Origin of the sequence: Solibacillus isronensis, assembly GCF_900168685.1 — a bacterium.
Taxonomy (GTDB): domain Bacteria; phylum Bacillota; class Bacilli; order Bacillales_A; family Planococcaceae; genus Solibacillus; species Solibacillus isronensis_A.
In genome coordinates this window covers 1,614,805-1,672,475 of record NZ_FVZN01000014.1, presented here as the reverse complement: position 1 = coordinate 1,672,475, position 57,671 = coordinate 1,614,805, and the positions used below count along the sequence as shown (strand labels likewise).

The following is a 57,671-nucleotide window of genomic DNA, read 5'->3' as shown; positions in this document are numbered from 1 at the left end:
GTTGCAAGGATATGGAAAGGAAGCTGTAAATGCTGCGATTACGCTCGCTTTTAATAAACTGAATTACCATCGGATTGAAGCACACATAAATTTGGATAACTTCCCTTCCATTAAGTTAGCAGAAAGTGTTGGCCTGCAATTTGAATGTATAAGAAAAGGGTTTATTTACGAATTTGACGAGTGGACTGATCACCTTATTTACTATATAAATTCGAGGTAAGGGATAAATTTAATATAGCATCTTGTAATACACAAAGAGAAGGTAGGGAAAGGTTACTATTCAATACGCAGTTGTGAAGTGAAAATTAGGTGGTGAAAGATTGTGGATAATGTTTTAACAAGTTTAATTTTAATATCATCAATATTTGGACTTGTACTATTTTTTATGAATAAGTTTTTAAGAAAATGGCTAAACGTGGAAAAGAAAGAGTTCTTCTCCAATAATTTTGTAAATCAGAAACATAAAAAAATTGATTGGACCATTAGAATTACTTTTATTGTCGTTGTATTATTTGGTTTTTTCGTCAATGTCAACGAAAATCCTTCAAAGCACATTTGGTTGCTGCAACCGCATATACTTATGTTTGGTTTAATTGTTGTAACAGAACTAGTTCGAATTGTTATGGAGAAGAGATATGCGGCCAACAAGAATGATTACATTTTTACGACTGTACAATTAGTGGTAATCTCGATGTTTTTACTCGCCGTGTTTTCGACAGACTTTTTTGGCCTGTTGGTATGGTAGTAAGTGTTTATTTGACAAAAGTAACGTATTTATCGCTTAAAGCTTATTGAAGAAAGGAACCACTGATGAAAAAGAAGTTAATAATTGGGGGAATTGCAGTTATATTAATAGCTGTATTATTCGCAGGGCTATTCCAAGTTACGAAACTAAGAACGTTTCAATTATTTGGAGGGTTGACCTATCAGGCGGAAACAGAGGAAAAGATAGTTGCTTTAACTTTTGATGACGGTCCGACAAAAAATGTGGATCAGCTTTTGCCATTATTAGATGAATACAACGCAAAATCTACGTTTTTCCTTATCGGAAATGAAATTGAAAAGCATCCTGAAGAAGCAAAAAAAATAGTTGAAGCAGGGCATCAAATTGGGAATCACACGTATTCACATAAAAGAATGGTTTTAAAATCTTCTTCTTTTATTGAAGAAGAAATAGAAAAAACAGATGAGCTAATTCGAAGCATTGGGTATGAGGGAGAAATTGACTTTCGCCCACCTTACGGGAAAAAATTCCTAGGCTTACCGTATTATTTAAATAAGACCAACAGGGAAACTATTATGTGGTCGTTGGATCCGGAAACGTATTATACAAGTGTAGATGAAAAAATCAATTATGTAATGGAAAACATTCAACCGGGCTCGATTATCTTGCTGCATCCAATGTATGATCAAACCGGCGGGACATTGCAAGTAGTTGAAACGATTTTAAAAGAACTTACGAAAGAAGGATATCGATTTGTAACAGTGGATGAACTTCAAGCGTTATGAACTCTTTAGAACTACAGAATATTAAAAGGCCTGTATCTACGATTGCTCGATAATCTAAGATACAGGTTTTTTGTATTTCAATTATACTTGTATGAGAACTTACATAATAAATTATTTTTGGGAATTTGAACCTGTATTGAATTGACAATCGTCTAATAGCAGAATTGAAATTTAATTGTAAAGGGGGCAGTACATTGGACAGTGAAGAAAAGGATTATTTATTAGAAAAAATAATGATTGATTACGGGACTGAGCTGATACGGCTTGCATTTTCCTATGTGAGAGATAAAGAAATTGCGAAGGACCTTGTTCAAAACACATTCATTAAATGCTATAACAATTTGGATTCATATCGATTTGAAGCGCAAATCAAAACATGGCTCTATCGAATAACAATTAATGAATGCAAAGATTATTTGAAAAGTTGGCATTACAAAATGGTACAGGTTAAAAGTTTTATTAATGAAACAACCAAGGCTGTACTACCATCAATTGAAAAAACAGTAATTGATAAATATAAAGATGAAGAAATAAAAGATATCATTTTATCTCTTCCAAAAATATATCGGGAAGTTGTTTATCTTTACTACTATAATTCATTAAACTCCGAAGAAATAGCCGGTGTTTTGGATATCTCTGTGAATACTGTGAAGACGCGATTAAGAAGAGCGAAACATCGGTTAGAACCGATGATAAAGGAGGCGGAACTTAATGGAAGATAAACAATTCAGAGGGAAATTTAATGATATTTCAGATCAGGAATTGAATTTTACGAAAGAGGACCGTACTGAAGTATTCGAAAAAATCCACAGCTTACAGAAAAGTAAAATCCAAAAAAAATCTTTGATTGTACCAAGCAAAATGATCCCAGTTACAACTACTTTATTAATTTTAGGTCTATGTTTATTCTTATTCCTTCCATCAATGCTTCCAGAAAATCTTAATAAAGAATTAAGCAGCATTAGTTTAAATAAAGAAACGAATCCAACCGTTGCAAGCACTGCAGGCACTGCAGGCACTGCAGGAACAGAAGAGGCAAAAGTGTTAACAACTTTAATAACGGTTAAGTCTGAAGAAATGGATGATCGAATTTACCTCAACCTTTTACTTTCATACAGTACAGACAAAAATATGGTGAAAGTAGTATCGATTCCTTATGATACATATGTACCTGTCGCTGAACAAGATGAAGGGACCGCTTTAAACGACAAATTGTTATTTGCGTATAATCATGGTGGCGCTAAAAATGTGAGAACCATTGTCTCCAATCTTTTTGATCTACCGATTGATTATCATGCAGTGATTGAACTGAGGAGTTTTTCTTCGCTCATTGATTCGATTGGTGGGGTAGCGTATCATTTGCAGGATGATATGACAGTAAGAGGGATAACTCAAGGAACAATGGAATTGAAAAAAGGCGTTAATCATTTAAACGGAGAAGGAATCGTAGCATTATTGATGGCTGCTACAGAACCGAACAACCTTGATGAAGGGAACCTTTTAAAGCTGATGGAAGCAGTAATAGATAAAGCGGAAAATGAAACTTCATCAAATAAGTTAAAAGAATCATTAGCAAATTCACTAAGCGATATACAGTTGTTGGAGAAGGATATTAAAGCTTTCAAACAAATATCCTTAAGCGGCGGAATGATCGATGATGCAATCACAATTAGTAATACAGAAGGCAAACATATTTACAGGTTTGATGAGGAGTTTTTAAAAGAAGTTTCAAAAGAGTTAACTACCTTCAAATAATAATTAGAGGCTCGATTTTCCCGATTGGAATCGAGTCTTTTTTTGGAATTGAATGTTGTAATCGTCCTGAATTCTTCACTTATTTAAATTCATGCTATTACGAATAAAATGATCGTCGTACTGAGAATTTTAATATGAGTACTGATTTTTTGATCTTTTTTGAATATTTATATATTATTAAAACAAAAAAATATTGTTATTGATTCTATTGACGATTTAAATTTAACTTGATATTATTCTACTATTGTTTTTAGAAAATATAATATACCTTGTATAAATTCAAGAAGATGGCTTGAAAGTTTCTACCAGCTACCGATAATAGCTGACTACAAGGAATGGGAATTAAATTCTGTTTTTATTCCATTTTGTAGAGAAGCTTTGGCCTATTATTGGTCAAAGCTTTTTTTATTCTAGAATAATAAATTAATTGCTAACATTATAGCAACTAGGAGAGTACAACATGAAAAACTTTTTCAAATTTGCAGAACGGGGTACTTCGTATAAAACGGAAACACTTGCTGGGATTACGACCTTCTTATCAATTGCATATATTTTGATTGTCAATCCCATTATCCTAAGTCAGTCTGGCATGGATCACGGAGCTGTATTCACTGCAACGGCCCTTACTGCAATTATCGGTACGTTGCTAATGGGTATACTTGCGAACTTCCCGATCGCGATTGCACCGAGTATGGGATTAAACTCATTCTTTACTTTTACAGTTTGTATCGGAATGGGAATTGATTGGCAAGTTACTTTAACAGGTGTTTTTGTTGCCGGCATTATCTTCTTGATTTTAAGTTTATTTAAAATTCGCGAAAAAATTATTAACATTATTCCAAGTGATTTAAAGTTCGCGATTGCTTCAGGGATTGGATTTTTCATCACGTTTGTCGGATTAAAAAACGGTGGCATTATTGTTGGTAATCCAGATACATTTGTGGCAATTGGCGATTTAACTTCACCGATGACGTTATTAGCAATTCTAGGTATTTTCCTTACAATCATTATGTTAGTAAAAGGCATTAACGGCGGTATTTTCTACGCTATGGTCATTACAACAATTGTGGGGATGCTGTTCGGTAAAATTGAAGTACCATCTTCAATCGTTGGTAGTATCCCAAGCCTTGAACCGACATTTGGTGTTGTGTTTGGTCATTTAGATGAAATTTTTACAGCAGAAATCCTGACAGTTATTTTCACTTTCCTAATTGTAGCTTTCTTTGACACAGCAGGTGCATTAATTGGACTGACAAGCCAAGCAGGCATGATGAAAGACAATAAAATTCCGAATATCGGAAAAGGGTTACTTGCCGATTCAGCTGCCGGTGTAATTGGAGCGGTATTAGGTACATCAACACCTGCAACAAGCGTTGAATCTTCTGCGGGTATTGCAGTTGGAGGTAAAACCGGCTTTACGTCAGTAGTTATTGCAGCATGTTTCGTCGTTGCATTATTCTTCTCACCACTTGTTAGTGTTATTTCTGTGGAAGTAACATCTGCCGCATTAATTATTGTCGGTGCACTGATGGCTATGGAAATCCGTCGAATCAACTGGACAAAGTTAGAAATCGTTATTCCGGCATTTTTAACAATTATTATGATGCCACTAACTTCTAGTGTAGTTATCGGGATTGGGTTAGGCTTTGTGCTGTATCCGATTTGTCTTATCGCACAAAAGCGTGCTAAAGAGATCCACCCGATTATGTATGTGCTTTGTCTGTTATTCCTTTTATACTTTGCATTTATCGTATAAATGGACTTCAAAATAAACGAAATAAAAGACATAGGTTAGTAAATCAAATATAGGGTAAATAGTAAAATAAAACCAGTCCTTACATTTAGAGGATTTGTGTTTGATTATATATAATTAAACTTTATAATCAAACTTTTATTGTGTACTTTTTATTGTGGTTTTTTAATAAAACCTGTATGGAATGCAGTTTTCTTATTCCACAATATGGCCCGATTATTAAATAACATGTTTATCAATAAATTTAGAATAATAAAGCCATAATGAAGAAGACCGTTGTCACAACAATGGTCTTTTATATATGTCTTTTATGGGTGGTGGGACACCACCGCCACTGTGACGTTTTATACCTTCATTTATCATCCATCCCTACCTACATATAATTATCTTTAATAGCATATGTTGTACTAGGGATTTTAGTGGAGGAATTTTAATGAAAAATAAAAATATAAGTCAAGATAATCAAAACCAATTATCAATTCAGGCTGCTGAGCTAGCAGTCGTTGGTGCAGCCATAACTACTTTAGGCGATACTATTGCAACTATTGCAGCAGTACTTGCATTAGAAGCAGAAAGACTAGAACAAAACAATCAAAATGATATAAGTAATAACGGTAATAAAAATATGCAGAAACAGATTGATTATCTAACCATCGAAATAGAGAAACTTAAAAAGCAAGTAAATGGACAGAAATTCCGTAGGCTCAAGTAAGCCATAATACTTGTATAATACAGTTTATTATCTAATTTAACTTTAATGGCATATTATGCAAAAGAGCAATTCTTTTTATTCCATAAACTGTCTTGCCCTATTGTTGAATAACGTGTTTATCAATAAATGAAGAATAAAAGAATTATGCAATAAAAAGAAGACCATTGCCTCAACAATGGTCTTATATATCTCTTGAAGTAACCACGTATTAACGGAAAAGAGAGGGAGTCAAAGATTAACTCTCTCTTTTTTTGCTTTGTTGCAGAAGTTTCGATACCCCTGTTCTTTCCCATTCTTCCACAAGTTCATATGCTTTTTCAGGAGCATATCCTTGCCCTACGAGAACCCCCATTAGTATAAATTCTTGTAGAATGTGTGTTGTGTTTATTCCTCTTTTAACATCTTCTAACCCTTCGTTGACTAAAAACTCCGTGTGTCGTACCCAATCATCTGGTGTTTTACCACCAATGATTGGACTTCCATTATGATGGGCATTCACTCTGTTGCCAGACATTGCTTCTGCTTTTGTTGATTGAACCGTTCCAAATGGATGGTTAGGTGGTGCATAGATGGAATATAGCTTTAACGGTATATTCCCGGTATTTGTTAAGTTGTGCCATGTTCCAGCAGGTATAAAAATTGCCGATTCATCTTTAACACTTCTTATAAAATCTAGTTGACTTTGATTTTTTCCCATTTGTGTAATACCATGCCCTTGTTCAATACGTAAAAACTGATCAACGTCAGGATGCATTTCTAAACCGATATCTTCTCCTGGATTTAGGCTCATTAATGTAGTCTGTAGATGATTTCCTGTCCACAAAGCAGTGCGATAAGTATCGTTTTGTTTAGTTACCTCATTAATATTTATAACAAAAGGACTTCTTCCGTAGTCACTGATCGGCACACTATTATTTTTAGATGAATTAGTCTGATTTACAAGAACAGGACCTTGAGGATTCCACTGATTTGTGTTCACAGCATAATGATACATCGGAGCAATACTGTAATATGGTTGTTGATATGGATACCCGTATGGGGAATAATACATTTTTTCAACCCTTTCGCAAATAATATACTATTGTATGCTACCTTTTAATAATGTGTTTTCTAGCTATAGATTCGGATAGGCAAAAAGAAAATGCCGAATACATAGTACGGCTTATTAAATGTTAGTTCTGCATGTCAGACATTAATTGGTTTGGCAATTTCTGAACGTCTTCTTCTGAAGGGGGCCTAACTGTATAAAGTTCGTTGACGCGATTCATATACAAATAATCCATTTTTTAATTTTGCGAAGTTTAATTAAAACCCATTCTTTCGTATTCATAATAAAGTTACAGTGAAAATGGATAAATGAATTTTAATTTGGCAATGCTTTTAGTGATAATTAAGAGCTTTATAAAATTATCGAAGCCACTTGTAAAGGAGAGCGTATATGAAATTATTTAGAGGAGTTCTTACTCTACCATTACTATTAGGATTGTTGTACGCCTGTAGCAATGACGATACACAGGTAGATAAGGATGTTACAGGTAATAAAAATACGGTTGATGAAACAACGAATAATAAAAATAATAACAATAATGAAGACGTACGGGAACGGACTGGAATTAAAGTAACAGATGTAAATTATGTATTTACTCACTTTGATTTAGATGTAGAATATACGGATCATAAGTCATATGAAGTTGAATTTGAGAACGATGGCAACAATATTTATGCTGAACTAGACGATGATCTTAAAGGTGCTGAGTATAAAGGAGATCAAGCTTATGACAAATTTGTCGATGCATTAAAACAGCTTACATTTGATGAAACTACAAGCGATGAGGATGTTCGAAAAGCAGTTCTAAAAGCATTTTCTTTAGATGAGAATTATCAGTCCTTTGAGCTTGAAGTGAGATTCCCAAGCGGTGAAGAAAAACATTATCATCATAATAAATAATCAAAAAGTCTCTCTTAATGGAACTTTTCAATATTAAGCAAAAAAAAGAAGTTGCATAAGCAATTTCTTTTTTTGTGAATTAAGTGTTCCAGTAGGCCAATGGAGTAATGACAGTATTCACTGCCTCTCCGGCATTGATTAGTATTCTTTCTCTAGTTTTGATAAATACTTCTAACAACATTATGGTTTTCCACATGTTTCAACTTCTATCTTCGACATTCATCTTATCTATCGCTAACGCAGTAATTACAGCTCCTACTGCTTCTATCCAAGCTCCTACTGCTCCTATTACTTTACCTTCACTTGTCTCTGAGACAACTAAAACCCCAATTGCGATACCTATTACTTGGATAATAACTCCCGTATTTGCAATCGTCTCTATGAGTGTTAGATTACCTTGTGTCTCAACTGTGATTCCTACGCCTACAAGCTGAAGTAATTCTCCTTGCTTTTCTAACCGTTGATTTAATTGTTCATTTTTAGATAGTATTCCTGCTATAGAAGCTAAATTACCTACAGCTGCAATTTGGCCCCCAACCTCATTTATTAATGTATCTTCAGTTTCTGCAACTATTGCGCTTCCAACAGCTTGTAATGTGTTGCCAATTAGGTTGAAATCTTCTAATGTTTGTTCTGTAAAAACAGTTGAAGGTGTACTACTTATTGCAGAAATAATCGTTCCAACAGCCCCAATCCAATTCCCTACAACAGCTTTAGTATTTGAGTTATTCCCCTTGTTTCGAATACTCGCGTTACTCTGTTTATTACGTGTACTATTTGTATTTGATAACATTGAGTTATTTCGATTATTAGAAAGAAATTTTTTTTCCCTGGAAGGATAGTTCTCACTTTTTTTATGAAAGTCCCTCATTTTTTACACCCACTTATAATTAGATAGGGCATCATGCTCCAAATTCACTTAATGATGGCCTCTAATATTCGATAGGACAGCTATGCCTTGATTCGAATAAAAATATACATACCTCAATATATGAATATTTAAGTGGGGTAAATGGACCTTTGTAAGGTTTACACATTAAAGAAGCTTATTCTACAATTTGGCCCTATAATTGAATAAAGCACTTTTCTTATTCAAGAAAAGCGCCCGATTGTGGAATTAGGGATCATCACATTCATGTGGCTTCCTATCTTACATACAAAGAAGTTATCAAATACGATTTTGGGTACGTAAATAGACTATAATTATGTTACCAAACGTCGGTTTGGGAAGGTTATACTTCATTTAACGCAGCAGGTTTGTTGAAAATAGGTAATTGCCTTTACTTGAGAGGACTGGGGGGAACTAGTGGAGTTTAGTATTTTGATGTATATAATGGTCATTTTAAGTCATTTAATATTTGTCAGCTTAATATTGGCTGTTTTTACTTCTGTCTTTGTGAAAAGTAGAAAGAATGGATATGTATTTTTAATAATCTATATATTACTAAGTATGTATTCGCTAACCACTGTATTTAAGAACTCAACATTAATGGGAAGTTATATGTTGATTACATACATTTGCTTGGGTGTAGTAACTTACTTTGTTATTAAAAAGAAACTTTCAAAAGGAACCAAAATTTAGAAATGGATGCTTAGTGCAACAAACACTACAAAATGTGACCAAACATCGCTTTGGGTGCATTTTTTCTTCAGCTAACGAGCAGTTTAATAACCGTATTATGTGGTTTTAGAACTCTTATACAGGCATATACTCAATTTAAGGAAGGAGTGTACTAACTGAAAAAGAGTAAAGTCATTTTAATTGGGACCATTCTAATTTTATTTGTTATAACCTTTCTTTTTATCAATAACTTCTCATCAAAAGGAGATATATCCGAAACTCTACCTACGATAAGTGCACAGCAACAAGCAGAAAATGAAAAAAAATCTAGGGAGATTGAAAATTTCATCTATGGAGATAGCGGTATTATTAAACAAGTAAATGATGAATTAGTGAAAAAAGGTTATAGATTTCAAACGTTGGTTATGGCAAATTCTATGAATGATGTTCAGGTGAAATATATCTTAAACAATAAAGACGCTACTGAATCTGAACAAGAAGTGGTAAAATCAATTTTCTTTCAGATAGTTAAAAAGAATAATTTAGATTCAAATGCATTTATTCTTAAAGTGGCTGATAGTGATGATGGACCAGATTGGTAATTAAGTGTTTTTTTACTAACGGGTGCTTTAGTGTAATTTATAGCGTATACAAAACAAACGTAAATAACGTTCCCCAATGATACTTTGGGAGCAAACACCCCTTATTCAATTGAATAGGGGTTTTTTTAGCTTCTTATGGAAAGTAAGTCCCCAAACTACGCTTTGGCAATGTTTATCTTTCATTTCACCATTATCCCAAAAAATGTTAAAATGTATTTACATAAAAAGAGAGGGTGTTTTTTAAAAAATAAACTAGGAGGAATAAAAATGGAATTATTTAATGAACTTTATTACATGAATTCTTTTGATTTTAAATTTGCTAGAATTATTTTAGAGGTTTTATTAGTGACTTCTTGTATCTCAACAATTATTTTTATTTTAACTAAAAATCAATATATTTCGTACCTTTCATCAGCACCACTTTACTATATTTTTTCATGGATTGGTCATGGTTTTACACATTTAATCCTTCTTGTTTTATCGATGACTATTCAAGCTGGGATAATTCTTTTAATAAATCGTCAAAGTAAAAAGCCATTATTACTAAATGAACCAAAAGATAACATACAATAAGTAGCTTCTTAGACTAATGGAATGCTTTAGTTTAAATTATACAAACACAATACAAAATAACGTTCCCAAATGAAACTTGAACTGCACCCCATTTGTTAGACACATCTAACAAGGAGGTGCCGTTTTTTTATGGCTAAAATGAGTGCAGAAGAAAAATTAGCAGCGGTTCAAAGATATGTAAATGGAAAAGAAAGTTCAAGGAAAGTAGCGGCTGATATAGGGGTATCCCATCGTTACCTATTAACTTGGGTGAAACAATATGAACATAACGGTGTAGAGGCCTTTGTAAAACGATATACAAATTACACGAAGCAGTTTAAACTAGACGTACTTAACTACATGACTGAACACGGTACGTCCTTATACGAAACCGCTGCTATTTTTAAAATAGCGGCTGCTTCAACGATACGAAATTGGAAAAAACAATTCGAAGCACAAGGAAAGGATGCCCTTCAGCCAAAGAAAAAGGGGCGTCTATCCATGAAAAAAGAAACGGCTAAACAATCTAAGAAAACACCAGTAGAAGGCTCTACTCAAGCACTCCAAGCTCGCATTAAACAGCTTGAAATGGAAAACGAGTATTTAAAAAAGTTGAATGCCTTAGTTCAAGCCAAAGAAAAATCACCACGAAAGACAAAGTAAAAGTCATTTGTGAATTAAGGCATAAATATTCGGTGAAAGCACTTGTGGCATTCGCAGAAATTAAACGCAGTACGTACTACGATATAGTGAAGAAGATGAATCGACCCGATCTGAACGCTGATTTAAAGGTCGAAATTCAAGCGATTTACGATGAACATGAAGGTCGTTATGGTTATCGTCGTATTCGTGATGAGTTAGCGAATCGTGGGCAAAAAGTGAATCATAAGAAGGTTCAACGCATCATGAAAGAGCTAGGTTTAAAGTGCTTAGTACGTATGAAAAAATATAAATCGTATAAAGGCACAGTCGGTAAAATTGCGCCAAATATTTTAAATCGTAATTTTACGGCAGAGGCTCCAAATGAAAAATGGGTAACCGATATTACAGAGTTTAAATTATTCGGAGAAAAGCTTTATTTATCACCTGTTTTAGATCTATTTAATGGTGAAATTATTACCTATACAATTGGTTCAAGGCCGACCTTTTCCCTTGTTTCAGACATGTTAGAAAAGGCGTTAGAATGCTTACCAGAAGACCACCAGCTATTAATGCATTCCGATCAAGGCTGGCATTATCAAATGAAACAATATCGACACAGTCTTGAAACAAGAGGCATTGTGCAAAGTATGTCTCGTAAAGGTAACTGTTACGATAACTCCGTGATGGAGAATTTCTTTGGCATCATGAAATCTGAATTTCTCTATTTAAAGGAATTTGAAAATATCGAGCAATTCAAAAGAGAACTAGAAAAATATATCAACTACTACAATACCAAACGGATTAAGGCAAAATTAAAAGGTATGAGCCCGATACAATATCGAACTCATGCCCAAATGGCTGCCTGAAATTACCGTGTCTAACTTTTAGGGGTCACTTCAACTTTGGGGATGTTCGAACCAGCAGCTAAGACCATTACAATGTGTTCAGCTGCTTGTTTTTTCATGTAAAGAATGAGTTCTTTGGAATGATAAGGTATTATTAAGTAGGGTTAATACCTATTTGGAGGGAGAATTAAAAGATGTTTTCAATTGAAAATTATATTGCTTCAATACAGACTAATTTAGAAAAATCTACATCTAATTTAATTAAAGAACTGCAAAAAATTGTTTCTTACAAATTTGATGATGCCGTTGATTTAGTAGATTTTTCTGCGTTTACAGACCCCACAAGATTTGAACTATCTATTATGATGTTTTCAATGGATACAGATGCAAATGAAGTATTTGGCGAAGATATTACACCTAACAGCTTTGCAGGAAGTGTTGAGGTTCTTGCAAGCACTTCATATTATCATTTGCTGGATAATCAGCATGAGAGTTTTTGGGATTTCTATGAACAAAACGACGAAGAATTAGCTAGCAAAGAACAACAAATTTTTACGGAATGGTTTGCTGATTGCTGGATTAAAGCAGGAGGAAAACAGTTTGTTTTACCTGTTTATTTTGTTTTCCATGATGAAGCATCTTCATATGACTTGCAAAACGCAAAATTTGTAGAAGATGAGGAAAAATGGGTTTAGGAATTACTATACATCTACATACAAAATAACGTTCCTAAATCAAAGTTTGTGAATGAACATAAAAGGCAGAAACGTTGATTTATAAGCGTTTCTGCCTTTTATAGTGGAACATTGTTTATACGTGATTTTATGCAAGTGCTCTCACGCTTGAAACAAAGGCTTTTAGGCTTGCTGGCATGAACTTTAATTTGCATAGAAACTCATTTATAATGATGGAGCAAGCTAAACCTAAACTGGGGAAAATATTTGATGATTATGAGTATTTGGCTGAACTTTTTAATATAGATAAAAGCCAAATAGGATGTGCAGGTTTTAACTTGGTTCCTCAAGCTGCAAGCACAGGGCTTTGGGATATTATACTGCCTATAAAAACAAATGAAGCTTTAAATGCTCTAAAACCTGATTTTAAAGCTCTTGCTGAATATACAAGGGTCAATAAAGTAGGCGGTGTCCATGCATTTACGCTTGATACGAATGAAGGTGTAGCAATAAGTAGAAACTTTTGCCCGCTCTATGGGATTGACGAAGAAGCCGCAACAGGGACATCAAATGGAGCTTTAACTTATTACCTTTTTCATCACAATGTGTTAAATGAATTTAATGAAGAATACACTTTTCTTCAAGGCTACTGTATGGATAGACCTTCTCACATTATTACGAAATTGGTAAATAAAAATAACCCATTAGTTATGGTAGGCGGGAATTCTACTATACTTACAAAAGGGGAAATTTACTAAGGACTTTAGAAAATATCAATATCTAATTTTCGAGCATGAACCTGCTACAAGGATCATGCTCATTTTTTATAATGAAGTAAATTGGTTAATTATGTTAATATTTATAAAGAGTGGCAATAGGTAATTTAAAAGCCTAGATTTGGACATGAATTTATGGAGGTAATTATGGATAAATGGAAAACTTTAAAATCTGAGTATATACATAAAAGTCCTTTCGGCAATATTCGAAAAGACGAATGCAAGCTTCCTAACGGTTTGGTGATTGATGACTATTATGTAAACGAATATTCTGATTGGGTAAACGCTGTTGTGTTAACAAAGGAAAACAAGATGGTCCTTGTTGAACAGTACCGTTATGCGGGCAATGAATTTTACCTTGAAGTCCCTGCTGGGAAAATCGAAGCAAATGAAACATACGAGGAAGCGATAATCCGAGAAGTAAAGGAAGAGACCGGTTATATTTCAGAAAGCAAGCCTATTTTACTTGGAGAATTCATGGTTAACCCCGCTACACAAAATAACAAAGTAATTACTTTTCTCTTGCTTGATGCTTCTAAGGAATTTGAACAAGATTTAGATGATACTGAAGAGCTTACAATTAAATTAATTGATTTTAATGAAATGGATACTTTGATTAAGTTGAAGCAGATCAATACACAACTGTTTACAGCACATGCATACACAATGGCGAAAATGTACTATATGGAGAAACAACTGAGTGTCTAATTATATCGAAGAAAAGAGGCGGGAAAATGTCACATGTAAGAATACGATGTACAGGATTGATCATCGAAAATAATTCGGTGCTTTTAGTAGAGTATGATGATAATGGAATCCATTATAATTTACCAGGTGGGAGGATGGAACCCGGGGAGACAATAATTGAAGGTGTCGCTAGAGAAGTGTTTGAAGAAACTACGGCAGAAGTTGAAGTTGGACCGTTAGCATTAATTTATGAGTTTCCACCACATAAGCAATCCGGTGATTATGATGAGAATGCCCAACATGGACTTCATCTTATTTTTGAATGTACTTTAAAGAATCACTCGGTCCCGAAATTACCAAAATATCCAGATCCTAATCAAACGGCGGTGAAATGGATTCCTATAGAAGAATTGGATTCAATCTTACTGCTGCCCAATATAACACAGCAAATAAAGAACTATATTAATAATAGAAGGAATATTGAATTGATTGAGGATTACAGGCTCGAGAAACTCTATTTGAAGTGAAAGTAAGTCTTAAAAATGCTCTTTAGAACCCAATAAAATCAGCTTATAAGGGCATAAAATTGAGGTGTTCAAGATGGAAGATTATTGTACAGAAACTAGGGCATACTTTACTTTATTTGGAGAGGACTTTCCTTTGGAGGAATTCACTAGAGAAATAGGAATCATTCCAACAGAAGCTTACAGAAAAGGTGAGGCATTTATTCGAGGTAAAACAAAACATGTAAGATTTGAAACTGCATGGGAGTACGGGGTAGATTACCAAATGACAGACTATCCAGAGGAACAAATTCACAACATTGTAAATACACTATATAACTCAATAGAGATTATTAAAAAATATGTAGATGACTACAATCTGAGATGTAAATTAGTTACGGTTGTTTGTTTTAATTGTCAGCAAACACGAGGGCTTGTTATGAATAATAAGGCAATTGAATTTGCCAATCAAGTAAATGGGGAATTTGAATTCGATATATATAATAACAACGATTAGGAAAGACGTTTTAAGGATAGCGTTGATTCCATTTATCGAACTCCTAATTACTGAAACTTTTTTCCACTCGATTCCGTATAAAAGTATAACAAATCGTAAAGTGGGAGAGGGGACTATATATGTCTGAAAAAGGCTGTATAAAATGTGGAAGTAAGGATGCGAGCAAGAAAGAAGTGGCGATGACTGGTACAGGGTTATCTAAAATGTTTGATGTTCAGCACAATCAGTTTATAGTCGTTTACTGCAATAACTGTGGATATTCAGAGTTCTATAATAAAAAATCGTCTTCAGCCTCAAATATTTTTGACCTGTTTTTTGGTTAAAAGATTAAATGTAAAGTTAATTTTGACTTACCGGATTTGATCAATCAGAACTAATAATGTAAATGTCTTGCATTTTTCCTTCTGTGGCGTTAAGATAAGGTCAAGTTAATAGACCGGTTTGAGTTAAAGAGAGACCTTAAAGAACGCACAAAGCGATATTTGTGTGGTGCTTTAAGGTCTCTCTTTTTTTGTCTACATTTAAGGAGGAATTAATATGTCAACAGCTTCATCATTACAACGTTCAGTCATCATGAATGATTTACAGAGCAAAGAATATGACGTTTTAGTTATCGGAGGCGGTATTACAGGTGTGGGGATTGCACTTGATGCCATTACGCGCGGATTATCAGTCGCATTAGTTGAAATGCAGGATTTTGCGGCAGGTACGTCAAGCCGCTCAACAAAATTAGTGCACGGCGGTTTACGTTATTTAAAACAATTTGAAATTAAAGAAGTAGCCGAGTTAGGAAAAGAGCGTGCGATCGTGTATGAAAATGGTCCTCACGTTACAACGCCCGTATGGATGTTATTACCGTTCCATAAAGGTGGTACATTCGGTAAATTCTCTACATCTGTTGGTTTACGTGTGTACGATTTCTTAGCGGGGGTAAAAAAATCAGAGCGCCGCTACATGTTAAATAGTGCGCAAACATTAGAAAAAGAACCGCTAGTAAAGCAAGCTGATTTATTAGGCGGCGGTGTTTATGTTGAATATCGTACTGATGATGCACGCTTAACAATCGAAGTTGCAAAAGTCGCGATTGAAAAAGGTGCCGTTTTAGCAAACTATACGAAAGCTTCAGGCTTTTTATATAATGATGCGAAAAAGATTATCGGCATTGAAGCGACAGATTTACTCTCTAATGAAACAATTCAAATACATGCGAAAAAAGTCGTGAACGCGGCGGGTCCATGGGTAGATGATGTTCGTAGCATTGAAGGAAAAACAAGCGGTAAACATTTAATTTTGTCAAAAGGTGTGCACATCGTATTTGATGAGTCGAAGTTCCCGTTAAAACAGGCGGTTTATTTTGATACACCGGATGGCCGTATGGTATTTGCGATTCCGCGTAACGGTAAAACGTATGTTGGTACGACTGATACGTTTTATGAAGGGGATCCACGCAATATGGATATCGAACAATCGGATCGCGATTACATTATGAACGCCATCCACTACATGTTCCCGAATGTAAAAGTGACGGATGCGGATATTGAATCAAGCTGGGCGGGTGTACGTCCGTTAATTCATGAAGAAGGAAAAGGACCATCAGAAATTTCCCGTCATGATGAAGTATGGGAATCTGATTCAGGCTTAGTTACAATTGCGGGCGGTAAATTAACAGGCTATCGTAAAATGGCGGAAGCAGTTGTAAATAAAATTTCAGCGAGCCTAAAAGCGGAATTTGGTGTAGAGAGCAAACCTTGTATTACTAAAAACATCCCGATTTCTGGTGGTGAAGTAGGCGGCTCAAAACATATCCAAACGTTTATTTCGAAAAAGACAGAGTTAGGTGTGAAAGCGGGCTTAACGAAAGAAGAAGCGGCGTATTTAGCACAGCATTATGGCTCGAATGTTGAAAAAGTATTTAGCTATGTGGCGAAAGCAAACGACACGATGCCGAAAGCTTTATTTGCGCAGCTGCAATACGGTATCGAGCATGAGCTTGTGACGACACCTGTCGATTTCTTCGTGCGCCGTACGGGTAATATGTTCTTTAATATTGCTTCGGTATTGGCACATAAGGATGCGGTCATTGCACATATGGCACAGCAGTTACATTGGACAGATGCCCAATTATCGGAGTTTACAGAACTGTTGAACATTGAAATTAAGCGTGCAACAACCGCAAAATAATGTAAAATAATATTGTGATATAATTTTGGCTCATCGATTGCGTGGGAGATTTGAATTAACGCAGCCGATGAGCCATATTAATATAAACAGATTTCTAAATATAGGAGGATGTTATGCCGTTTAATGATCAGAAAATTATTCCTGCTGCCCGAACAATTAAACAGTTTGATAAAGTAGTAAAAAGTGAATTCGAATATATCGTATTGCTAGAAGTGCATTTAAGCCAATTACGCTCGCTAAAACAAGAGGCCGATCGTCATGGAAAAAAATTAATTATTCATGCGGATTTAATACACGGTCTGAAGACGGATAATTTTGCCGCGGATTATTTATGTAACGATATTCGCCCGGCAGGCATTATTTCTACACGCTCCAATATGATTTTAAAAGCGAAATCCCGCGGTATATTGGCGATTCAACGTGTCTTTTTAATCGATACAATTGCGCTGGAAAAAAGCTATTCGCTCCTTGAACAAACGGCTCCGGACTTTATTGAATTACTTCCAGGTGTGATCCCGGAAATGATTGAGGAAGTATCTACGCAAACAGGTATTCCTGTTATTACAGGTGGCCTAATTCGGACAGATGAGCAAATTAAGCAGGCATTTGATGCAGGGGCAATTGCCATTACTACCTCCAATAAAGAATTGTGGAAACGTTTTCAAAAAGTTGTTGACTAATGAATAATTTCAAACTATTATGATTACTAAGTCAATAAATACGTGGTTGAGTAAAGGAGTCCGCATGTACAATTGTTTACGTGAATTCGTAAAACAATTGTTACTTGCGGACTTTTTTTTCTTCTAAGTATTTTATTAACGGAATATACATGAGCTAAGGAGGTTATGAAATGTCAACATTTACAGCCGAGTTAGTCGGCACTATGCTGCTAATATTATTCGGTGGCGGCGTAGTAGCAGGTGTTTCATTGCACAAATCAAAAGGTCAAGGTGGCGGTTGGGTCGTAATCACTTTTGCATGGGGCTTTGCCGTAGCGATGGCAGCATATGCAGTAGGGGGCATTAGCGGGGCACACTTAAACCCGGCATTAACAATTGCTCTTGCAACAATTGGCAACTTTGCATGGGCGGATGTGCCATTGTTTATCGTTGCACAACTACTGGGAGCGTTTTTAGGTGCTGTGTTAGTGTACTTTGTTTATTTACCGCATTGGAAAGGCACAAAAGACAAAGGTGCAAAACTTGGCGTATTCTCAACAACTCCAGCAGTAAAACATATACCTTCAAACATGATTGCTGAGATGGTCGGCACATTCGCATTAGTATTAGGGATTTTAGCTTTAGGCACAAACGAAATTACTTCAGGATTAAATCCATTTTTAGTTGGTATTTTAATTGTTGTAATTGGTATGGCATTGGGTGGTCCAACTGGTTATGCGATTAACCCTGCCCGTGACCTAGGTCCACGTATTGCACATGCGCTTTTACCGATTCCAGGTAAAGGAGATTCAGCTTGGTGGTATGCATGGGTACCTGTAGTTGCCCCGATTATCGGCGGTGTTTACGGAGCAGTATTTTTCAGCTTTATTTGGAATGGAGCAGATGCAACATTATTCTGGATTTTCAGTGTAGTAGTAGCGGCGATTTTCGTAGCTGCACAAATGACAGTATCGAAAGTAGAAGAGTAGAAGAGTAGGAGGATTTGAAGATGACAGAAAAATTTATGATGGCGCTAGACCAAGGTACAACTAGTTCACGTGCAATTTTATTTGATAAAAATGGTACGGTATTTCATACAGCACAGCAGGAGTTCCCGCAATATTTCCCGGAATCAGGTTGGGTAGAGCATAACCCGGAACAAATTTGGTCTTCCGTGCTTTCATGTATCGCTGCAGTGTTATCTGAGAAAAATGTACTCGCAAGTCAAATCGCAGGTATTGGTATTACAAACCAGCGTGAAACGACAGTCGTATGGGATAAAAATACGGGTAAACCAATTTACAATGCAATCGTTTGGCAATCACGACAAACAGCAGAAATTTGTGAAGATTTAAAAGCGCGTGGCTTAAATGATACGTTCCGCGATAAAACAGGATTACTCATTGATGCATACTTCTCAGGGACAAAAGTGAAATGGATTTTGGACAATGTAGAAGGAGCTCGTGAAAAAGCGGAAAATGGGGATCTCTTATTCGGTACGATTGATACATGGATCATTTGGAAATTAACGAACGGTTCTGTGCACGTAACTGATTATTCAAACGCATCCCGAACATTAATGTTCAATATTTATGATTTGAAATGGGATGAAGAACTACTTGATATTTTAACAGTTCCAGCTTCGATGCTTCCAGAAGTGCGATCTTCTTCTGAAGTATACGGTCATACAGATGCAGATAAATTTTTCGGTCAAGAAATTCCAATCGCAGGTATTGCGGGCGACCAACAAGCAGCATTATTCGGGCAAGCTTGCTTCGAGCAAGGAATGGTGAAAAATACATATGGCACTGGTTGCTTTATGTTAATGAACACAGGTGAAAAAGCGGTAAAATCTGATCATGGTTTATTAACGACAATCGCATGGGGCTTAGACGGCAAAGTAACGTATGCGCTAGAAGGAAGTATTTTCGTAGCGGGCTCTGCTATCCAGTGGCTGCGCGACGGGTTACGTATGTTCCGTAAAGCGGAGGAAAGTGAAGCATATGCAGCACGTGTAACATCTTCTGAAGGCGTGTATGTTGTACCGGCATTCGTTGGGCTAGGAACGCCTTACTGGGATTCGGATGTACGCGGTGCAGTATTCGGCTTAACACGAGGTACAGAAAAAGAGCATTTCGTACGTGCTACACTTGAGTCGCTTGCTTATCAAACGCGTGACGTATTAGGTGCAATGGAAGCGGATTCAGGAATTCCGTTAAGCACATTACGTGTAGACGGCGGCGCAGTGAAAAACAACTTCTTAATGCAATTCCAGTCAGACCTATTAAATGTGCCGGTAGATCGTCCGGTTGTAAATGAAACAACGGCTTTAGGCGCAGCATACTTGGCTGGTTTAGCAGTAGGCTATTGGGAAACATTAGATGACATCTCAAACTACTGGAATTTAGATCATAAATTTGAGCCTGAGATGGGCGAAGAAGAGCGCGAAGCTTTATACACAGGCTGGGGCAAAGCGGTTAAGGCAGCTCAGGCTTTTAAATAGTCGGGTGGATAGGATAGGTATTCGTTAGGATATTGCATGCTCTTGCAACATGGGTTCTTAAAATGAATAGTCAGCATAAAACTGTATGGGTAGCGAATTAGCTGCTCATACAGTTTTTTGTTGTTAACCAAATTTTAAATTTGGGCATGGTGGAACACTTTGAACGAAACGCCTGTCTACGTCTAGGCTAAAGCGCCAACTTCTCTCATCTTCAGGTCTCTTTCGAGTAAAAGTGGTGAAGCCTTTATTTTTGCGTCCGGCACTCCAATGACTGTCGGTGTTGAACGGGCACTTTGGCGCTTTTGTTTGTAGGCATTTATCCTTTATTTTGATGAAAATAATGATGCTATGCGGTATATCAAATTAAGCGAGCGCGGTTTTTGTAAAAGGAATCGGCGCATTTTTCCATACAATCTCATAGGATATGATTCTTTCCTACAATTTAATAGTAAAAAAAATGAAACTAATTTCCATTTTCCCCGTCAGTACAGCACATTACTGATTGGGGGAAGACTGAAATTGCTCGCTGCCAAAATTATGAAGTAAACAGTCAAGTTACCATAAGAAGCGAGTGAAACCCGATAAATCAGGGAAATGGATAATAAAATTTTCAAAACGAAAGGAAGCGAGAGGATGAAGAAACGATTAACGACCATATTCACGGTACTATTTATAACGTGTAACCTCGTTTTAGCCAGCACATTTGCTGCATCAACTAAGCAATTTTCAGATGTACCGTCATCAAAATATTACGCCGGAGCTGTTTATGAATTGGCAGAACGAAACATTATTGGAGGGTATCCGGATGGTACGTTTAAACCCGGCAACACGATTACAAGAGGACAGGCAGCCGCTATCATTACGAAGATGATCAACTTGGACACTTCCAACGTAAAAAATCCGGGTTTTGAAGATGTCACAACTTCAAACGGTTACTATAAGTCGATTGCAGCAATGGCTGAACATGGGATAATCAGCGGCTACGGGGATGGACGATATGGGCCGAACGATCCTATCAAACGGGGACAGATGGCTTCAATACTTGTCAAAGCGTTCGATCTTCCACGCTATAATATATCGGGGCATGATATGGTCAACCCATTCAAAGATGTTATACCGTATTACTACTTACGATCGCATGCCGATAATATTTTAATCCTTTATAAATTCGGCATTGTTGGAGGGACGGCCCCTGACAAATTCAGTCCAAATGCTTTTATCACAAGAGGACAAGCTGCAAAAATGCTGAAAGCTACAGAAGATTTGAAACCGCCAATGGTGACAATAGGGCCAGCTGAAATCGATTTGGAAGAGATAGAATGGATAGAAGATGAAAAAATTGATTCTAGCGTATTTCACGGGATACTGGTGAAAGGTCAAGAACTAATTTCGGGCAAAACTGAAGATAAAATTCAGATAGTACCATTGAAAGAAGGTACGGGTACGCTAATTGTCCGTGGACTAAAGGCAAACAAAACTGTCAATAAAAAATATTATGTTCATATAAAAAAAGAGAACGGCGAATTGATACCGACGTTGGAGGAAAAAGATACCTCCCATGCTACTCCAGTAGAGTTATCAGTTTTTGATGAATCACGAAATCGGTCAAGTCAAGATGTCGAGAAAATAACTCTTTATACAATGGATGATAAACATGTGTCTTCAAGTTTAACTTTCGAAGATTGCCAATATAGCTATTCGGTTTGTTTTGATATTAAACAGCAAGGTCAGTTTATTGCAACCGTTTATTTTAAAGATGGAGAAGAAGTGAGGTATGGGATCGAAGCTAAACCGAATCAGACCAGCTTCAATTATGATATCAAAGTTGTTAAAGAACAACTTTCTGATTTAATTGATATGGGGGGCAAATACAGTATAGGCAAACATACAATCAGAACAAAAAATGCTGATCAAATGGTAACAGTTACTAGAGATCCAGGAACTAATCTGTTCCGAGCCACTGCGTCCGGACAGAAGGAAGGGATCGTCGATATTGATTTCGAGCATAAAATAACGGAAAAATCTTGTGATGGTACAGACTGTTATAAAATCGTCTGGCTAGGTTTTTATATTTAACAGAGGTTGAATACAGAGGGATTGTCACACTTGTAATGTTTGTTATGGAATTGCAAAAGAAGCGCCATTCATTCCCTAGTGAAATCACCACATTTCTCTAGTAAGCTTGTAACAGACAACGAGAAAGGAATGATTTAAGAATGTTGAAAAAAAGTATCGTGTTGTTCTTTAGTATGATGCTATTTGCGCTACCAGCTACTGCATCTGCAGCTACTTATACAGTAAAAAGTGGGGACACGCTTTGGAAGATTGCCTCTAAAAATCAAATCGGACTAAGCGAATTAATTGCTTTAAACCCTACATTAAAAAATCCGGATATGATCTATGTTGGAGATAAAATTACTATTTCAGAAAATGAACAACAAGCAGTAGAAGAGCAAGTTGTAAGCCTAGTAAACAAGGAACGCGCACAGCAAGGGTTAGCACCACTTAAAATTGATTGGGAGCTAGCACGTGTTGCGAAATATAAATCTCAAGATATGCACGATAAAAATTACTTCAGCCATACAAGCCCTACATACGGCTCACCATTTGATATGATGAAAAAATTCGGTATCAGCTATACAGCAGCAGGTGAAAATATTGCAAAAGGACAAAAATCAGCTGTACAAGTAATGGAAGCATGGATGAATAGTTCAGGCCACCGAGCAAACATTCTGGATGCGAAATTTACGCATATTGGTGTAGGCTATGTTGAAGATGGTAACTACTGGACACAAATGTTTATTAAGAAATAAAACTATTAAAAAACCATAGAAATATTGATTACCTTCTATTTAAAAGTAATCCAAAAATGAGCGCGACTTCTGTAAAAAGAGTCAGCGCTCGTTTTCATTTTATTGCGAGATTATATTAGCTTCAATCGGGAGCGCCTTCGAAATATATTACAGGAGATATAAGTTATAAATTTATTTCGGGAGAATATATTATTCCAAAGAAAGTATTAGGAGGATGAGTATTTGGATTTAATAAAACCGATTTTATCGCACGCAAGTAGAATGCCAAATCAAAAAGCATTAGTATTTGGGGATTACACGTACACGTATAAAGAATTAAACGATGAGATTAATCGATATAGTAATGGGTTCATTAACAAAGGTTTAAAAAAAGGCGATAAAGTCAGTCTGTTTTTAAAAAATTCCCATTGGTTTGTCATTTGCGCGTATGCCGTTATGAAAGCAGGAGGTGTCATTGTTCCTATTAACTTCCGTCTAACGGCTAAAGAACTTAATTATATTGTGGAGCAATCTGATTCAATCGCTATTATTACAGACGCCGATCAAACAGAAATAGCTAAAAACGCCACTGCTGATATTACGGCTAAGCCGGTCATATACAGTGTTGGGGATACTGAAGAAGGAATTGTCTCCATAAAAGAAATTTATACTTCACAAACCGAAAACCCTGATGTACCGATTACTGCTGCAGATGCTGCACAAATTTTGTATACATCAGGTACAACAGGCAAGCCAAAAGGGGCACTCCTTACACATGGTAATGTAACAAATTTGAATAGTGCGCAAACGGTCATGATGAAATTAAATCATGATGACATTTATTTACTCGTAGCGCCAGCATTCCACTCGGCAGGTTTAAATATGGTTCTCACATCTTGCTTCTTTGCCGGTGCAACGGTTGTCATGATGCGTGACTTTCATCCAGTAGAATCTTTAAAGGCGATAGAACAGCATAAAGTTACGCTATTCTTTGGTGTACCTGCTATGTACAACGCGTTTTTCATGGTACCAAAAGGTTCGTATGATTTATCAACTGTTCGTGGCTATGTGTACGGAGCGGCACCGATGTCACCAAGTATGATTGAAAGGGCTGTAGAGTATTTAGGTTCTGACCAGTTCTATAATGCCTGTGGTTTAACGGAAGGTGGACCAGGAGGGGTTTATTTAACGCCGGAAGAACATAAGACAAAGCTTGGTGCGAGTGGAAAAGCGATGACTTTTCTGGACGTTCGTGTAGTAAATGATTATATGGAAGATGTATTGCCTGGTGAAGTTGGGGAATTCATAATGCGCGGTGAATCTGTTATGAAAGAATACTATAAAAAACCGGAAGAAACAGCGCAAACATTCCGAGATGATTGGCTTTTAACGGGTGATTTAGCGACGATAGATGACGAAGGTTATATTACACTTGTAGACCGTAAAAAGGATATGATTATCTCAGGCGGAGAAAATGTTTATTCGGTTGAAGTTGAACAAATCTTAAATGGTTACCCTGGCATTGTAGAATGTGCAATAATCGGTTTACCAGATCCGCAATGGGGCGAGGTCGTAACAGCTGTGATCGTTAAAAAGGAAGATATAGAGATCGATGAAGAAGATATGAAAGCCTATTGCCGCGGTCATTTAGCGGGTTATAAACTGCCGCGTCAGTTTATATATGTAGAATCTTTACCACGAAATGTATCAGGGAAAATATTAAAATATCAATTACGAGAAAACTGGAAAGAAAAAATAATCAATTAACAGTGCCATAATATAGAGTACATGTGAATTGTATCCCAATTGTTAGGAACATTTGACAATTGGGGTACAGTTTTTTTTTAATAATTATGTCTAACGTAATAAATTACTAAATTGTTTAATGCATTAATAGGTTAAATTAAGTAAAATAATAAAGAATAATATATTAAATTAGAAATATTGCGAAACAATAGGTGATTATATGAGCGTCAATACAAATGAAATATCAAATATTAGAGAGGAAATTAGCGATTTTTTTCTTTCCTCTTTTGATTCTAAAAAAATCATTGAATCTAACATAGTTCACAAAATGCTGGACGATATTTTAAATGCTATGAATGAATCAACAAATATAACGATTACAGATTATGACGGCACAATACTTTATGTGAATTATAATTTTTGCCGACTATCAAAATATGAAAAGGAAGAAATCATAGGGCAAAACCATCGAATAGTCAATTCTGGATTTCATTCGAAAGAGTTTTTCATACAACTATGGGAAACGATTAGGAGCGGTAATACTTGGCGTGGTGAAATTCAAAATAGAGCCAAGGATGGCACTGTTTTCTGGGTATTTGAAATCATCGTGCCAATCCTTGATGAAGAAGGACAGCCGTATTATTTCATTAGTTTCCAAACTGATATTACAGAAAATAAGCAGATGGAAACTCAGTTTAAAATGAATTTTATTCGAACATTTCAAAACCTGCAAAATGGAATTTTCAAAGTTCGAAAAGATCAAGATGGTACTTTGAAATATATCATGTCAGAAGGCAAGCTAATGGATGAAATTGGCGCGAGTGCGGAAATGATTTTATCCAAATCGCCTTTTGATGTATTTGAACAAGACATTGCAAAAATGAAAGAAAAAATGTATACAAAAGCGCTCAAAGGTAAAAAAGTACAATATGAGATAGAGTTAGGCGGCAAACTTATTTTCGTTGATATCGAGCCTATCCGGCATAACGGGGAAGTAATTGAAATTGTTGGAACCGTTCACGATTTTTCGCAATTTAGAGAGGTTCAAAAGCAATTAAAAGTAAATGAAGAACGATACCAGTCTTTAATGAACTACAGTCATGAGTATATTACTATGCTGGATAAAGAAGGTACCATTTTACATATGAATGAGAAAACATTGAAACTAATCGCAATTGATGAAACTGTGTTTGGAAAAATGAGTATTATCGATGTTACTGTTGAAGAAGAACGCCCAGTTATTGCAGCCTACTTTGAGAAGGTATTACACGGAGAGGTTCAATTTTTTGAGTTTGAAGTAAAGAATAACGGGCAACGAAGATTTTTAAATGTAACATTAGTTCCAATGTTTATAGATAAAGAAATAGACGTAATCTATTCAATTGGAAAAGATATTACTGAAGAAAAACTTGTGCAAGAACGCAATGCCTTTTTAGCCCATCATGATGAATTAACTGGTTTACCAAATCGTCGGTGGATGGAACAAAAAATTCAGGAGTCACTAAAACTGGCAGAAGAAAATCAAAAGATGATGGCGATATTATCTTTAGATTTGGACCGCTTTAAATCGATAAATGATACGTTAGGGCATGCTGTAGGCGATGGATTATTACAGCAAATCGCAGTAAGACTGAACACCAATCCTTATAAAGATAAGTTCCATGTAGCCCGAATGGGTGGCGATGAATTAATGCTTCTCTGCCCGAACTTTGAAACGAGAGATGAAGTAATTGAAATCGCCCAAAACATATTAGAAAGCTTAAAAAATCCTTTTTATGTGCAAGGTTCAGAATTACTTTTAACTGCGAGTATTGGAATTGACTTTTATCTATCCAATGATGCCAATGTAACTGAATTGATGAAAAGGGTGGATGTTGCACTTTACAAGGCAAAAGAGTTCGGTCGAAATATGTATCAAATTTATGATTCTTCGATGAACCAGGCGAATTACCAGTCATTCGTGATAGAGCGAGATTTAAGGAAAGCAATTATGAATGAAGAATTTGTTGCCTATCTCCAACCGAGAGTAGATGTATTAACAGGCAAAATAGTGAGTGCAGAAGCGCTTGTACGATGGAATCATCCGGAACATGGTTTAATTTCGCCAGGACTATTCATTCCGATTGCTGAAGAAACAGGTTTAATAATAGCCATCGGAAAATGGATGAAGAAAAGAGTCTGTGAACAGTTAGTTGCATGGAGAAATGCCGGGCTGCCGCTTGTTCCGATAAGTGTAAATATTAGTTCTAAGCGATTTTTACAGCAAGGGTTTGCTGAAGAAATCAGTGAATTATTAGAACGATACGAGCTAGAAGGCAAATGGTTAGAAATCGAAATTACCGAAAATTCGATTATGCTCAATGAAGAAAATGTTCAGAAAACACTGTTGGATTTAAAAGAAATGGGCGTTAAAATTTATATCGATGACTTTGGAACGGGTTATTCATTATTCAACTATTTGAAGATATTTAAAATAGATGGGGTAAAGATAGATCAATCGTTTATCCGGGATATTTCCCACAAACCTGAAAACGCCACAATTACATCGGCCATGATAAAAATGGCGCAACTTCTAAAATTAGAAGTGATCGCTGAAGGTGTTGAAACAAAAGAAGAATTGGATTTCCTACTAGGAGAAAATTGCCGATATATTCAAGGGTATTACTTTGGCAAACCATGTCCGATTGAGGAGTTTGAGGATTCGTTTTTATAAAATTATAAAGAAAATAGGGGCTTACCCTAATAGTGAAAATCCACCGTTCATCAAAACGGTGGATTTTTTATTTTAAAGAAAAACAAAATTTACAAATATAAACAGCTTAACCTTTAAATTTAATTTATAATAAGCTTTTATTTAAAAAATTTCCCTTGTTTTGCAACTTTTTTAATGTTTAATCCGTGGATAGGGTGAAAGGTGGGAAGTAATGGAACTCAAGCAGGTATATGCACTATACTCCAATGATTTATATCGCTATTTATTTTCTCTATCAAAAAACCATGCCGACGCAGAGGACTTACTTCAGGAAACCTTTGCTAAGGCATACATTGTCCTGCTCACTGATGAAATTGAGGAAATAAAACCTTGGTTATTTAAAGTAGGCTATTACACATACATTGATCATCTTAGAAAAGGAAAGCGCACTATTTTGACGAATGAATTTTCACAAGTAGATTTAAATACTCCGGAGAATATTATAGTAGAAAATGATGCCTACATAGAGTTATTGCGTTATTTAGAGGAGATAAAGCCGATAGAAAAACAAGCGATCTTATTATGTGATGTACATGATTGTACGTATGAGCAAGCTGCAACGATTTTAGATATAAAGTTAAATACCTTAAAGAGTCATTTAGTTCGTGGGAGGAAGAAGATACGGGAGATGTTATCCAAGGAGGGTTCATAATGGATTCATATGATAAATTATTAGAAAAAGCAAAGAAGGAAGGAATTAAACAAACAAACATAGGCAAGAAACAGGTGAATAGGGCTATTAGTTCTTCTAAATGGAAGTTAATTCTCTCAACTATAACTGTTGTGCTTTTAATTGTACCTATCTGCTATATGTTGACCTTTGGCTATTATGCGTTTGGAACAAAATCAACAACTTTAATGGACGTCGCTAGTAAGACACTTTATATCACTGAACCCAATACAACTTTAGAGGAGATGGAGTTTGATATGGATTTTTCACTCTTCTCAATGGATTTGTCATTTGAACAATATAAACAAATTGGTGATGAATTTTATCCAGCAAAAAACTATGATTTACATTTTGTACTTGATGACTTAGTGAGTAAAGAGACAGATTCTAAATTAGAAAAATTATATCCTAAAAATCCAACAGATACTAATCAATGGATTGCTCACCCAAGTCAGTTTCTCGTAGATTTCAATATTTATAACGAGTCGAAAGTCTTATCTGGATTGCCGGAGGAAACGGTTGTTGAAGCGTATATTTCGTTAAATGACCTATATGAAGTAAAAGAAGTTGAAAATGTAATGGAAAATGTACATGTAACATGGGCAGCTATTTATACCGGGACGGAAGATAAAATGCTAAGTTCTAATGGGGACCTTATTTCACCAATCGGATATCCTGTTCAACCAGATCAATCCTATTGGTCGCCTTTTCGAGATTCCCCTTCACATGCGGAAACATTTTTAAAAATGATGAAGGACTTACTGCCTTTTGAAGATTTAGCTGTAAAGTTATCACCTCATAAAAGTCTTGAATTAGAAGAACGTATTCAATACATTGAGAACAATGGGTTTAAAACCTATGGAGTTGTTGTTACCGGACCAAAAAACGAAATCGAATCACTCGGAAAATTGGATATGGTTCGCTTTCTTAAAGTAGGAGAGGTGAAATTATGGAATTGGGTGCATTAAAAAACACACTTATACAAGGCATGGGGTGGTTGAGTGTTGTTATAGGTCTCGTTTCCTTGGCAATTCTAAATATCTCTTTGCTGTCAGGATACAATTTACAAATAGAAAATAAATTCAGTTCATGGGTATTCATTTCTTCGATATTAGGAGTTATTTCTTTAATAAACAAAAAAAGCAGATCATTAGGATTGTGGGGATTGGGGATTAGTATCTTTATTGGAGTATTTGTAATGACAATCTTCGTACTGGGTTGGACAATCGTTCCCTTCCCTTAATTTGCTTCTGTAACTGTAAATACTAATTAAAAAGCGATTAACATTATCTGCTAGTATTTTTTGCTATTTATTGCCTATGCTAGAGTAAAAGGAGCAATCGAATGGCAAAGAAAAATCGAAATAAAATTCTTGTACCCGAAGCTAAACAAGAGCTGGATCTATTAAAAGCGAAAGTAACCGGTTCTAGCAACCCTGAAGTGACAGCGCTAGAGGTAGCTAAGGAATTAGGTATCCCTCTAAAAGAAGGATATAACGGCCAACTTACTTCTTTTGAAGCTGGAAAAGTAGGCGGGAAAATTGGTGGTAGCATGGTTAAGGAGCTTATTAAAATGGCACAAGAAAGTTTAAAGAAAGATCAATAAATTAAAAAGTGCTGCAAATTCCTTAGTATTAAGGGTTTGCAGCACTTTTCTTTTTTAGAAGACATACTACAACATTGAAATCCAGGTTATGTGCATAACAAAAATCCCAGTATATAAGAACATGACGAAAGTAAGAACTACTCGCCAAACATTCGTTAATCTTGTAGGGAAATTTGATTTCCACAATAACAAAATGGCACCAGATAAAGTGACTTTTATTCCAAGGATTGTTAAGGGTGAAAACGAACTCATCAGTGGGTTCGCTTCTTCAATCCATTCATTACTGAGTCCCCAAGCCGTACAAATGCCATCAATTAGATTTAATAATAAAATAACCAACAACAAACGTTTGATATTGAACAAATTTTTCATTAATGTCGCTCATCGCTTGAATAGCAAGCTCTCCTTGTCTATGTTCTTCTTATTCTCTCCAACTTTAGATAAGCTTTTACCAAAGTGATTATATTTATACTGTTGAATAACTGAAATGAAATGGGTGGTCTATGGGAGGGGATTATGTTCTGCCAAACACCGGTATATATTGTTTCTTTCGAATTAAAATATTACATAAAATTTGGTAATATAAATTCCATGAGTAGTATATATAACCTAACTGATTGGTGGATGAGTTGAAAAACATACATAAGTGAGAAAATACACACAGAAATTACTGGGACAAAAGTTGTGTTAGTAGACTATAATTTAAAAGTAGGAATATTAAGAAAATGATAGTAATCGAGAGGAACTAACGTCACATGAATGATAACAGTGTAGAAGCACACACAATCAAAGCATTGATAGTAGAAGAGAAAAATAATCACAAAGTAGAAGTACCCATGTCCGATCAAAAAGTAGTGGAAGCAAAAGAATTAGCAATGAGTTCAGAAGTATTTAATTATGTTAATAATACTCTTTCAGTAGAAGGGCATTTACAAAAATGGCGAGGTACTGCTCGATAATACATAAATTTAAATTACATAACCGGGCTTCAAAATAACGACATACCAGGCACAATTCTTGAAAAAAGAATTGTGCTTTTTTGTATGAAGTTATTGATCATATGTTTTTGATAAAGCTACCAAACGAGTGTTTATCTACATTGATTGCTATTACCGATGAACAGTTAAGAAGGAGTTAGACCTTTCTATATTGAAATAAAAGAGATGAAAGTATGAATGGGGGTACTTGATGAAATTGAAGAAAAGTTTATTATTTTCTATTATTGCATTTGCACTGACAGTAGTCGTAATTACTTGTAGTTTAGTTATTCAAAATGTAGGTTCCGTCAATCAAATATTTTTTCCAATGGTTACAGCTATTGTGGATTCGTCAGATGGAATGGAGGAGTGGGAACGCATAAGTTTTAACGCCCAAAAAGACATGACCTATGATAGCATTTTTTGGAGAAAGGAAATTACGAATGACGCAAACAGTGCAGGTAATATACTCATGAGGGTAAAAGATATAAATGGAGAAATAGTAGTAAATGAATTTCAGATAACACCTGGAAAAAGTGCGAAATTAGAAGGGCTTAAGAATGGTGAAAAATATTTCTTTGAGATTAAAGCTGCAAAAGGAAGATTTTTCATTAATGCTACATGAGAAATAGACTCTCAAGTAGTAGCTTGATACCCAGAATCAGATTTCCGCAATCATGCGCTTTCAATTATAGAGCTATATAGTGGAATAACATTCGTTAATATACTCAGGGGGAGTTCAAACATGTTTAAAGCTGTATTATTTGATTTAGATGGAACGTTACTGAATCGCGATAAGTCAGTAGATTTTTTTATAAACCACCAATATGAAAGACTGAATAAGATACTTTCTCATATTCCAAAAGAGCAATATGTTTCACGATTTATTGAACTAGATAATCATGGATATGTTTGGAAAGATAAAGTGTACCAACAACTAATTGAAGAATTTAATATATGTTCAGTAACTTGGGAAGAACTTCTCGAAGATTATTTGGCCAATTTCAAACACCATTGTGTAGGATTTCCTCATATTCATGAAATGCTTGAGGAATTAAAAAATAATAAAATTGCTTTAGGTATGATTACAAATGGATATGGTCAGTTCCAAATGGACAACATTAAAGCTTTGAATATTGAAAGTTATTTTGACGTAATTTTAGTATCCGAATGGGAAGGGGTCAAGAAAACTGATCCCCTCATCTTTTTAAACGCATTAGAAAAATTAAATGTAGAGCCTTCAGAAAGTCTATTTATTGGAGACCATCCTGATAATGATGTGAGAGCTGCTCAAAATGTAGGAATGGCAAGTGTTTGGAAAAAAGATAATCAATGGACTGATGTAAAGGCTGATGCAATAATTGATGATTATTTAGAACTTTCTCAGCTATTAAAGAATTTAAGCAGTAACAAAAATTGCAATACATATAGCTTGCTCAAATAAGGGTTTGTACAAAGTAAATCAATAATACTAACAGAGCGTGAATACTATAGTAATTAGGCACATTTTATAAAAAGAAATGTGCCTTCTACTAGTGAAAACGGTAAATATGAACGATCGAGTTAAGGTGCCTTATAGAAGATATATTCTCATATAGTTTATAAATCTTAGAATATCCTGGTTTTGAAAATGTTTAAATGAAAAAAATATCGGGCAACTAAGGTATAAGTTAACAAATTCAAACAAAAAGGAGCATTCATTATGGCACAAACTTCGTATAATAATTTATCAACGACAACTGAAAATGATAATAATGGTAAGCTTTTAAGAGGAATGGTAATTGGGGCAGTAATTGGTGGTGCGCTTTCAATGCTTGACTCTACTACTAGAAATAAAGTAACGGAGACAACTAAAAATATGAAAGATTCGACAATGGATATGTACAGTCAAGTAAAAAACAATCCTTCAGAAGTAAAAGATGACTTGCAGGAGCGTCTAAAATCGGCTTCTTCCGTACTGAAAGAAGCAATAAGCGATGCTCAAAACCTTTACGAAAAAGTAAACAACAACATTATTCAACCAGTTACTATGGTAACGGAAGAATCAAGTGAAATTCTTTCACATGCAAAAGATGCCACAACGGATTTAAAAGATATTGGCGGGAAAGTGAAAGAAGCAGGCGAAGAAGTGAAGGGTAGCAGTAATGGGTAAAGCGAAGGTGCTTAGCTTCTGTGAAATTTTAAATGGTTAACGTAAAATTAATTTAGATTTTGAATTCATTTAGTATAAAATCGAAAGTATACTCAAAACAAAAATCTCGCATTTTTAGGAATTATAAAAATGCGAGATTTTATAGTTAGCAAAAGTCTGAATCCCTTATTTCTCTGTTAAAAATACCGGATTTGTAAAAGCTTTATGCTTAAAAATTTGATAAATATAAATGAAAGAAACTAGGACTGTAAAGCTTAAACCAATGACGACACCTGTTTCATAAGCAAGCGCAAATCCTTCTGGCGCTACCATTAAGTATACAAATACTACAGAGGTCATGAATAGGGCTGGTAAACCTGCAATCCAGTGGAACTTGCCTGATTTCAATAAATACGATGTTGCAACCCAAAGCATAACTGTTGCAACCATTTGATTCGTCATCCCTACATAACGCCATAAGAATTGATAATCAATAGTTGATAGGAAAAATGCGGGTGCTGCAACTGCAACTGTTGCTAAAATTGGTGTTGTACTATTTTTTGAAAAACGAGAGCCTAAAAAGTCTAACACAATCATGCGTGCTGAACGTAATGAAGTATCACCTGTTGTAATTGGTAAAATTACAATCCCTAATATTGCTAAAATACTACCAAATGTACCAAGTAATGCAATTGAAATTTCGTCTACTACACCACCTGCACCAATTTCGGAGATTTTTGGTAATAATCCTTCTGTACCGCCATAGAAACTCATACCAGCCGCACACCAAATTAATGCAATGACACCTTCACCAATCATGGCACCGTAGAAGACTTTACGACCTTCCGATTCTTTCTTGATTGTTCTTGAAATTATCGGGCTTTGTGTAGAGTGGAAGCCAGAGATTGCGCCACAAGAAATCGTAATCATTAATAATGGCCAAACCGGTAAATCATTCGGATGCATATTAGTTAAAGATACTTCAGGAATTGCAATACCTGAAGTGACTAGTGATACTAATACCGCACCGGCCATAATGATTAATACTGCACCAAATAGTGGATAAATACGACCGATAATTTGATTGATCGGTAAAATTGCTGCTAATAAGAAGTAGATGAAAATCGCAATAAGTGCTGTCATAAATGTAATTCCTAATTTTGACGAAAGAACAGCAGCAGGTCCTGCAGTAAAGGCAGCTGCTACTAAAACCATTAATACTACTGAAACGATATCAGTGAAGACACGCATTACTTTACCTAAATAACGTTGAACAAGTGCTGGGAATTGTGCGCCTCCATGACGTAATGATAACATCCCTGCAAAATAGTCATGAACGGCACCGGCAAAAATACAACCAAATACGATCCAAATCATTGCAACGGGTCCATACAGTGCACCTGCAATGGCACCGTAAATAGGTCCAAGCCCTGCGATATTTAATAATTGAATCATCCAGCCCTTCCAGGCAGGCATGGGCATATAATCTAAATTATCAGCTTTTGTATAAGCTGGGGTCGGCGTTGCATCATTAACAATAAACACCTTTTCAATAAACTTTCCATAGACGATATATCCTACAATTAATAGAGTGATCGAACCAAGAAGTGTGTACATATATCTTCCTCCAATATTTCTGATAACTCAAATTATAGTAATGGAAGACTACGTTTGTAAACAAAGTTTTTAGAAAATTCAGTATAAATATCGATTGAAAGTGTAAATATGCAAATAAAATATAGATAAACAAACATTATGTAGTGAAAACTGTTATATAAAAATATAATAAAAAACAAATAATTTTGGATAGAGATTTATAGATATTTGTAATAAATTGATAAAAATGGAAGTTGGCAAATACCTCTCTGAAAATGGCTGTGCATGCTTATCACAACCTCATACATCACCATTAATAGAATCAACCCCATATTAGATACTGAAAGCATTGTTAAGTATACAAACAAAAATAAGAGCATTAACCTGATGGAGGTTAATGCTCTTTTCTCTAGCTTTTATTCAGGAATATAAGGTAATTCTAAGTCATTTGGCAGGTTGATGACATGAGTTTCTGTATAAGATTTGATGCCATCTAATCCGTATTCGCGACCTACACCTGATTGTTTAACTCCGCCAAATGGGAAACGAACATCTAACCCTTGGATTGCGGCAGTGTTAATCATCGTTGTACCTGCTTCAATACGACGAGCCACTTTTATAGCATGCTCTTCTTCACCCCACACGGAACTTGTTAAACCGTAAATGCTTTCATTGTGTAATTGAATAACTTGTTCTTCATCATCATATGGAAGGATTGGTACAGTAGGGCCAAATTGTTCTTCCACTACTACACGGTCATGAACATCTGCACCTAACACGAGTGTTGGTTGTAAGAAGTAACCGTTATCCATTAATTCAGGGTTTAGAATTGTTCCTAATGGAATAATTTTTGCCCCTTTATTTTTGGCATCTTCCACTAAACTTTTTACATATTCTACTTGGTTTTTGTTATTTACTGGACCGACTGTAACATCCGGATGGAATGGGTCGCCAACTTTAATCCATTTGTTTGCGGCTTCAATATATTTTTCAACAAACGCATCGTAAATTGAACGGTGCACATAGACACGTTTTGCAATCATACAAATTTGACCAGCTGTCAGAAAGTTGGCAATAACCATTCTTCGTAATGCCCGTTCATCGTTAACATCAAAGTCATTTAATACGATTGCTGCATCATTACCGCCAAGTTCCAGGGTCATTTTTTTAATCGTTTCAGATGCTGCTTTCATAATATGTTTAGCAGTATTTGTACCACCTGTGAAAGCGATTTTCGCAATTTTCGGGTTGGATGTAAGTTCAATTCCAACTTCTGCATCTCCGTTAACTAAGTTCAGTACCCCTGCAGGGAATTCGTCAGCAATGATTTCGGCTACACGACTTACCGCTAAAGGAGCAAATGGACTTGGTTTTAGTACCATTGTATTACCTGTTAACAAAGCTGGAGCGATTTTGATTGTTGAAAGGGAAATCGGATAGTTCCAAGGCGTGATCGCTGATACAACACCGATCGGATCATGTGTAATGATTGTTCGACCAGTTTCATGTTTGCTGTCCTCTGGAGCTGTCACTTTTTTTACATTGTCAACGGCAAATTCCATCCACATAAGAGAAACAGCAATTTCTCCTTGGGCATCATATAGCGCTTTCCCATGTTCGCGTGATAGTAACTCAGCGATTTCAGGCGTTGCATCTTTTATCTTCTGAATGGCACGCTGCATTCTTGCGATACGATCTTCCACATCACTCCAAGCCCAAGTTTTAAAGGCTTCATATGCCGCGTCGATTGCCTGGATTGTTTCTTCTCTTGTATTATTTGGAGCGTAACCAACAATTTGCTCAGGGTGTGTTGGATTTTCACGCGTAATTTTTTTATCTGTTTGTATTTTTTCGCCATTAATAATAGCGTTAACTGTAATTGGTGCTTTATTCATATTAAACCCCTCCGAATAGTGAGATTAGCTTTCAATAAGTATAATATTCCTATTTTAGTTATTCTTCAAGATAGATGCTCATACTAGAAATTACCTTATTTAATATCAACTCCAGTTATCTGTATCAAAAATTTACAAGAAAGTAATAAATGAATTTATTTTCTCCACGATCACATTTTTTATACAAGTATAGGGTTTTAGGAATGACCAACTTATTCCCTTATTAGAAGTGCTTTCATCATCTCAACAGCACATAAAACCATTTTTTTGTGGAAGGCTATTTTCATGTGGAGGTGTAAAAATGGGGAATAAAGCGTCGGGTGCAAACGACGAAAAAGCAAATCTTACTTGGTGGCAATTATCCCTTATTGGAGTAGGTTGCACGATTGGTACAGGGTTTTTCCTTGCGTCAGGTATAGCAATTAAAATGACAGGTCCTTCTGTAATCTTGGCCTTTATAATGGCTGCCACTGCAACGTATATCGTATTTGAGGCACTTGCTAAAATGATTGCAATGGATCCACAGAAAGGATCTTTTCGTACCTATGCCAAAAAAGCATATGGACGTTGGGCGGGTTTTAGCAGTGGGTGGGTTTACTGGTCTTCGGAAATATTAATTATAGGCAGTCAACTTACCGCAATTTCATTATTAACTAAGTTTTGGTTTCCTAATATTAAATTGTGGATATTCGCAGCAATTTATGCGGTTCTCGGTCTCATTGTTCTATTTATAGGAGCGAAAGCATTTGGGAAATTGGAAAGCGTATTTGCTGTGATGAAAATTGCAGCTATTTTTATGTTTATTATCATTGCAATTTTAGCGCTGACAGGAGTAATTGGCGGAAAATCAACTCCTGACATCCCGCAATCCGTGAATGAATTTTTCCCGAAAGGCTTCATCGGATTTTGGAGCGCTCTTATATTTGCATTTTATGCCCATGGTGGGATCGAAGTAATGAGCATAATGGCGATCCATCTAAAGAATAAAGAGGATGCACCTAAATCGGGTAAAGTGATGCTTGGGCTGCTTGGTGTCATTTATGTGACTGCACTTTCTTTAGCCCTATTACTTAAGCCGTTTGATAAGTTCAAGGAGAGCAAGAGCCCGTTTGTTGAGGCTTTATCAGGTGCCCATAATATTGATTTTTTCCCGCATGTATTTATTGCAGCTATTATTATTGCTGGGTTTTCAACAATGTCTGCCTCTTTGTTTTCGGTTACGACAATACTCGTGACAATTTCTGAGGATGGAGACGCACCTAAAATCTTCAGTAAACAGAAGAAAAAGAAGCTTAAAATGCCATTACCTGCAATTGCTTTAACAACTTCGGGGCTTGTACTTTCTATTATTACGTCTTTATTATTGCCGGATAAAGTATACGAATATATAACGACTGCTGCGGCATTAATGCTGCTTTACAACTGGCTATTTATTTTAGTCATGTATCCGAGGTTAGTTGAGACGACTACTTTCGATAAAGTGAAAAGAATAATTGGAATATTATTAATCAGTTCAGCGGTTAGCGGAACACTATTCCATCAGACAAGTCGTCCAGGCTTTTTTATCAGTTTAGTATTCCTCGCAGTAATCGGGAGTATAGTCTTTTTTATGCGAAAACGATGGAAGAAGGAAGAAGCTCAAAATAATGCGTGATAAGCCTGAATCCCAAAGTAAATACCGAACCCGATCATTGCAAGCGATGAGATGATGGAAATAATATTTATGAAGCCGGTAGATAATAATTTACGGGCACCACTGGAGATAGCAGCCATTATCGTATCCCACAACATTATTCCAAGGATGACGGCAAGGCTATTAATAATTATTTGATTGCCCGTACTGACTTTGTGTGTTTCTGCCAGAACTGAACCATAGATACCGAGCCAAAAAAGGATAGTAAGCGGATTTAACAGTGACATGAGAAAACCTGTTATTAAAGAATGTCTAAGGCGAGTAGTTTTTTTGTTGGATTTTAATGCTAGTTCAATTTTATGCAGAGAAAGTAAATTCTCGATCCCGGTATATGTAAGAACAAAACAGCCAAATGACCAAAGGAATACTTTTACTGGAGAGTATTCAATAACTTGGCCAATCCCGAAGTAAACCATTATCATGTACAAAATATCAGCTGTTAAAGCGCCAACGCCAAAAATAAGCGCATGAAAAAAACCGTTTTTTATTCCTGTATCTAGCTGCGCTGCGTTGACGGGACCGATAGGCGCAGCTAAAGATACACCTAAAAAAATGTAAGCAGCTATTGAGTTCAAAAATAGCCCTCCTAAAAATGATGTCTGTGCATCTTATTCAAAGAGAGTGACTCGTACAACTATAAAAATGAAATTTTATTTCAATAACGAAGTAGCCCTTTACCAGTGGGGAGGTAAAGGGCTACTTCGTTTATACATAAATGTCGAGTGTCAGAAACCTGACCATTAAAGATGTTCGTGCAAATGAAAAAATACAATCCCCCCTAAGGGAGACTGTATTAGTAATATTACTTATTATTGTTGTTATTTTTGTTTTTCTTATTTAAGTTATTATTATTATTATTATTGTTGCGGTTATTTTGATTTTGATCATTTAAATTGTCGAAGTTAAAATCTTCACCGAATTCAAATTCATTATTATTATTGTTATTGTTGTTATTTCGCTGACGTTTAATATTTAGTTTATTATTTTCCACAGCGGTTCACCTCCTTAACAAAAGTTAGAATGGCTTAAACAGCTATGAAAAATACCCAATAATTCGATTGAAAGTTTTTCCTTCAGATGGATCAGCCAATTTCCATTTGCAATCACGTATACAAACAAGTGTTCCTGTATAGAATAGATAATAGCGATATATCCATCAATCAGTAAAGCGAGTGATCTATATGCATAAAGAATTCATGAAGCTTAGCGATGACATTCACCGGTACATTGTACTGGAATTATTTTTAAAAACACTCGAGCGTGATAGAGACTGTATTTCCGAATTAAAAATGAGGGACGTGCTGGAAGAGTGGTACGATTCCAAAATTAATGAAACCTTTCATGAATTTAAAAAGCTAAGGGACTTTTTATATAAGAAAGGATGTAAAATTGAAAAACAGAAATCTGATGATTATATGACCTACTATTTTATTTTGTTTAGGGGATACGATGAAACGAGAAGCTATGGAAACATTGCTTTACGTAACTGGGTGAGCGAAGAGATGAAACGTATATTGGGAATGAAGTACCTGACACCGGCAGATAGAAAATAAAGTCCTCAAGCCGTGAGAGCGGGAATAAACCGATATTTATAAGCCATTAAACAACTGCGCCTCAATTATTAGTATCTAATAATTGGGGCGCGATTATTTAAAGGTTGTCGCCAAGTATACTATAATTAGTACATAAGGGGGCGAAAAAATGGATTATACTAATATCTATAACATGGAATTTATTGCCTTAGTAAAAGAGAAAGTGCAGTCATTAGGTGATGTTAAAGCGGTGAAGTTTGTGAGAGAACAAACAGGAATGTCTTTAATACAGGCTAAAAAATTTGTAGATTTTTGCAAAGAATAGGTTAAATAAGGGGTGATCTTTTGGTCAGTAAAATAATTTTAGATGACAGAGTAATTCTATTAAATAGCTATGAAGAAGAAAAAGTAAATGGGAATTATAAAGTGTCAGTCATTTTTGATGTGACAAGTGAAGATTATCATGACATTGCAACGTTACTTTACAACGGGACATTTGATGTTAAGATTCCTGAAGAAGATATAATGTTTAGAGGAACGATTTATAATTACTCCACTTCTATTACAAATTTGTATGAAAAAGATCAGGTAGGACAATATAAATTGACGTTAGTGGAAGAAAAGGGCTGAAATTTAATGAGATTAAGTATATTGGATCAATCACCGATCTCTTCAAATCAAACGCCTCAAGATGCATTAAATTGGTCAATGAAATTAGCGCAGGCAGGGGAGAAATTCGGATATACAAGATACTGGATTGCCGAACATCATGATTTATCTGGACTGGCATGTCCTGCACCTGAAGTGATGTTAAGTTACATTGGAGCTAACACGAATCGAATTCGTATAGGGTCTGGCGCAGTGTTATTGCCTCATTACCGTCCTTTTAAAGTTGCTGAAATCTTTAATACGTTAGCGACAGTATTTCCGAATCGTATTGATTTAGGAATTGGACGAGCACCAGGTGGATCCTCTGAAGCGATGACTGCTTTGTCTGGTAACTTTATAAAAAATGTTGGGAACTTTCCTTCGTTACTGAAAGACCTACTTCATTTTCTGGATGATGATTTTCCAACGGATATCGAATATTCAAAGTTATCGGCTTCTCCCATACCTGAAAATCCGCCAATACCTTGGCTCCTTGGGACTGGTAAAAAAAGTGCTTTACTCGCAGCGGAAAATGGGGTGCCGTATACTTTCGGTTATTTTATGAGCGATGAAGACGGAGCTGCTATTATCAGTGAATATATTGATAGCTTTAAACCAAGAAAAGAAGGGCAAACACCCCAAGTCATCGTTACTGTTAACGTTATTTGTGCAGAGACAACGGAAAAAGCCGAAGAAGTTGCATCAAGCTTTCTCATCTGGTCTATAAAAATGGATAAAGGGGAAAGTAAACAAGGAGTTCCTTCTATAAGTGAAGTTAAGCATTATAAACTAACTGATAAAGATCAAGAAACATTGGAAAAAGTTAGACAAAAAATAATTATTGGTAATCCTCAAGAAGTAAAACATAAATTATTTGAGTTAAGAACAAAATACCAAGCAGATGAAATGATGATCAATACAATCACACACTTACCGGAAGATCGAATCCGATCCTATGAACTAATTGCAAAAGCGGTATATTCAGAGGAAAACAGGCATGAGAATAAATAGAATTAAAAACACTCGAAATGTATTATTCATTGATTACAAGGATCAGCTTTTTCGAAGTCAGATGATTGGCAAATGAAACCTCCTAGATATTTTACATATATAATGAACCATCACACATTCTATATATAGGAGGTGGGAATATGGGGAATAACGTTTCGAAGGCGAGTCATGGTAAAACTGGAGCTGAACTAATAAGTGAAGCATTTGGCATGTCGCAAAACGATAGCGAAGCATTAGGTAAAACTGGTGCTGAACTAATAAGTGAAGCATTTGGTATGTCGCAAAATGATAGCGAAGCATTATTAGCACAGGCGTCAGAAGTTCAAACTACGGATATCCCTTTAGGAAAAGAAGATGTATATGCAAGGGATAGTACAACGACAACTTTGAACAACCTACATGAAGATAACACATCTGCCATTTTAGATCGAAATGGGCCAAGGTAATTATTGAAAGTGAATTAATAGTGACTTAAGGCAATTCTTCCTTTAGAGTAACAAAACTTTACGATTCCTTAAATTAAGAGCTTATGTTCTTAATTTAAGGATTTTTTTATTTTCTCATTAGCCTTTTTTCTAAGAGTTTTAAAGTGCCACTGGATAATTTTCAATTCTTTGAATATATACTGAGAAAATCGGGTATAAAGCATAGTGTTGTAATATCTTTATTATCAGTGTTGTTAAGTGAAGTATTTATTTAGGAGGTTTTATTATGGCAGAGAACAAAGACAAACATGTTGCAAAAAAAGAGGATGGGGAACGTGAAGTTCTAACTACTCGTCAAGGGCATCCTGTAAGAGACAACCAGAATATCCGTACAGTGGGTAACCGTGGACCAGCGACTTTGGAAAATTATCATTTCATTGAAAAAATTTCACACTTCGACCGTGAAGAGGTTCCTGAACGTGTGGTACATGCACGTGGTTCAGGTGCTTTTGGCTATTTTGAAACTTACGGTAAAGTTGGATATGAGCCAGTTGAAAAATATACCCGTGCAAAAGTCTTTTCTGGTGCCGGTAAACAAACGCCGCTTATGGTGCGTTTTTCTACCGTGGCAGGTGCAAAGGATTCACCTGAGACTGCTCGAGACCCACGCGGCTTTGCAGTTAAAATGTATACGGAAGATGGTAACTGGGATCTTGTAGGTAACAACTTAAAGATTTTCTTTATTCGTGATGCGATGAAGTTCCCTGATATGATTCATGCTTTTAAAGCAGATCCGGCTTCCAACGTACCGAATCCACAGCGTATGTTTGACTTTGTTTCACGTTCACCAGAAGCGACGCATATGATTACATTCCTGTTTTCGCCATGGGGAATTCCAGCGACATACCGCCATATGCAGGGTTCAGGGGTTAACACATATAAATGGGTGAATGAAGAAGGAAAAGCTGTGCTTGTGAAGTATCACTGGGAACCAAAACAGGGCATCCGCAATTTGACACAAGAAGAGGCAAACTCTATTCAGGCTACAAACGTTGGACATGCTACACAGGACTTGTATGAAGCAATCGAACGTGGTGAGTATCCGGAGTGGGAGCTGTTCGTTCAGATTATGGAGGACGATTATCATCCGGAACTGGATTTTGATCCACTTGATGATACAAAACTTTGGCCGGAAGATAAGTTCCCTTGGCTGCCTGTAGGTCGTATGGTACTTAATCGTAATCCGGAAGATTTTCATGCAGAAATCGAGCAGGCTGCATTCGGTACTGGTGTTCTAGTAGACGGTATGGACTTTTCGGATGATAAAATGCTGCAAGGACGTACATTCTCTTACTCAGATACACAGCGTTACCGTGTAGGCTCAAACTATCTGAAATTGCCGGTTAACGCACCAAAGGTACCGGTTCGTACAAATCAGCAGCGTGGTCAGATGGATACTCGTGATCCGAAAGAATCCGGTGAAAACCCGCATATCAATTATGAGCCGTCAATGATTGGTGGCTACCGTGATGCAGGGGATAAAGCATATCCACCACATCAGCCGTCTTATAATGCGGCATTGATGAGTGAGCCTATTGATCGCCCGAATAACTATGGTCAAGCGGGTGAAACATACCGCAGTTTTGAAGACTGGGAACGTGATGAGCTCATTAATAACTTATCGGATGCTTTGGCAATCTGTGACAAGCGCATTCAGGAAGCGATGTTTAATCACTTTACACAGGCTGATGAAGATTACGGCCGCCGTGTGAAGGAAGCGACTGAAATGAAAATGAAAGAAATCGAAAAGATGGCTCAGGAAGGTAAATTACCTGGCCGAGAGTCAGGCATTTCTAAATATGGTCAAGGTACGATCGCTGCGAATGAGGCTACAAAAGATGCTGTGAAGAAAAGCCATGAGGCAGACCCTTATTAATGATTAAATAGAACACAGACTTAAGTTTGGTATTCCACCAGGCTTAAGTCTTTTTTATTTTACTGCATTTCCGAGGTGTAGTTGGAGGAATCATGCTGTATTTATTTTAATCTTAAACTCATCCGTACTTTCGCTAATGTAAGTCGTATACTCCATCATTTTCTTTTTGTAGTATATTATTTCAAAATAGAATAGACCCCAGTTCCTCTAATAAAATCCTGAGCTATTTATTAAGTTTTCCTTGGACAAATAGTTCTACTCTACTTCAGTCGCTTTGATCCCTTCTGGAGGGGGCTTATAAATCCTCTCCACTGGGGCTCAAAAAAGTCCCCACAAAAAGATTTAATAATTTATTAAATAATTTAAAAGATATATATAGTTGCGTTAAAACGCAACCGGATGGTTTTCTTCTTTGTGGCCTTTAATAATTTGATCTCCGTAAAAATTATTTTTGTATTACTTGTCCCTTTTTCTGATTTTCCAAGATATATAAAAAGTAAGACGAAAAATGGAGGATGGAAACATGAAATTATTAGTTAACGAAAGGCATTTATTTATATCACCGAATTTGGCAGCACGCATCGGAGTGGAGGAAGCGTTATTCCTTCAGCAACTTTACTACCGGATCGAAACGCAAGGTGTGAAGAAAGAGGGAAATATATGGTATCGCCAAACGTATCAAGGATGGTCAAAGCAATGTTTCTATTGGAATACAACAAAGGTTAAAAGACTCATCACAAAATTGGAACGTTATAAAATAATCATTTCATCAGACCAATTTAATCGTTTTAATACAGACCGTTCGAAATGGTACCGAATTGATTATGAAAAAATTAATCAGCTACTTTATACGGAAATTTATACACAGGAGGAGCTGTTTCCTGAAGAGAATAACTCACCGGAGAAGAAGATGAAATCAAATTCTGACCACAGTAATGAGATTGCAAACATCATTCACTACTTAAATGAAAAAGCAAAAAAGAACTTTAACAACCATTCAAAAACAAATAACAGACTGATCAAAGCGATTTTAAAGGAAGGCTACACAGTGGAAGATTGCTACTTAGTCATTGATGAGCAAGTGAGAAACTGGAAAAATGATCCGCAAATGAACAAATATTTGAGGCCAATCACATTATTCCGACCAGGAAATTTCGAAAGCTATTTAAACGATGCGCTTACAAGACAGCAAGAAAATGATTTCAATTTTGAGCCAGTCGTACTCGATTTTGATGAAGGTGAATGTTATTAATTAAAAAGGAATTTTAGCAGGTATTTTAGCAACGATGCTTGAGGAAAACTATTTGATTATGGATAGTTAGTTTAATCCTTTATTTTTCAGAATAACTAAGGAACCTTTAATGAGCGGCTTACATAAAAGTATGTACGATTTTACGGTAATTTTCGATAAAGTAAGAACAGGAATAAAATGAATTTTGATAAAGTGAGCGTCGAGATATATTCAATACACAACGATAATCATCATTTGTGGAGTGTAAAGAGAATAAACTATCACCAGGGCAAAATAAAAACCATTAAAGAAATTGTGGTATATCATAACGAAAATAAACGTCATCTGCATTTTCGCGAATTGGTATTGCTGAATCCTTATCATGAAGCAAATGTAATATTGATGGAGGCAAGGCTAATAACATATATAACCCAACTGAAAGAAAAGCTATAGATGATCGGTGCCAGCATTTAATGGGTGCTATGAATGGGGAGATGTTGCAGATGAATTGTCCATGTCGTGTAAAAAGATTTACGTAAGCGCAATATGTTGATTTATAAGACATCAGAAAGGATGGGTGGTTTGAAGATTGAAATTGGTGGTGTAAGTTTTGGTATGGTGCTCGCTATAATTATTTCGTGGAGCGTTAATAAATCCATACTGTGGGCAATCATCCATGGAATGTTCGGTTGGCTCTATGTAATTTATTATGTACTGACAATTTGAACTTCTAAACTCTAGTGAAGTTCAAAGACAGTGTAAATTGAAAACATCAAACATGCCAGATTTTTGAACAAATTTTTTAGAGAAAGTACCAAACCCAAAGACTTTTTAAGCGCTCACTAATCAATCCTACTTACTTCGATTGAAGAGTATTATTTATACAAATTTATTATTCAAGTGGAGCAGTTTATCCGGCGGCATTAATGTGATGTCGGCTTAAAAACCCGACATCATATTAATGAAAAGCGATCCTTTACTGCATGAATCTTGCTAAAGGATCAAATAAATAGCGAAGAAGAGCTATAGGTCCGGGCATGTTTTCGAGATTAAGAAAGGACAGGATAAATGACAAAATCAGGAGTACGGAAATTGTAATTTTATCAGTCTTCGGCGCTTTCTTTAGCTGTTTCCAATCATATAAGACAATGGACCAAATACAAACTTGAAGGATAAATACCGTCATCCAATCTAATTGCATTATTCTTTTACCTCGTTTCTTGGAAGTGCAGCAGGCGGCCCAATATAACCCGGTCCTTTTATTTTTGCATTAACATGGATGTTTACCTCGACCTCAGGGAATTTTTCATCCCAATTGTCTTTAACTTTACTCCATTCTTTTGGGTATTTTTGATGAAATCGTCTCCCGAAATCGGCAACATCTGCATCAAACTCTTGTTGGAGCTTCTCGACTGTCTCTGTTACTCGTTCCTTTAAAGCTGTTTCATATTCTTTTTCGACGATTTTCAGGACATCTTTATTCATAAGATTTAAATGAGTTTCGTTTTGAACAATGTCTCCGCTAATCTTAAAATTGAGATTCATTATCCAGTTACCATCAATTTTGGGGCTGAATTCAATCTTACCTGCTGTTGGTGTCATAGAAATTTCCCCGTCTTGTCCTTCAATCTGAACAGAAATTGTACTTCTCTTTACCGCGTCGTTTAACCACAGTAAGCCGCGCGTTTCCTCTTTATTTAACGTTCCTACCATTTTATCTTTTTTAAAAATGGCGGCCCCGTCAATAACAGGTATTGTTTCATTGGGTTTTTTTGTTTGTTCTGTTGATTCAAGCTTTTTTATATAGGGCATTGAAACACTTTCACTAGTTCCCATTAAAGCCATATCGACATCTCTTAACGTTGTTTTGAGACCGGATTCTTCCTCTGCCGATTTTCTAAGTGCCTCTCCAGAGTATCTTTCTAAAGGTGGAACCAATGTCAACATTTCCATTGCTTCGCCTTTACTTACAAATAGAAAAGCATTTCCGCGAGGGCCTGGATGACGAGCCATAAAGTCTATTTCATTTCGGATACCGTTCAAGGCAAGTTCCTCTCCGAAAATATAGATTTTACATTGCCCCCAGAAGAGTCTTCTCGGGACATTTTCTTGCAGGTTGGATATCGCATGGGCAAGATTATCACCTGTTCCTTCCCGAACAAAAGTAGAACCTGCACTTGGATCCTCACCGCCTTGACCAGATGTGATTGTACGAGGGATAAATATTTGGACTGACACTCTAGTTTTTCCATCATCTAAGCGGTCTATTGCAGTGGCGTTAATAATTCCCAGGTCCTGCAATTCCACTCTCCCCCAACAACCGGAAAGGAGTGGGGGGATAAATAAAAGCATTAAAATAAAATGGTGTTTCTTCAACCGCTTTCACTTCTTTTCCTGCGTGCATAAGCAATCAGCAGTAAGATCAGCGGCAGAATAGTCTGAACAAGCACAAAATAAAAAGGCATAATAGAGGTCATATAATCTACCAACACTACTAAATTCGGAATGTCCCAATAACTGAAGAAAATTATAAACACGCTTAGAGGAAACACAACCAGCCGATAATCTGAAAGGCGAAATAGCTGTGCAAGCCCCAAGCTTGATACATATAAAAATATGGCTATTTTTACAAAGCTCCCCAATACCCAGGAAGCCATGATAATTACTTCAAAGTTCTCGAAAAATCCTAATACGTTTATGGCACGGACGGCTGAGTATACTGGATAAAATTGATTGGCAGATGATACTCCTAATAGAGTGAGAACAAAAAAGTTAACGTATAACAGCATTAGCATAACGTAGAAGGAAGCCCTCATTCCGGATTTCAAACCTTCTTTTGAGTTCTTAATGAAAGGGAAAATAAAGGCTAAAATAAAAAACTCACTAAACCATGCTTGATGTATAAAGCCGCCCTTCATGACAGGGAGTAATCCATTTTCTAAAATCGGAAGCATATAAGAGACGTCAATATCCTTAATCAGAAAAAGTAGGGATACCGCTGTGCTTAGATAAAGTGTCGTGCAAATAACAGCAGCCCTTGCAATCACTTCAATTCCACCACGTACGGCCATTGCACTGACTAAAATAATCGTGACGGAAATTAAGAGGGTAGGCGTTTCCAACAGAACGTTTTTAGTGATGAAGTCGGAATACTGTCTGACTATTATCCCCGTATTATGAATATAAAAGGAGATTAGAACAAAGCCGAATATCTTTCCTAACAGCTTTCCCAAAATCTCTTCACTATATTGAACAGGGGTCATCTTCGGAAATAGTTGATGCAGCTTCCAAGCAATAAACACCGTTAGAAAACCTAAGAAAGAACCTGCGATTGGTGTCATCCACATATCATGCTGGGCAAATTTGGCGGCTGCGGATGGAATTGATAATATACCGGTCGCGATTATAGTCGGAACTATTAAAAGTTCCATTTGAAGGGCTGAGATTTTTCCTTTTTCCAACAAAATATTTCACCACCATCTCATCGTTCTTTAATTATGGACCGGGCTTTAAATTCTTTCCTTGTCTCGTTTCATTAAACTCTCCGGTTAAGTGCGGACGCTTGTTCATTTTCCATAAAGGAGAACGTAGAATTGTATCTCTCAACGGATGTTTTTGCAGTGTATTGACCGGGCTTAAATACGGAATTCCAAATGATCTTAATGTGGATAAATGTATAATGAGCATAATAAATGCAAGCATCACTCCAACTAATCCTAATACGCCGGCTAGAAGTATAATAGGGAACCTTAACAGACGAATGGCAAGACCAACCGAATAACGAGGGACCATAAAAGAGGCAATACCAGTGATACTGACCACAATAATCATAGGGGCAGAAACAATCCCTGCCTGAACGGCTGCCTGTCCAATCACAAGTGCACCGACAATACTAACAGCCGAACCAACCTGTTTAGGGAGACGTATTCCAGCTTCACGCAATGCTTCAAAGGCGATCTCCATGATAATTACTTCCACAAGGGCAGGAAAAGGCACGCTTTCTCTGGAAGATGCGATACTTAGAAGTAAGTCAGTTGGAACCATTTCCTGATGAAACGTCGTAATAGCAACATAAACAGAAGGGAGAAACAAGGCGATTATCAAAAAAAGAAAACGGAGAGTTCTGATAAATGACCCAATCCAAAATCGTTCATAATAGTCTTCCTGAGATTGAAAAAGACTAAAGAAACTCACAGGTACAATCAATGCAAAAGGTGTCCCCTCAATCAATAACACGGCTCGGCCTTCCAGTAAATTAGCACAAACTACATCTGGCCGTTCCGTATACAATACTTGCGGAAAAGGCGAATAGGTACTTTCTTCAATGAATTGTTCGATGTACCCGCTTTCCAGCACCCCATCAATATCAATGCGGTTAAGCCGATTCTCTATTTCTTCAAGTAAGGTTTTATCTGCTAACCCCTCAATATAAGCAACTGCGACCTTTGTCTTCGTATATTTGCCGACAGTGACACTTCTCATTTTAAGCGCCGGGTCTTTAATGATACGTCGTACTAAAGAGGTATTGGTACCAAGTGATTCTGTGAAACCTTCTCTTGACCCTCGAATAGCAGTTTCGGCTTGGGGTTCCTCAATCGAACGTTTTTCAAATTTTACTAGCCCCAAGGATAAAGCTACCTCTGATTCATTCAATAGCAGAATGGGGTTTCCGCCGGAAATTGCATCGACACAGGCTGCGTACGTAGAAACCATATTTATATTTGCAATTGGCAATCGTTTTTTAATAGAAAGAAGCAAGTTTGTTTCATCAAAATCATTTTCATTTAATAATGTTTCAAGTATTTGATCTTCAAGCTTTTGAGTATCTGTTAGTCCTTCTATATAAATAATAACAACATCGTTCTTGCCGGCAGTAAAAGAACGAAAAATCACATCAGGACTTTCCTGATATAAAGAGGAGAAAAAATTTATATTTTCTTCAAGTTTCTTTGATAATGGGATGTCCTGGGTTAATTTTTGTTGGGGTACATCATACTCTTTTTCTTTTTTCTTTAATGAACGCGATCTAATACTAATCACCTCAAATTCCGTCAAAAACATTACTATAAATCTAACCTGGATATATCATAAATATACAAACGGGAGACAATGAAGAGAAATCAAAATTGGTTATATGAGAAGGTTAAATAAGAGTTAGCTAATGATTTTAAACATTCGGGCGCGGTTGGTGGTGACTCCATAATGTTAGTGTTTAAGAATATTCGCTATAGGGGAGGCCTCCGATATCTCTATAAAACATGCAGGTTGCGAAAATATCATTCGCTTAAGTGGTTAGAAGAATCAAAGAAGGGGTGCAGTTATTAAGCCTGTTTTAAAAATGAAGTAAGAAACTGTAATGCACCTTTCAAGCAATTGTTGTTTGAAAGGTGCTATCATTTTTTTTAATGGTTCTTAAACATCTTGAATTAGTTTTATTTCTCAAATGGAATACTCAACAAATCGGGAACTGTGACAAATTCATAGCCTTGCTCTTGCAGTTGTGGAATAATTTGTTGAAGTGATAAGGTTGTATTCGTTCGGTCCCCGGTCGATTCTGCACCATCGTGCATGAGAATAATCGCGCCTGGATGAATGTTGTCTACTACTCTCGAAGCAATAACTTCTGGCGGGTCTTCTTGCCAATCCAACGAATCAACATCCCAGGCAATCACGTAATAGTTCATTTTCCCAAGCTTCTCGACTAATTCATTGTATAGGAAGCCATAAGGTGGTCTAAATAATTTTGTCCGGTAACCAATAATTTCGTTAAGAGCATCTTCCGTTCTAGTTACTTCCCTCTCAAGCGTTCCGAGGTCAGCTTCTTCGACAAGGTTAGGGTGGGCGTAGGTATGATTTCCGATTACATGACCCTCGTTTTGCATTCGCTTGACAATTTCAGGATTGGCAACGGCTTTTGAACCTAAAACGAAGAATGTTGCTGGAACATTGTACTGTTTTAAAACATCCAATACATCATTTGAGAACCGTGGATCAGGACCATCATCAAACGTTAAAGCAATTCGTTTTTGATCAGTAGGTCCTTGGGTGAAAAATATTTCTGGATACCGTTGTTGTAAAATTCTTAGGTCAACAGGCTGCTCAGGATCTCGCTCGGAATTCCCATTTTCTACTCTAAAGTCAGATAAATCTCGTTCCGCAATATCCTGTAATGCATGAACACTCATAATGTCTGTTATCGGAAAACAAAATACAAACCCCATAACTAACAACCACTTGACTATTCGTTCCTTCATCCAGTCATCTCCTTTCTTTTTTATATTGATTCCCATTTTAGAGATGGCTATTCGAACTTAAATCCCGTGAGCAGTGCCAGTTATTGTCACTTTAAATAAAAAGATGAACCATCAATAATTTCAACATCTTCACGAAGTTTTATTTCCTCCATCAAATGAAATAACGCTTCATCTTTCTTTTTTGCCTCAATCATACAATGGATTTCCGGTACTGTTCCTTTGATTTCATTTAAAAATCTGAAAAACATGTCTACGTCCACATAATCGGAATGATGGCGGAATTCTCTGTCGCTTTTAGGACTTGAAATATGCATTTTTATTGGCAACGATGAATCCTTCCAAGTAGCGACAATTCGGTCCCACTTATTATCCCATTTTTCATCATAATGATGAGCAAGATGGTGATGATAATCAAATACAAGAGGTATTTCTAATTTTTCACACAAATACAGCGTATCATCAACTGTAAAAGAAGTATCGTCATTTTCAAGGATAATCATTTTTTGAATTGCTCTAGGAATATCCATCCAATTGTCAACGAATTGTTCCAGAGAATTTTCGGTTTCTTTATAGTTGCCACCAACATGAAGAACACATCGGTGTGTCGAATCTATTTTCATTGCCTTTAACAATAAATAATGCATTTTTAACGTTTTTAAAGAGTTTTTGACTACCACTGTTTTAGGTGAATTCAGAACAACAAAATGATCAGGATGAAAATCAATTCGAATATTATGTTTTGTTGCGTACTCACCAATTTCAGTTAACTTCTCTAATAAGGGTTTTATATAATTCCATTCAGGCAGCTCTTCATGGTTAGCGAGAGGAATCAATCGAGAGGTTAACCGATAAAAATGAATTTCATTAAAGACATTATGTTTTAAAAGCCTAAATGTATTTTCTAAATTTTTCAGTGCAATCCGCTCTAATTTACGTATGGCCGCTTCACGATCCTTAATTTTTTGAAATTGTGTAAACGTCATCGTTTGAGACGGAGAAGCATTTTTTAGCTCCATACTCATCGCAACATATCCTAATCGTACAATCGTCATTATTCCACCTCAACTGTAGTATGTAAGTAATTAGACAAATTTATTATCCAATACTGCATTCCGAATAAAATTAAGCGCATTAGATGTTATAGACTGAAGCAATCAAGACTTGACTGGGGGAAATGGGTAAAAATATAAATGTATTTTTAATGATGAAATGTTTTAAGAGCATTCCTAAAAGAGGGGAAGACTAGCGGGTATAATTATAGGTTCAAGATAAGAAGTCTTTCAAAAAGTAAAAGGCCCGCAAACGTTGATATAACAACGTTTGCAAGCCTGCTAAATTAATGGTCTCGACAAGTCTCGAACTTTCTACCCCGACTTTGTAGAGAGGATAAATTAATTCAGTTAAATAAAATTAGCGCAAAAAATAATTCTGCGGATTAATGAAAGTGGTAATCCAATGACATTAAACAATGTATACGCTATTCTTGAGCTTAAAAAAGTTGGTAAGACTTTTGCGAGATTTCATAATGGTGGAACTGGTAAGGATACTGTTACAGGATCAAAGGGTAATTTTTCAGGATTATAATTGTGGAAATCATAGGGGTAGTTGGTACGACTGCTATTGCGTCATTTTTCCTTATCGAAAATTCTAACTTGGCCGTTTTCCATTGGATAGCAAATTTAGTTTTTCTATTATATTTTCAACGCCTTTGCAGATAATTCTTGGTTGTACACCTCCAATAAGTATTTCTCTGTTGTTAAATACAGCAATCCGTTACCTTCGAGTTTTGGCGAGTTTCCTAAAGGAATGGTTCTCTTTATTAATTGTGCATACAGTTCAGCCTCTGTCAGATTTCGCTCAAATTTTCTGTTGGCATCCTCTTTTATGAGTGCAAGTGCTCCGGATACATGCGGAGTTGCCATCGAAGTTCCGCTTAGTTTTGCATAAGTTCCGTTTAAATACGTTGAAAGGATTCCTTCACCAGGGGCTACTAAGTCGACTTCATTATTCGAATTTGAAAATTCCGAAGAACTGCGTTGCAGGTTAATGGATCCGACGCTGATGACTTCATTGTAGCAGGCAGGATAGGCAAATTCATTTGAAAAACTCTGTCCATCTCCCTCATTACCAGCGGCACAAACTACTAGAATTTGATTAGCGATTGCGTTTTGAATAGCATGGTGTAACTCAGGTACATCGACAGAACCTCCGAGGCTCATGGAGATGATATCCACCTTTTGCTCAACTGCATAGTTAATACCATTTATGATCCAATCGTATTGCCCAGATCCATTTTTATCAAGCACTTTTAAAATCAATAAACTTGCTTCAGGTGCAACACCAACTACTCCTGTGCCGTTATAAATTGCAGCAATTGTGCCAGCCACATGGGTTCCATGGCCGCTATAATCGATGAATACATCAGGTTGTCCATTATCATCACGAGTAAAATTCCGTCCGCCGATAATACGCTCACTTAAATCAGGGTGAGTGACGTCGCAACCTGTGTCCAATATCGCAACCGTAATTCCCTCCCCTTTAGAATTCTCCCAAATTTCTGGTGCTGCAATAAGTTCAATACCTTTTGGTAACACTTCGACCATTTCGACCACTTCATCCACTTGGAATGGAAGTAAATGTAATTTTCGCTCCATTGTATCCCTCCTGAAAGAATTAGATTTTAAGTGTATTCTTGGTAGTTAATAACAGTCTAACAATTCTGAATAATTATAAAAAGTTACAATAGATGTATTTTTATCAAACTACCGAAATTTTAAAAGTGAGAATAGTATTGGTATATATTAAATGTTACAGTCATTAATTACCAACGATGCAAAAAGAAGCAACAACAGTGTTTGATAACTAAATTATGCTACACAAAATTAGGATGTGTGCCAGTGTGCGATTCTTCAATAAGAAGATTGCGTTTTACTGTTATAGGGCCAGCCGGTTGAGTAGGGGTATTTAATTGAATAACAAATTTCATCTTTTCTACAGGGGATTTTTGCATAAATTCCTGCATATTTCTACGCAAAAGTGGGGAATTATGACGAAGGATTTAGCTTTTTTATTCTGAATAAAAGTGTTTTAATAGATCTTAAGGTGGGAATATATAATTGGGACTTAAGGAGGGGAATAAATGAATTTAAGATTACAAAAGCGGGAAATTGAAGATTTAATAAATGGATTCATTGAAGGTGAAATCGATAGTCATACAGCACCTATATTAAAAGGTGAATTAGAATTAATTGTTTTGTCAGACGGCTTGATAATAGAGTTAGATCTTTCCAAAGTAACTTATATGGATAGTAGTGGTCTTGGTGTACTTGTGGCTTTCTATAAGAAAGTAATTAAAGAAAATACTTCCCTGAAATTGTTAAATCCCTCTGAAAGAATAATGAGAATGTTTAATATCACGGGCCTTAGTCAGTTTATGGATATTGAAATTAGAAAAGTCACAAGTGTTGGGGTGTAATTTCTAGAAGAGCAATAACGCTACTGACTATGCTGACATTCTCCCAGACCCAACGTCCCACCCTTTTATACAACAATCGGGCGGGATTGTTCAATAAGAAAATCGCGCTTTTCACTAAAAGGGTCATATTGTTGAATAACGTTTTATGAAATACTAAACGAGGGTCTAGGAGCATTGCAACATATGAATAGATTTATTTCAGCCTTCTAACTATCCAATAATTAAACGAAATTTCGATTAGGGAGATAGTCTAAAAAACGTTTAGCAGCTAATGACAGTGATTTTTGTTCCCGCATACCAATGCCAATCTTACGGTGAGCAGGTACATCTAGTTCTTTTAAAATAATTTCATATGGTATCCGTTTTAAAATGAGTTCCGGTAATATGCTGATTCCTAGTCCCTTTTCAACCATCGACATAATAGCGTAATCATCCCATGTTGTAAATGCAATATGAGGAGTAATTCCATGTTTAACAAATAGCTCAGTAATCTCAGCTTTAGCACCTTTTTCTAGTAGCATAAACGGATACTTCACTAGCTCCTGAACTGGAAACTGCTTATTGCTTGCCAATGGGTGATGTTTAGGCAAAATGGCTACTAATCGATCTTGTTCCACAAAAATGGTTTCCATTTGCTTTTGTGTCGGTAATCGTAAAAAACCGAAATCTACACGCCCATCAACTATCCAGCTTTCAATTTCTGTATAATCCCCGAGTAGCAATTCAAATTCAATTGCAGGAAAGTCTTCTTTAAACTGCTGAATCATGTTCGGTAACCAGTGTGTTGCTACACTTGAAAAGACACCTATTCGTATAATCCCTGTTTGTACCTCGTGTAAGTTTTCAATTTTAGCTGTTAGCATCTCATATTCATTACAAATGCGCTGAAAATGTGGGTACAGCTTTAGCCCTTCAGATGTTAATGTAATGCCAGTTCTTCCTCGCTCACAAAGGGTCATTCCACATTCTTTTTCTAAATCGTTAATCATACGGCTGACACCAGACTGGGCATAATTTAATGCCTCTGCAGCCTTTGTGATACTTCCATATTCAATAGCCTTGACGAATGCCATATACTTTTGGATATTCATGTCATCACTCCATGCTAATTTGTTCTACTTAACATATGAAATATTCATTTTTGTAATATTTACTTCTATGCTAATCTAATTTTACGTAATACGCAAAAAGAAAGGACATTACAAAATGAAATCCATCATCCAATTTATCCTCTCTATGGCTATTTTCGGTACCATTGGGTTAGTTGTACGCTATATTGATTTGGCAGCGAGCGAGCGTGCTTTACTTAGTAGCTCTATTGGCTGTTTATTTTTACTGTTCATCTTTAAGCTTATGAAAAAACGAATGACTTGGACTGTCATTAAGAAAAATGCTATCATCCTCATCTTTTCAAGTGTGGCGCTCGCAGGAAACTGGGTATTCTTATATGGATCGTATGATTACACCACGATCGCTAATGCGACATTAGGTTATTATTTTGCACCAATATTTGTGATGATTCTTGCACCGTACATCTTAAAAGAATTACTTGTGAAAAAGAAAATCATCTGTATCATTATTGCTATTTTTGGTCTTATCCTCATTGTTGGTGAAGGGGTACAAGCTTCAAATACTAATGATTTACTGGGCATTTGCTTTGGTTTAACCGCTGCCTTATTTTATGCGGCCCTTCTTTTACTGAATAAATTCATCAAGAATCTTGATAAGCTCGAATGTACCATACTTCAATTAGGTTTAGCCGCATTTCTACTCATGCCGTATGTCTTTATAACTGAAGGTTTTGATGTACTTTCTGTTTCGAGAAATTCAGTGCCATATATCCTTATACTAGGCATCGTCAACACAGGGATTGGCTTTTGGCTGTTCTTTACTGGTATGAAAAACTTAAATGGTCAAAGTATAGCGATGCTAAGCTATGTCGATCCGTTTGTGGCGATTTTCATTTCAGCTATTCTATTACATGAGCAAATGACTGCCATTCAAATACTTGGTGGAGCTTTACTGCTTGGATCGACCCTAATGAGTGAACTAAAGATAGAGTGTCTATTTAAACAACGAGTAAAAACAACTATGTAAATGAAAAGAAGCAATTGCCTTATGTGATCAATTGCTTCTTATTCTATATCCATATTTATTCAACAATTGGGTGTGATTCTTCACATCGACGCTTTGGAAGGTTTAAAGGGATTTATTGTACTCTGCCCGAAATACTAGTATAACAACTTGAAATGTTTTTTAATGTCTAGAATAGAAACACCAGAACAAATAATAATCGTACTAAAAATTTTATTATACTCATTTAAAATTAAGGGGATATTGAAAACTAATTTCAACAAATGGCGCGCTATTCTAAAGTAGAATGGCGTTTTTTTATACTAACCAGATTAGGGAGTAATGTGTAATAACCCTTTTACCAATTAACCAATGATTAAAAATAATTGTAACCTTTTACCAAGTTCAATCGAATAATAAGTGAATAAAGAATGAGGAGGAAAAGCTTGATTGACTTAAATAACTTAGAGTCCAGTATAGTTGACGTCTACAATGATTATTATTTAGAGGTTTTTAGATTCCTTATTTATTTTACAGGTAATCAAAATGATGCAGAAGATTTGACACAAGAGGTATTTATTCGAGTATTAAAAAACCTCCATCGTTTTAAAAGCGACTACAATCTAAAAACATGGATATTTTCTATCGCCAAACATGTAGCAGTTGACCATTATCGAAAAAAGAGGTTGATTTCCGTATTTAAGGAAGGATTCTTCACACAGTTGGAATCAAACGGTAAGAAGCCTGACGAAGAAGTGGAAATTAACGAAATGGAGAAATTTGTACATGAAACTGTTTCTAAATTGAAACCAAATTTTAGGGCGGTTGTTATACTGCGTGGCATTAATGA

Annotated in this window: 60 protein-coding genes and 1 riboswitch (2 of these 61 only partly in view); of the genes, 46 read left to right on the top strand and 14 right to left on the bottom strand. The window is 36.1% G+C overall.

Features of this window, described 5'->3' with window-relative positions; translation table 11 throughout:
* The 7 genes from B5473_RS16875 to B5473_RS16845 all read left to right on the top strand — a co-directional run.
* Positions 1-220: the 3' portion of a GNAT family N-acetyltransferase gene (locus B5473_RS16875; RefSeq protein ID WP_079527263.1), read on the top strand. 335 nt of this gene lie to the left of the window's left edge; 220 of the gene's 555 nt are visible here — the last part of the coding sequence; the start codon falls outside the window, past its left edge; its stop codon occupies positions 218-220.
* 102 nt (positions 221-322) lie between these two features.
* Entirely contained in the window at positions 323-745 is a 423-nt protein-coding gene (locus B5473_RS16870) for a DUF4181 domain-containing protein (RefSeq protein WP_079527261.1), read from the top strand.
* A 65-nt stretch (positions 746-810) separates the two neighbouring features.
* Positions 811-1,509 (top strand): polysaccharide deacetylase family protein, encoded by a 699-nt coding sequence (locus B5473_RS16865; protein ID WP_079527259.1) that lies wholly within the window; start codon positions 811-813, stop codon positions 1,507-1,509.
* 194 nt (positions 1,510-1,703) lie between these two features.
* Positions 1,704-2,231 (top strand): sigma-70 family RNA polymerase sigma factor, encoded by a 528-nt coding sequence (locus B5473_RS16860; RefSeq protein WP_079527257.1) that lies wholly within the window; start codon positions 1,704-1,706, stop codon positions 2,229-2,231.
* Positions 2,221-3,264, top strand: coding sequence for an LCP family protein (locus B5473_RS16855; RefSeq protein ID WP_079527255.1), 1,044 nt, complete (start codon positions 2,221-2,223; stop codon positions 3,262-3,264). Before B5473_RS16860 ends, B5473_RS16855 begins: the two co-directional genes overlap by 11 nt.
* Before the next feature lie 249 nt (positions 3,265-3,513).
* A riboswitch (purine riboswitch) is annotated at positions 3,514-3,613 on the top strand.
* 111 nt (positions 3,614-3,724) lie between these two features.
* Positions 3,725-5,020: an NCS2 family permease gene (locus tag B5473_RS16850; protein WP_079527253.1), complete on the top strand. Its 1,296-nt coding sequence runs from the start codon at positions 3,725-3,727 to the stop codon at positions 5,018-5,020.
* A 430-nt stretch (positions 5,021-5,450) separates the two neighbouring features.
* Entirely contained in the window at positions 5,451-5,729 is a 279-nt protein-coding gene (locus B5473_RS16845) for a hypothetical protein (RefSeq protein ID WP_079527251.1), read from the top strand.
* A gap of 235 nt (positions 5,730-5,964) precedes the next feature.
* Here the strand turns inward: B5473_RS16845 and B5473_RS16840 are convergent, their stop codons facing one another.
* Complete coding sequence (locus B5473_RS16840) at positions 5,965-6,780, bottom strand: cupin domain-containing protein (RefSeq protein ID WP_079527248.1); 816 nt, start codon at positions 6,778-6,780, stop codon at positions 5,965-5,967.
* Between the two features lie 387 nt (positions 6,781-7,167).
* On the opposite strand from B5473_RS16840, the gene B5473_RS16835 reads away from it, so the two are divergent.
* On the top strand, positions 7,168-7,677 hold the full coding sequence (locus B5473_RS16835; protein WP_079527246.1) for a YusW family protein: 510 nt from the start codon (positions 7,168-7,170) through the stop codon (positions 7,675-7,677).
* Between the two features lie 199 nt (positions 7,678-7,876).
* Here B5473_RS16835 and B5473_RS16830 read toward each other — a convergent pair whose 3' ends face one another.
* A complete protein-coding gene (locus tag B5473_RS16830) occupies positions 7,877-8,548 on the bottom strand; it encodes a DUF6944 family repetitive protein (protein ID WP_079527244.1) in 672 nt (223 codons plus the stop codon).
* Between the two features lie 1,082 nt (positions 8,549-9,630).
* On the opposite strand from B5473_RS16830, the gene B5473_RS16820 reads away from it, so the two are divergent.
* From B5473_RS16820 to B5473_RS16720, 21 genes are all read left to right on the top strand, one after another.
* Positions 9,631-9,840, top strand: coding sequence for a hypothetical protein (locus B5473_RS16820; RefSeq protein WP_079527240.1), 210 nt, complete (start codon positions 9,631-9,633; stop codon positions 9,838-9,840).
* Between the two features lie 267 nt (positions 9,841-10,107).
* A complete protein-coding gene (locus B5473_RS16815; protein WP_079527238.1) occupies positions 10,108-10,413 on the top strand; it encodes a hypothetical protein in 306 nt (101 codons plus the stop codon).
* Positions 10,414-10,542: 129 nt separating this feature from the next.
* A protein-coding gene (locus tag B5473_RS16810; RefSeq protein WP_139377713.1) for an IS3 family transposase occupies positions 10,543-11,900 on the top strand; the annotation gives its coding sequence in 2 pieces (ribosomal slippage) (positions 10,543-10,996 and positions 10,996-11,900; 1,359 coding nt in all).
* Between the two features lie 173 nt (positions 11,901-12,073).
* Positions 12,074-12,574 (top strand): hypothetical protein, encoded by a 501-nt coding sequence (locus B5473_RS16805; protein WP_079527236.1) that lies wholly within the window; start codon positions 12,074-12,076, stop codon positions 12,572-12,574.
* A gap of 212 nt (positions 12,575-12,786) precedes the next feature.
* On the top strand, positions 12,787-13,311 hold the full coding sequence (locus B5473_RS16800) for a PhzF family phenazine biosynthesis protein (protein ID WP_254865358.1): 525 nt from the start codon (positions 12,787-12,789) through the stop codon (positions 13,309-13,311).
* A gap of 165 nt (positions 13,312-13,476) precedes the next feature.
* Positions 13,477-14,037, top strand: coding sequence for an NUDIX hydrolase (locus B5473_RS16795; protein WP_079527234.1), 561 nt, complete (start codon positions 13,477-13,479; stop codon positions 14,035-14,037).
* A 26-nt stretch (positions 14,038-14,063) separates the two neighbouring features.
* Positions 14,064-14,543: an NUDIX domain-containing protein gene (locus B5473_RS16790; protein ID WP_079527232.1), complete on the top strand. Its 480-nt coding sequence runs from the start codon at positions 14,064-14,066 to the stop codon at positions 14,541-14,543.
* A gap of 73 nt (positions 14,544-14,616) precedes the next feature.
* Entirely contained in the window at positions 14,617-15,036 is a 420-nt protein-coding gene (locus B5473_RS16785; protein WP_079527230.1) for a DUF4279 domain-containing protein, read from the top strand.
* 119 nt (positions 15,037-15,155) lie between these two features.
* A complete protein-coding gene (locus B5473_RS16780; protein ID WP_008403962.1) occupies positions 15,156-15,359 on the top strand; it encodes a zinc ribbon domain-containing protein in 204 nt (67 codons plus the stop codon).
* A gap of 214 nt (positions 15,360-15,573) precedes the next feature.
* Positions 15,574-17,217, top strand: a complete 1,644-nt coding sequence (locus B5473_RS16775) for a glycerol-3-phosphate dehydrogenase/oxidase (RefSeq protein ID WP_079527228.1) — start codon at positions 15,574-15,576, stop codon at positions 17,215-17,217.
* A gap of 113 nt (positions 17,218-17,330) precedes the next feature.
* On the top strand, positions 17,331-17,897 hold the full coding sequence (locus B5473_RS16770; protein WP_079527226.1) for a glycerol-3-phosphate responsive antiterminator: 567 nt from the start codon (positions 17,331-17,333) through the stop codon (positions 17,895-17,897).
* Positions 17,898-18,067: 170 nt separating this feature from the next.
* On the top strand, positions 18,068-18,865 hold the full coding sequence (locus B5473_RS16765) for an MIP/aquaporin family protein (RefSeq protein WP_079527224.1): 798 nt from the start codon (positions 18,068-18,070) through the stop codon (positions 18,863-18,865).
* A 20-nt stretch (positions 18,866-18,885) separates the two neighbouring features.
* Complete coding sequence (gene glpK / locus B5473_RS16760) at positions 18,886-20,379, top strand: glycerol kinase GlpK (RefSeq protein ID WP_079527222.1); 1,494 nt, start codon at positions 18,886-18,888, stop codon at positions 20,377-20,379.
* A 633-nt stretch (positions 20,380-21,012) separates the two neighbouring features.
* Positions 21,013-22,455, top strand: coding sequence for an S-layer homology domain-containing protein (locus B5473_RS16755; protein ID WP_079527220.1), 1,443 nt, complete (start codon positions 21,013-21,015; stop codon positions 22,453-22,455).
* A gap of 140 nt (positions 22,456-22,595) precedes the next feature.
* Positions 22,596-23,192, top strand: coding sequence for a CAP domain-containing protein (locus B5473_RS16750; RefSeq protein WP_079527218.1), 597 nt, complete (start codon positions 22,596-22,598; stop codon positions 23,190-23,192).
* A 222-nt stretch (positions 23,193-23,414) separates the two neighbouring features.
* Positions 23,415-24,938, top strand: coding sequence for a class I adenylate-forming enzyme family protein (locus tag B5473_RS16745; RefSeq protein WP_079527216.1), 1,524 nt, complete (start codon positions 23,415-23,417; stop codon positions 24,936-24,938).
* A 331-nt stretch (positions 24,939-25,269) separates the two neighbouring features.
* Entirely contained in the window at positions 25,270-27,630 is a 2,361-nt protein-coding gene (locus tag B5473_RS16740; protein ID WP_176142098.1) for an EAL domain-containing protein, read from the top strand.
* 211 nt (positions 27,631-27,841) lie between these two features.
* A complete protein-coding gene (locus tag B5473_RS16735; protein ID WP_079527212.1) occupies positions 27,842-28,321 on the top strand; it encodes a sigma-70 family RNA polymerase sigma factor in 480 nt (159 codons plus the stop codon).
* Positions 28,321-29,307 (top strand): anti-sigma factor, encoded by a 987-nt coding sequence (locus B5473_RS16730; RefSeq protein ID WP_079527210.1) that lies wholly within the window; start codon positions 28,321-28,323, stop codon positions 29,305-29,307. The genes B5473_RS16735 and B5473_RS16730 overlap by 1 nt, the downstream gene beginning before the upstream one ends.
* Positions 29,289-29,582, top strand: coding sequence for a hypothetical protein (locus B5473_RS16725; RefSeq protein ID WP_079527208.1), 294 nt, complete (start codon positions 29,289-29,291; stop codon positions 29,580-29,582). The genes B5473_RS16730 and B5473_RS16725 overlap by 19 nt, the downstream gene beginning before the upstream one ends.
* A gap of 101 nt (positions 29,583-29,683) precedes the next feature.
* Positions 29,684-29,944: an alpha/beta-type small acid-soluble spore protein gene (locus tag B5473_RS16720; RefSeq protein ID WP_079527206.1), complete on the top strand. Its 261-nt coding sequence runs from the start codon at positions 29,684-29,686 to the stop codon at positions 29,942-29,944.
* Positions 29,945-30,010: 66 nt separating this feature from the next.
* Here B5473_RS16720 and B5473_RS21165 read toward each other — a convergent pair whose 3' ends face one another.
* The gene (locus B5473_RS21165; RefSeq protein WP_079527204.1) at positions 30,011-30,316 is read right to left on the bottom strand and encodes a DUF5658 family protein; all 306 of its coding nucleotides are present in this window, start codon (positions 30,314-30,316) and stop codon (positions 30,011-30,013) included.
* 383 nt (positions 30,317-30,699) lie between these two features.
* Here B5473_RS21165 and B5473_RS16710 point away from each other — a divergent pair, with 383 nt between their 5' ends.
* The 4 genes from B5473_RS16710 (at position 30,700) to B5473_RS16695 (ending at position 33,073) form a co-directional block, all read left to right on the top strand.
* Positions 30,700-30,903, top strand: a complete 204-nt coding sequence (locus B5473_RS16710) for a hypothetical protein (protein WP_079527202.1) — start codon at positions 30,700-30,702, stop codon at positions 30,901-30,903.
* A gap of 229 nt (positions 30,904-31,132) precedes the next feature.
* Positions 31,133-31,546: a hypothetical protein gene (locus B5473_RS16705; RefSeq protein WP_079527200.1), complete on the top strand. Its 414-nt coding sequence runs from the start codon at positions 31,133-31,135 to the stop codon at positions 31,544-31,546.
* A 120-nt stretch (positions 31,547-31,666) separates the two neighbouring features.
* The gene (locus tag B5473_RS16700) at positions 31,667-32,365 is read left to right on the top strand and encodes an HAD family hydrolase (RefSeq protein ID WP_079527198.1); all 699 of its coding nucleotides are present in this window, start codon (positions 31,667-31,669) and stop codon (positions 32,363-32,365) included.
* Between the two features lie 258 nt (positions 32,366-32,623).
* Positions 32,624-33,073, top strand: coding sequence for a YtxH domain-containing protein (locus tag B5473_RS16695; protein WP_079527196.1), 450 nt, complete (start codon positions 32,624-32,626; stop codon positions 33,071-33,073).
* A 165-nt stretch (positions 33,074-33,238) separates the two neighbouring features.
* On the opposite strand, the gene B5473_RS16690 is transcribed toward B5473_RS16695, so the two are convergent.
* Together B5473_RS16690 and B5473_RS16685 are read right to left on the bottom strand one after the other, a co-directional pair.
* The gene (locus B5473_RS16690) at positions 33,239-34,669 is read right to left on the bottom strand and encodes a carbon starvation CstA family protein (protein WP_079527194.1); all 1,431 of its coding nucleotides are present in this window, start codon (positions 34,667-34,669) and stop codon (positions 33,239-33,241) included.
* Between the two features lie 395 nt (positions 34,670-35,064).
* Positions 35,065-36,543 carry an aldehyde dehydrogenase family protein gene (locus B5473_RS16685; RefSeq protein ID WP_079527192.1) on the bottom strand — a complete coding sequence of 493 codons (1,479 nt, stop codon included), beginning with the start codon at positions 36,541-36,543 and terminating at the stop codon, positions 35,065-35,067.
* Positions 36,544-36,844: 301 nt separating this feature from the next.
* Between B5473_RS16685 and B5473_RS16680 the strand changes: the two genes are divergently transcribed.
* A complete protein-coding gene (locus B5473_RS16680; protein WP_079527189.1) occupies positions 36,845-38,197 on the top strand; it encodes an amino acid permease in 1,353 nt (450 codons plus the stop codon).
* On the opposite strand, the gene B5473_RS16675 is transcribed toward B5473_RS16680, so the two are convergent.
* On the bottom strand, positions 38,182-38,811 hold the full coding sequence (locus tag B5473_RS16675) for a LysE family transporter (RefSeq protein WP_079527187.1): 630 nt from the start codon (positions 38,809-38,811) through the stop codon (positions 38,182-38,184). The genes B5473_RS16680 and B5473_RS16675 overlap by 16 nt on opposite strands.
* Positions 38,812-39,038: 227 nt before the next feature.
* Complete coding sequence (locus B5473_RS16670) at positions 39,039-39,227, bottom strand: histidinol-phosphatase (protein WP_079527185.1); 189 nt, start codon at positions 39,225-39,227, stop codon at positions 39,039-39,041.
* Between the two features lie 190 nt (positions 39,228-39,417).
* Between B5473_RS16670 and B5473_RS16665 the strand changes: the two genes are divergently transcribed.
* From B5473_RS16665 to B5473_RS20540, 8 genes are all read left to right on the top strand, one after another.
* On the top strand, positions 39,418-39,789 hold the full coding sequence (locus B5473_RS16665) for a hypothetical protein (protein ID WP_079527183.1): 372 nt from the start codon (positions 39,418-39,420) through the stop codon (positions 39,787-39,789).
* Between the two features lie 148 nt (positions 39,790-39,937).
* Complete coding sequence (locus B5473_RS20730) at positions 39,938-40,093, top strand: hypothetical protein (RefSeq protein ID WP_176142097.1); 156 nt, start codon at positions 39,938-39,940, stop codon at positions 40,091-40,093.
* A 20-nt stretch (positions 40,094-40,113) separates the two neighbouring features.
* Positions 40,114-40,398 carry a DUF3219 family protein gene (locus B5473_RS16660; RefSeq protein WP_079527181.1) on the top strand — a complete coding sequence of 95 codons (285 nt, stop codon included), beginning with the start codon at positions 40,114-40,116 and terminating at the stop codon, positions 40,396-40,398.
* A gap of 6 nt (positions 40,399-40,404) precedes the next feature.
* Positions 40,405-41,427 (top strand): LLM class flavin-dependent oxidoreductase, encoded by a 1,023-nt coding sequence (locus tag B5473_RS16655; protein WP_079527178.1) that lies wholly within the window; start codon positions 40,405-40,407, stop codon positions 41,425-41,427.
* Positions 41,428-41,567: 140 nt separating this feature from the next.
* A complete protein-coding gene (locus B5473_RS16650) occupies positions 41,568-41,873 on the top strand; it encodes a cAMP-binding protein (protein WP_254865357.1) in 306 nt (101 codons plus the stop codon).
* A 265-nt stretch (positions 41,874-42,138) separates the two neighbouring features.
* Positions 42,139-43,788, top strand: a complete 1,650-nt coding sequence (locus B5473_RS16645; RefSeq protein ID WP_079527175.1) for a catalase — start codon at positions 42,139-42,141, stop codon at positions 43,786-43,788.
* 523 nt (positions 43,789-44,311) lie between these two features.
* Positions 44,312-45,040: a conserved phage C-terminal domain-containing protein gene (locus tag B5473_RS16640; RefSeq protein WP_176142096.1), complete on the top strand. Its 729-nt coding sequence runs from the start codon at positions 44,312-44,314 to the stop codon at positions 45,038-45,040.
* Positions 45,041-45,601: 561 nt separating this feature from the next.
* On the top strand, positions 45,602-45,745 hold the full coding sequence (locus tag B5473_RS20540) for a hypothetical protein (RefSeq protein ID WP_176142059.1): 144 nt from the start codon (positions 45,602-45,604) through the stop codon (positions 45,743-45,745).
* A 474-nt stretch (positions 45,746-46,219) separates the two neighbouring features.
* On the opposite strand, the gene B5473_RS16625 is transcribed toward B5473_RS20540, so the two are convergent.
* The 5 genes from B5473_RS16625 to uvsE all read right to left on the bottom strand — a co-directional run bounded on the left by B5473_RS16625 (position 46,220) and on the right by uvsE (position 52,325).
* Positions 46,220-47,395 carry a Ger(x)C family spore germination protein gene (locus tag B5473_RS16625; protein WP_079527167.1) on the bottom strand — a complete coding sequence of 392 codons (1,176 nt, stop codon included), beginning with the start codon at positions 47,393-47,395 and terminating at the stop codon, positions 46,220-46,222.
* Positions 47,392-48,480: a GerAB/ArcD/ProY family transporter gene (locus B5473_RS16620; protein ID WP_176142095.1), complete on the bottom strand. Its 1,089-nt coding sequence runs from the start codon at positions 48,478-48,480 to the stop codon at positions 47,392-47,394. Before B5473_RS16620 ends, B5473_RS16625 begins: the two co-directional genes overlap by 4 nt.
* Before the next feature lie 34 nt (positions 48,481-48,514).
* Positions 48,515-50,080, bottom strand: a complete 1,566-nt coding sequence (locus tag B5473_RS16615) for a spore germination protein (protein WP_139377755.1) — start codon at positions 50,078-50,080, stop codon at positions 48,515-48,517.
* A gap of 371 nt (positions 50,081-50,451) precedes the next feature.
* Positions 50,452-51,273, bottom strand: coding sequence for a polysaccharide deacetylase family protein (locus tag B5473_RS16610; protein WP_079527163.1), 822 nt, complete (start codon positions 51,271-51,273; stop codon positions 50,452-50,454).
* Between the two features lie 86 nt (positions 51,274-51,359).
* Entirely contained in the window at positions 51,360-52,325 is a 966-nt protein-coding gene (gene uvsE / locus B5473_RS16605) for a UV DNA damage repair endonuclease UvsE (protein WP_079527161.1), read from the bottom strand.
* A gap of 403 nt (positions 52,326-52,728) precedes the next feature.
* Here uvsE and B5473_RS21120 point away from each other — a divergent pair, with 403 nt between their 5' ends.
* Positions 52,729-52,857 carry a hypothetical protein gene (locus B5473_RS21120; RefSeq protein ID WP_303047324.1) on the top strand — a complete coding sequence of 43 codons (129 nt, stop codon included), beginning with the start codon at positions 52,729-52,731 and terminating at the stop codon, positions 52,855-52,857.
* A 107-nt stretch (positions 52,858-52,964) separates the two neighbouring features.
* On the opposite strand, the gene B5473_RS16600 is transcribed toward B5473_RS21120, so the two are convergent.
* The gene (locus B5473_RS16600) at positions 52,965-53,927 is read right to left on the bottom strand and encodes a S8 family peptidase (protein WP_079527159.1); all 963 of its coding nucleotides are present in this window, start codon (positions 53,925-53,927) and stop codon (positions 52,965-52,967) included.
* 485 nt (positions 53,928-54,412) lie between these two features.
* Between B5473_RS16600 and B5473_RS16595 the strand changes: the two genes are divergently transcribed.
* A complete protein-coding gene (locus tag B5473_RS16595) occupies positions 54,413-54,748 on the top strand; it encodes an STAS domain-containing protein (RefSeq protein WP_079527157.1) in 336 nt (111 codons plus the stop codon).
* Between the two features lie 221 nt (positions 54,749-54,969).
* Here the strand turns inward: B5473_RS16595 and B5473_RS16590 are convergent, their stop codons facing one another.
* Positions 54,970-55,839 carry a LysR family transcriptional regulator gene (locus B5473_RS16590; protein WP_079527155.1) on the bottom strand — a complete coding sequence of 290 codons (870 nt, stop codon included), beginning with the start codon at positions 55,837-55,839 and terminating at the stop codon, positions 54,970-54,972.
* 115 nt (positions 55,840-55,954) lie between these two features.
* Between B5473_RS16590 and B5473_RS16585 the strand changes: the two genes are divergently transcribed.
* Together B5473_RS16585 and B5473_RS16580 are read left to right on the top strand one after the other, a co-directional pair.
* The gene (locus tag B5473_RS16585) at positions 55,955-56,845 is read left to right on the top strand and encodes a DMT family transporter (protein ID WP_079527153.1); all 891 of its coding nucleotides are present in this window, start codon (positions 55,955-55,957) and stop codon (positions 56,843-56,845) included.
* Between the two features lie 422 nt (positions 56,846-57,267).
* A protein-coding gene (locus B5473_RS16580; RefSeq protein ID WP_079527151.1) for an RNA polymerase sigma factor crosses the window boundary here: on the top strand, positions 57,268-57,671 show its 5' portion. It continues 136 nt past the right edge of the window; 404 of the gene's 540 nt are visible here — the first part of the coding sequence; the start codon lies at positions 57,268-57,270; the stop codon falls past the right edge of the window.

What these genes read in the sequence shown, in the direction of transcription:
- B5473_RS16865 (WP_079527259.1), top strand. Translation starts at nt 811, where the DNA reads ATGAAAAAGAAGTTAATAATTGGGGGAATTGCAGTTATATTAATAGCT.
- B5473_RS16855 (WP_079527255.1), top strand. Translation starts at nt 2,221, where the DNA reads ATGGAAGATAAACAATTCAGAGGGAAATTTAATGATATTTCAGATCAG.
- B5473_RS16850 (WP_079527253.1), top strand. Translation starts at nt 3,725, where the DNA reads ATGAAAAACTTTTTCAAATTTGCAGAACGGGGTACTTCGTATAAAACG.
- B5473_RS16845 (WP_079527251.1), top strand. Translation starts at nt 5,451, where the DNA reads ATGAAAAATAAAAATATAAGTCAAGATAATCAAAACCAATTATCAATT.
- B5473_RS16840 (WP_079527248.1), bottom strand. Translation starts at nt 6,780, where the DNA reads ATGTATTATTCCCCATACGGGTATCCATATCAACAACCATATTACAGT.
- B5473_RS16835 (WP_079527246.1), top strand. Translation starts at nt 7,168, where the DNA reads ATGAAATTATTTAGAGGAGTTCTTACTCTACCATTACTATTAGGATTG.
- B5473_RS16830 (WP_079527244.1), bottom strand. Translation starts at nt 8,548, where the DNA reads ATGAGGGACTTTCATAAAAAAAGTGAGAACTATCCTTCCAGGGAAAAA.
- B5473_RS16815 (WP_079527238.1), top strand. Translation starts at nt 10,108, where the DNA reads ATGGAATTATTTAATGAACTTTATTACATGAATTCTTTTGATTTTAAA.
- B5473_RS16805 (WP_079527236.1), top strand. Translation starts at nt 12,074, where the DNA reads ATGTTTTCAATTGAAAATTATATTGCTTCAATACAGACTAATTTAGAA.
- B5473_RS16800 (WP_254865358.1), top strand. Translation starts at nt 12,787, where the DNA reads ATGGAGCAAGCTAAACCTAAACTGGGGAAAATATTTGATGATTATGAG.
- B5473_RS16795 (WP_079527234.1), top strand. Translation starts at nt 13,477, where the DNA reads ATGGATAAATGGAAAACTTTAAAATCTGAGTATATACATAAAAGTCCT.
- B5473_RS16790 (WP_079527232.1), top strand. Translation starts at nt 14,064, where the DNA reads ATGTCACATGTAAGAATACGATGTACAGGATTGATCATCGAAAATAAT.
- B5473_RS16785 (WP_079527230.1), top strand. Translation starts at nt 14,617, where the DNA reads ATGGAAGATTATTGTACAGAAACTAGGGCATACTTTACTTTATTTGGA.
- B5473_RS16780 (WP_008403962.1), top strand. Translation starts at nt 15,156, where the DNA reads ATGTCTGAAAAAGGCTGTATAAAATGTGGAAGTAAGGATGCGAGCAAG.
- B5473_RS16775 (WP_079527228.1), top strand. Translation starts at nt 15,574, where the DNA reads ATGTCAACAGCTTCATCATTACAACGTTCAGTCATCATGAATGATTTA.
- B5473_RS16770 (WP_079527226.1), top strand. Translation starts at nt 17,331, where the DNA reads ATGCCGTTTAATGATCAGAAAATTATTCCTGCTGCCCGAACAATTAAA.
- B5473_RS16765 (WP_079527224.1), top strand. Translation starts at nt 18,068, where the DNA reads ATGTCAACATTTACAGCCGAGTTAGTCGGCACTATGCTGCTAATATTA.
- glpK (WP_079527222.1), top strand. Translation starts at nt 18,886, where the DNA reads ATGACAGAAAAATTTATGATGGCGCTAGACCAAGGTACAACTAGTTCA.
- B5473_RS16755 (WP_079527220.1), top strand. Translation starts at nt 21,013, where the DNA reads ATGAAGAAACGATTAACGACCATATTCACGGTACTATTTATAACGTGT.
- B5473_RS16750 (WP_079527218.1), top strand. Translation starts at nt 22,596, where the DNA reads ATGTTGAAAAAAAGTATCGTGTTGTTCTTTAGTATGATGCTATTTGCG.
- B5473_RS16740 (WP_176142098.1), top strand. Translation starts at nt 25,270, where the DNA reads ATGAATGAATCAACAAATATAACGATTACAGATTATGACGGCACAATA.
- B5473_RS16735 (WP_079527212.1), top strand. Translation starts at nt 27,842, where the DNA reads ATGGAACTCAAGCAGGTATATGCACTATACTCCAATGATTTATATCGC.
- B5473_RS16730 (WP_079527210.1), top strand. Translation starts at nt 28,321, where the DNA reads ATGGATTCATATGATAAATTATTAGAAAAAGCAAAGAAGGAAGGAATT.
- B5473_RS16725 (WP_079527208.1), top strand. Translation starts at nt 29,289, where the DNA reads ATGGAATTGGGTGCATTAAAAAACACACTTATACAAGGCATGGGGTGG.
- B5473_RS16720 (WP_079527206.1), top strand. Translation starts at nt 29,684, where the DNA reads ATGGCAAAGAAAAATCGAAATAAAATTCTTGTACCCGAAGCTAAACAA.
- B5473_RS21165 (WP_079527204.1), bottom strand. Translation starts at nt 30,316, where the DNA reads ATGAAAAATTTGTTCAATATCAAACGTTTGTTGTTGGTTATTTTATTA.
- B5473_RS16710 (WP_079527202.1), top strand. Translation starts at nt 30,700, where the DNA reads ATGAATGATAACAGTGTAGAAGCACACACAATCAAAGCATTGATAGTA.
- B5473_RS16705 (WP_079527200.1), top strand. Translation starts at nt 31,133, where the DNA reads ATGAAATTGAAGAAAAGTTTATTATTTTCTATTATTGCATTTGCACTG.
- B5473_RS16700 (WP_079527198.1), top strand. Translation starts at nt 31,667, where the DNA reads ATGTTTAAAGCTGTATTATTTGATTTAGATGGAACGTTACTGAATCGC.
- B5473_RS16695 (WP_079527196.1), top strand. Translation starts at nt 32,624, where the DNA reads ATGGCACAAACTTCGTATAATAATTTATCAACGACAACTGAAAATGAT.
- B5473_RS16690 (WP_079527194.1), bottom strand. Translation starts at nt 34,669, where the DNA reads ATGTACACACTTCTTGGTTCGATCACTCTATTAATTGTAGGATATATC.
- B5473_RS16685 (WP_079527192.1), bottom strand. Translation starts at nt 36,543, where the DNA reads ATGAATAAAGCACCAATTACAGTTAACGCTATTATTAATGGCGAAAAA.
- B5473_RS16680 (WP_079527189.1), top strand. Translation starts at nt 36,845, where the DNA reads ATGGGGAATAAAGCGTCGGGTGCAAACGACGAAAAAGCAAATCTTACT.
- B5473_RS16665 (WP_079527183.1), top strand. Translation starts at nt 39,418, where the DNA reads ATGCATAAAGAATTCATGAAGCTTAGCGATGACATTCACCGGTACATT.
- B5473_RS20730 (WP_176142097.1), top strand. Translation starts at nt 39,938, where the DNA reads ATGGATTATACTAATATCTATAACATGGAATTTATTGCCTTAGTAAAA.
- B5473_RS16655 (WP_079527178.1), top strand. Translation starts at nt 40,405, where the DNA reads ATGAGATTAAGTATATTGGATCAATCACCGATCTCTTCAAATCAAACG.
- B5473_RS16650 (WP_254865357.1), top strand. Translation starts at nt 41,568, where the DNA reads ATGGGGAATAACGTTTCGAAGGCGAGTCATGGTAAAACTGGAGCTGAA.
- B5473_RS16645 (WP_079527175.1), top strand. Translation starts at nt 42,139, where the DNA reads ATGGCAGAGAACAAAGACAAACATGTTGCAAAAAAAGAGGATGGGGAA.
- B5473_RS16640 (WP_176142096.1), top strand. Translation starts at nt 44,312, where the DNA reads ATGAAATTATTAGTTAACGAAAGGCATTTATTTATATCACCGAATTTG.
- B5473_RS16615 (WP_139377755.1), bottom strand. Translation starts at nt 50,080, where the DNA reads ATGTTTTTGACGGAATTTGAGGTGATTAGTATTAGATCGCGTTCATTA.
- B5473_RS16610 (WP_079527163.1), bottom strand. Translation starts at nt 51,273, where the DNA reads ATGAAGGAACGAATAGTCAAGTGGTTGTTAGTTATGGGGTTTGTATTT.
- uvsE (WP_079527161.1), bottom strand. Translation starts at nt 52,325, where the DNA reads ATGACGATTGTACGATTAGGATATGTTGCGATGAGTATGGAGCTAAAA.
- B5473_RS21120 (WP_303047324.1), top strand. Translation starts at nt 52,729, where the DNA reads ATGACATTAAACAATGTATACGCTATTCTTGAGCTTAAAAAAGTTGGT.
- B5473_RS16600 (WP_079527159.1), bottom strand. Translation starts at nt 53,927, where the DNA reads ATGGAGCGAAAATTACATTTACTTCCATTCCAAGTGGATGAAGTGGTC.
- B5473_RS16595 (WP_079527157.1), top strand. Translation starts at nt 54,413, where the DNA reads ATGAATTTAAGATTACAAAAGCGGGAAATTGAAGATTTAATAAATGGA.
- B5473_RS16590 (WP_079527155.1), bottom strand. Translation starts at nt 55,839, where the DNA reads ATGAATATCCAAAAGTATATGGCATTCGTCAAGGCTATTGAATATGGA.
- B5473_RS16585 (WP_079527153.1), top strand. Translation starts at nt 55,955, where the DNA reads ATGAAATCCATCATCCAATTTATCCTCTCTATGGCTATTTTCGGTACC.